The organism is Nonomuraea insulae, from assembly GCF_042656245.1.
In genome coordinates this window covers 1-56,076 of the sequence record NZ_JBHSPA010000088.1, presented here as the reverse complement: position 1 = coordinate 56,076, position 56,076 = coordinate 1, and the positions used below count along the sequence as shown (strand labels likewise).

The following is a 56,076-nucleotide window of genomic DNA, read 5'->3' as shown; positions in this document are numbered from 1 at the left end:
AATGCCGACTCCATGGCCAAGGTGGGCGAGGTCGGCGGCCTGGGCGAGGGCGAGCGCATCTACTCGGTCAGGTTCATCGGCGCGGTCGGCTACTGCGTCACGTTCAAGCAGGTGGACCCGCTGTACACGCTGGACCTGCGCGACCCGGCGGCCCCCAGGGTGACCGGCGAGCTGAAGATCACCGGCTACTCGGCGTACCTGCATCCCGGCGCCGAGGGCCGGCTGATCGGCATCGGCCAGGAGGCCAGCGACAAGGGCAGGACGCTGGGCACGCAGGTCTCGCTGTTCGACGTCAGCGATCCGGCGGCCCCGCGCCGCCTCTCGCAGATGTTCCAGAAGGACGCGGGTTCCGAGGCGGAGTGGGATCCGCACGCGTTCCTGTACTGGCCGAAGAGCGGCCTGTCGGTGATCCCGCTGAGCAAGCAGAACGAGTCGGGCGCCCTGGTGCTCAAGATCGATGACTCCGGGGTGAGGGAACTCGGCATGATCAAGCACCCGACCCAGAAGGGTGATTACCCGTACCAACCTGGCATTCAGCGTTCCATGGTCATCGGTGACTCGCTCTGGACGCTCTCGTACGAGGGTGTGCAGGTCAACGACGCCACCACGCTCGCCTCACAATCCTGGATCCCGCTCCGTTAAGCGACCGAAAGATGCCGGTTCGTAATGAACCGGCATCTTTTTTATGGACTTATCCCGACAAATGATGAAAGCTTTACTAACACCAACCTGTCGGATCGGCTGGTTCGTGTCACAGACGGGCCCCGATCCCCGGCAAGAGAAAGGGCCTCATGCGACCACGCACCCCCCTGCTCGCATTGCTCGTCAGCGCGCTGGCGTTACTCGCGGCGCCCCTGCCCGTCACCGCGGCCACCGCCGCTCCCGACGGCACCTACATCGTCCAGCTCAACCCGTCGATGCGCGCACCGCGCGGCGCCGCCGAGAACCAGGTGTCCCAGAGCGGCGGCCAGCTCATCGGCGTGTACGAGCACGCCTTCAAGGGCTACACCGCCCGCCTGAGCGCGGCCGCGGCCGAGCAGCTCAAGCGCGACCCGAACGTGCTCAGCGTCGAGCCCGACGCCGTGGTCACGGCCTTCCCCCAGACCATCCCCACCGGTGTACGCCGCATCTTCGGCCCCAGCAACCCCAACCTGGACATCGACGGCGTTGACGACGTCCGCATCGACGTGGACGTCGCCGTGGTCGACACCGGCTCGGACAACACCCACCCCGACCTGAACGTGGTCGCCCGCGCCAACTGCGTGACCGGCGTCTGCGTCAACAACTCCGGCACCGACGACAACGGCCACGGCACGCACGTGTCGGGCACCGTCGGCGCCCGCGACAACACCATCGGCCCGGTAGGCGTCGCACCCGGCGCCCGCATCCACGGCGTGAAGGTGCTCAACGCGGCCGGTTCCGGCACCCTGGCCGGCATCGCCGCCGGGCTCAACTGGGTGGTGGCGCGCGCGTCCACCATCGAGGTCATCAACCTGAGCCTGGGCTGCAGCGGCTGCACCAGCAGCGCGATCAGCACCGCCATCACGAATGCCGTCAACGCCGGCATCGTGGTCGTGGTGGCGGCGGGCAACAGCCACGCGAACACCTCCGGCTTCTTCCCGGCCAACCACCCCGACGTGGTCACCGTCTCCGCGCTGACCGACAACGACGGTTTGGCCGGCGGCGCCGGGGGCAGCACGCTCTCGTGCCGCAGCGAGACCGACCAGGACGACACCTCGGCGTTCTACTCCAACTTCGGCAGCACCGTGGAGATCACCGCGCCGGGCACCTGCATCTACTCGACCTGGCCTGGCGGCGCCTACAACACGATCAGCGGCACCTCGATGGCCAGCCCGCACGTGGCGGGCGCGGCGGGCATCCTCACCTCGGGCTCCCGCAAGCCGACGAACAGGGCGGGCTCGCTGGCCGTACGCAGCACGCTGATCTCGACCGGCAACCTCAACTGGACCGACGACTCGGGTGACGGCGTGAAGGAGCCGCTGCTCGACGTACACGACGCCACGCGCTACTAGCCGGCGTTGACGCCCTAGAGAACCATCCTGGAAACGGGCGGTCCGCGGACCCCGCAGCGCCGCGGGCCGCCCCTCCTACTCGCCGGTCAGCTCGCGCCCGCAGCACCTCAGCACGATAAAAATCGAGGTATCCGGACAAAAGCTCTCGGGGGTCTGACACCTGCTTCAAGGAATCGCTCACGTGTGCTCCGGTACGACGACGGGGACGATCTCCGGCGCGCCGAGCCTGATCGCGTCAGCCTCCTGGTCGGAGTCCTGCTCCTGCGAGCGACGTTCGGACTCCACACGCTTTGTGTAGTATTCCACCTCCCTCTTCACTTGCTCCCCGTCCCAGTCGAGCGGCCCCGCCAGCAGCTCCGCCGCCTCCTGCGCCACCGCGACCCCGCGGTGGAAGGTCTCGATGGAGATCCGGGTACGCCGCGTCAGCACGTCGTTGAGATGCCGGGCGCCCTCGTGCGTGGCGGCGTAGACGACCTCGGCCCGCAGATAGTCGTCGGCCCCCGCCAGCGGCCGGCCCAGCGACGGATCCCTCTCGATCAGCTCCAGCAGCTCGTCGATCATCGAGCCGTAGCGCTGGAGCAGGTGCTCGATCCTGGCCACGTGCAGCCCGGAGGTCTGGGCGATGCGGTGCCGGGAGTTCCACAACGCCTGATAGCCCTCGGCGCCCACCAGCGGCACCCGGTCGGTGCACGAACGCGGCACCCGCTGGTCGAGCCCGTGCGCGACGGCGTTCACCGCGTCCTCCGCCATGACCCGGTACGTCGTGTACTTCCCGCCCGCCACCATCACCAGCCCGGGCACGGGATGCGCCACCACGTGCTCCCTGGACAACTTCGAGGTCTCGTCGGACTCGCCCGACAACAACGGCCGCAGCCCCGCGTAGACGCCCTCGACGTCGTCGCGGGTCAGCGGCACCGACAACACGGCGTTGACGTGGTCGAGCAGGTAGTCGATGTCCGTACGGGAGGCGGCAGGGTGGCTCTTGTCGAGCGTCCACTCCGTGTCTGTGGTGCCGATGATCCAGTGGCGGCCCCAGGGGATCACGAACAGCACCGACTTCTCCGTGCGCAGGATGATGCCGGTCAGCGAGTGGATCCGGTCGCGGGGCACGACGAGGTGGATGCCCTTGGAGGCGCGTACGTGGATCTGCCCGCGGCCTCCGACCAGCTCCTGGATGTCGTCGGTCCAGACGCCGGTGGCGTTGACGACCTGCCGGGCGCGTACTTCGAGCTCCTCGCCGGTCTCCAGGTCGCGCACGCGCACGCCGGTGACCCGCTCGCCCTCCCGCAGGAACCCCACCACCTGCGCCCTCTGAGCGATGTGCGCGCCATAGGTGGCCGCGGTGCGCAACATGGTCATCACGTAGCGGGCGTCGTCCACCTGGGCGTCCCAGTATTGGACGGCGCCGGTGAAGGCCGTCTTCTTCAGCGCCGGGGCCAGGCGCAGCGCCCTCGACCTGGACAGGTGCCGGTGCCCCGGCACGCCGCGGGTCACCCCTGACGCGATGCCGAGCGTGTCGTAGAGCGCCACCCCAGCGCCGACGTAGGGGCGCTCCCAGCCGTAGTGGGTCATCGGGAACAGGAACGGCACCGGCCTGACCAGGTGCGGCGCGATGCGCTGCAACAGCAGTGCCCGTTCGCGCAGGGCTTCTCGTACGAGCTCGAAGTTGAGCTGCTCCAGGTAGCGCAGGCCGCCGTGGATCAGCTTGGACGAGCGCGACGACGTGCCCGAGGCGAAGTCACGCGCCTCGACCAGGCCGACGTCCAGCCCGCGCGTCACGGCGTCGAGCGCGATCCCCGCACCCACAACGCCGCCGCCGACCACGACCACGTCGAGCTCCTGAGCCGCCATGCGCCGCAACGCCTCGACCCGCTCCGCGGGCCCGAGCCGACCCACGTCTCTTCCCGACGCCATACTCTCCCCCTGACGGTCGCCGGATACTTACCCCAAAACCCTCTTCCATCATCCTTTACGCGCTGCCGTCGCTCACCACCCGCCGCACTCCGGCTGACGACCCTCCAGGAAACGGCCTCTGACCCATCAGCGGCGCGCCACCGCTACGCGAGCCCACCTTGCCCGGATTCCGTGGTCAGCCCCGGGTTCCGTGGTCAGCCCCGGGTTCCGTGGTCAGCCCCGGGTTCCGTGGTCAGCCCCGGGTTCCGTGATCAGGCGCGGGATTCCGTGATCAGGTGCGTATGACCTTCACGCCCGCGTCCGTGAGCCGGCCCGCCGCCTCGTCCGAGAGCTGGGCGTCGGTGACGAGCGTGTCGATCTGCGCGATCGGGCAGATCCGGGAGAAGGCGCGCTTGCCGACCTTCGAGGAGTCGGCCACCACCACGACCTGGGCGGCTCGGCTGATCAGCAGGTTGTTGACGCTGGCCTCCCCCTCGTGGTGGGCCGAGGCGCCCAGCTCGACGTCCAGCCCGTCGACCCCCAGGAAGGCCACGTCCAGCGTCACCTGCTCCAGCACTCCGCTGGCCAGCGGGCCGATGAGCTCATAGGACTGCTGCCTGGCCACCCCGCCCGTCACCACGATCTTGACGTGCTGCCGGACGGTGAGCTCTGAGGCGATGTTGAGCGCGTTCGTGACGATCGTGAACCCGCTCTCCAGCGTGGCCACCGTCGCGAGCGTACGCGCGAGCTCCGAGGTGGTCGTGCCGCCGTTGAGCCCGACCACGGCCCCTGGCGTGACCAGCTCGGCGGCAGCGGCGGCGATGCGGTGTTTCTCGTCGGCGTGCCTGGCCGTCTTGTAGCGCAACGGCAGGTCGTAGCTCACGCTCTGCGCGACGGCCCCGCCCCGCGTGCGCATGAGCATCTGCTGCTGGGCGAGTTGGTCGAAGTCCCGCCTGATCGTCGCGGTGGAGACGTCGAGCGCCTGGGCGGCCTCCTCCACCGACAGCCTGCCCCCCTGCGCCAGCAGTTCCAGGATGGCGTTCCAGCGGTCATAGCGGGACACGGAACCTCCCTAAGGGACGAGGTCAGCAGCAAGCGTGGCACAAGCTGGGGTGCCAGGCCAACAGTGTTCATAACTGCTCTTTCCTGATATAAAAACAGCAGAAACAATCAATCATGGGGAGGTAAGCGGTGACCAGTCACACCGAAGCCGAGATCGCGTCCCAGCCGTCGTGCTGGCGCCGCGCCGTTGCCGACGTTCCCGCCGACGCGCTGCCCCGCCGGGGTGAGCGGGTCGCCGTCGTCGGCTGCGGCACGTCGTGGTTCGTCGCGATGTCCTACGCCGTGCTGCGCGAGCGGGCCGGCCACGGCGAGACCGACGCGTTCGCCGCCTCCGAGTTCCCGTCAGGGCGCGGCTACGACCGCGTGCTGGCGCTGTCCAGGTCCGGCACCACGACAGAGGTCCTGGAGCTGCTGGCCCAGAGCACCACGAAGAGCACGGCCATCACCGCCGACCCCGACACGCCGATCATGTCGGCCGCCGACGAGGTCGTCGTGCTCGACTACGCCGATGAGAAGTCGGTCGTGCAGACCAGGTTCGCCACCACGCAGCTCGCCCTGCTCCGCGCCGCCCTGGGCGAGGACCTCACGGCGGCGATCGCCGACGCGGAGCGGGCCGTGGCCGAGCCGCTGCCCGACGAGCTGGTCCAGGCCGAGCAGTTCAGCTTCCTCGGCACCGGCTGGTCCGTCGGCCTGGCCCAGGAGGCCGCGCTGAAGATGCGCGAGGCGTCCAGGTCGTGGACGGAGGCCTACCCGGCGATGGAATACCGGCACGGGCCGATCAGCATCGCCGCGCCAGGGCGTGTGACGTGGATGCTCGGCACCGCCCCCGAGGGCCTGCGCGCGCAGGTCGAGGAGACCGGCGGGACGTTCGTCGAGAGCGGGCTCGACCCGATGGCCGAGCTGATCCGCGCCCAGCGGGTCGCGGTGGCGCGGGCTTTCGCGCGGGGGCTCGACCCCGACGAGCCCATGCACCTCACGCGATCTGTGATCCTTTCTCCATGAGCCTTACTCTTGCCGACGCCAGGATCGTGACCCCCGAGGGAGTGCACGAGGGGTGGCTGACCATCGAAGACGGCCGCATCACGCATGTCGGCCATGGATCCGCCCCCGGCCCGGGCCTCAGCCTGGGCGGCCGGCACGTCGTGCCGGGGTTCGTGGACATTCACAACCACGGCGGCGCGGGCGGTTCCTTTCCCACTGGCGAGCTCGACAAGGCGCGTGACGCCGTGGCGCTGCACCGCCGCCACGGCACGACCACGACGATGGCCAGCCTGGTCACCGACTCGATCGAGGGCCTGACCAGGGCCGCGGCGGCGCTGGCCGAGCTGTGTGACGAGGGTTTGCTGGCCGGGATCCACTTCGAGGGCCCCTACATCGCCAAGGCCCGCTGCGGCGCGCACGACCCGACGCAGCTGCGCGAGCCGTCGCCGCAGGAGTTCGCCGGGCTGGTGAAGGCGGGGCGGGGGCACGTGCGCATGGTGACCATCGCGGCCGAGCTGCCCGGGGCGCTCGACACGATCAGGATGGCCGTCGCGGAGGGCGTGATCGCCGCCGTCGGGCACAGCGACGCCGACTACGACCAGACGATCGCGGGCATCGAGGCGGGCGCGAGCGTGGCCACACACCTCTACAACGCGATGCCGCCGCTCGGGCACCGCGCTCCAGGGCCGGTGGCGGCGCTGCTGGACGACGAGCGGGTGACGGTCGAGCTGATCAACGACGGGGTGCACGTGCATCCGGCGATGTTGCGGCTGGCGTACGAGGTGGCCGGGCCCGGCAGGACCGTGCTGATCACCGACGCGATGTCCGCCGCCGGCCTCGGCGACGGCGACTACGTGCTCGGTCCCATGCGGGTGCGCGTGGACGACGGCGTGGCGCGGCTGGTCGAGGGCGGTTCGATCGCGGGCTCGACGCTCACCATGGACGTGGCGTTCCGGCGCGGCGTCCAGGAGGTCGGCATGTCGCTGCCGGACGCGGTGCAGGTGGCCTCGCTGACGCCCGCACGAGTGCTCGGCCTGGCCGACACCATCGGCTCCATCGCCGTCGGCAAGGCCGCCGACCTGGTGGTGCTCTCCGATTCCCTGGAGGTCAACGGCGTGCTGAAGGACGGCGTCTGGATCACGGAGCCCTGACATGATCCTCACGGTGACGCTCAACCTCGCTCTCGACGTGACCTACCAGGTGCCCGGCGTGGACTGGGACGGGGTCAACCGGGTCGGCGCGGTGCACAGGCGCGCGGGCGGGAAGGGCGTCAACGTGGCCAGGGTACTGGCCGCGCTCGGCCGGGACGTGCTGGTCACGGGGCTGGCGGGCGGCCCGACCGGCCAGGCGATCGCGTCCGACCTGGCGGCGGCGGGCCTGCCCAGCGCGCTGCACGGCATCGCCGCCGACTCCCGCACGACCCTCGCCGTCTGCGACACCCCCGCCTCTGAAGGCGCTGCCCGAACCGGTGCCGTCCCGGACGCCAACGCGGGCGGATCGGGCGTGGGCGGGTCAGGAGGGGGCGCGTCAGGCGGGGGCGCGTCAGGCGGGGGCGCGTCAGGTGCTGTTCGCACGGCGCTGTTCAACGAGCCAGGTCCCGAGGTCACGCCTGCCGAGCTGGCCGCGTTCCTGCGGCACTACGAGTCCCTCGTGGGCGACGCCGACGCGGTCGTCATCTCGGGCAGCCTGCCGCGCGGCGTCCCCGCCGACACCTACGCGACGCTGGCCGCCATCGCCGCCGGCGCGGGCGTCCCCGCCATCGTGGACGCCGACGGCGACCCTCTGCGCCACGCGCCCAAGGGCCGCCCCTCCATCGTCAAGCCCAACGCCGAGGAGCTGGCCAGGGCCGTGCCCGGCGGCACCCCTGCCGAGGGCGCGCAGGCGCTGCGCGGCCAGGGCGCGGGTGCCGTGGTGGTGTCCATGGGCGCCGACGGGCTGCTGGCCGTGACGGCGGAGGGAATGTTCCGGGCGCGGATGCCGTACACCGTGCGGGGGAACCCGACCGGCGCGGGCGACTCGCTCGTGGCCGGGCTGGCGCTGGGCCTGGTCGAGCCCGAGCCGTGGCCGGAGCGGCTCAGACGGGCCGCGGCGCTCGGCGCGGCGGCCGTGGCCAGGCCCGTGGCCGGCGAGTTCGACCCCGACGTCTACGCCGACATACACCCCCAGATCACCATCACGTAAGGAGCCCGCCATGCCCCTCGCCGCCATCGGCGACATCGTCAGCCAGTCACCCGCGGGGGTGGGCGCGTTCAACGTGATCCAGCTTGAGCACGCCTCCGCGATCGTGACCGGCGCGGAGGCCCTCGGCCTGCCGGTCGTGCTGCAGATCAGCGAGAACTGCGTGCGCTACCACGGCGCGCTGGAGCCGATCGCGGTGGCCGCGCTCGCCGTCGCCAGGCGCGCCGAGGTGCCGGTCGCGGTCCACCTCGACCACGCCACCGACCGCGCGCTCGTCGAGGAGGCGGTGCGGCTGGGGCTGGGCTCGGTCATGTACGACGCCTCCGCCCTGCCCGACGAGGACAACGTCGCCGCCACGGCCGAGGTGGCGGCCTGGTGCCACGAGCGCGGCGTGTGGGTGGAGGCCGAACTGGGCGAGGTCGGGGGCAAGGACGGCGTGCACGCGCCCGGGGCCCGTACCAAGCCGCACGAGGCGGTGGACTACGTGAGCAGGACCGGCGTGGACGCGCTGGCCGTGGCCGTGGGCACCTCGCACGCCATGACGACCAAGGACGCGGTGCTGGACCTGGAGCTCATCGCCGAGCTGCGGACCGCGGTGCCGGTGCCGCTGGTGCTGCACGGCTCCTCCGGGGTGCCGGACGACGTGCTGCGCGAGGCCGTACGGCAGGGCATGAAGAAGATCAACATCGCGACGCACCTGAACAAGGCGTTCACCGGTGCCGTACGCGACTATTTGGCTCACGACGAGCGGGTCGTGGACTCCCGCAAATACCTCAAGGCGGGCCGCGACGCGGTCGCACGGGAGGTCACCCACCTCCTGGGCGTGCTCACGGGCTGAGCGCGTCAGCGCCTGCTCACGGGCTGAGCCGCCGGGGCGTCAGCGCCTGCTCACAGGCTGAGCGGCTTGCGCGTCAGCGCCTGCTCACGGGCTGAGCGGCTTGCGCATCAGGTAGGCGGAGCGGCCCTCAAGGTTCGCCTGGCCGGTCCTGACATAGCCGAGTGACTCGTACAGGGCGATGTTGGCGGCCATCTTCACGTTGGTGTAGAGGCGCAGCGCGGGCAGCCCCAGCCTGCGCGCCTCCTCTTCGGCGTAGGCCAGCAGCGCCCGCCCGATGCCCTTGCCGTGCAGGTCGGGGTGGACCGCGACATTGTCCACCAGCAGCACGCCGTCCTCGGGGACGAGCACGATGAGCCCTTCGAGCCGGTCGAACCCGCTGGTCACGTGCACCCGACCTGCGGCGATGAGCGCGGCGTAGTCGGACTCCAGCGGCAGCGGCCGCGTGCCGATGACCTCGATCCACGGCGTGTAGGCGTCGTGGACGAGCCGCTCCACGGCCGCCAGGTCACTCTCACCGGCCAGTCTCATGTGCCCCATGATGCCAGGCACTAAGGCAGCAGCCGCTCGACGGCGCTGGTCACGAGCCGGTGGATCTCCTCCTCGCCGAACACGTCGGGCAGCGTGAGCCGCTCGACCACCAGCCAGTTCATCGCCAGATAGAGCAGCACCACGGTGTCGGCGTCGCCGGGCAGGCCCGAGTCGAGGTGGTAGCGGACGTTGGCCTCGACGTCGGCGCGGATGCGCGCGGTCAGCACGGCCCGCAACTCCGGCCGCCTGGTGGACTCCAGCCGCAGCTCCATCAGGGCCAGGTAGCCGGACCTGAACGACGAGACCCGATCGACCACCTCCTGCATGAGCTGGGCCACCCGGTCCCGGTCACGCGGCCCCGCGAGGCTGTCGGCCATCACGGCGTCGTCGGGCTGCAGCCGTTCGTAGATCCGCCCGCCCGCCTGGGTGAACATCTCGTCGCGGCTGGCGAAGTAGTTGGAGGCCGTGCCGGTGGGCACCTCCGCCTGCGCGTCCACCGCCCTGAACGTCAGCCCGCGAGCGCCCTCCCTGGCCAGCACCTCGATCGCGGCATCCACCAGCGCCGCCCGCCGGGCGACATTCTGTCTGACCATCTTGACACCACTCCACTTGTAGTACTACGGTCAAACCACTTCAAGCATAGTACTTCAATGGGAGTTGATCGGTATGCGAAAGCTCGTTTACTACGTCGCCACCTCGATCGACGGCTACATCGCGGGCCCGAACGGCGAATTCGACTTCTACCCGATGGCCGACGACATGACGGCCCAGCTCAACGCCGAATACCCGGAGACCGTTCCCACACACATCCGGGCCCAGGTCGGCCTCGACGTCCCGAACAAGCGCTTCGACACCGTCCTCATGGGCCGCAGCTCCTACGAGCCCGGGCTGGCCGTAGGCGCGACCAGCCCATACGCCCACCTGCGCCAGTACGTCATCTCCACCACCATCAAGAGCATCGACGACCCGGCCGTGGAGCTCGTCGCCGGCGATCCCCTCGGCCTGGTCCGCCGGCTCAAGCAGGAGGACGGCCTGGACATCTACCTGTGCGGCGGCGGCAACCTGGCGGCCCAGCTCCTGCCGGAGATCGACGAACTCGTCATCAAGTGCTATCCGGTGGTCGCCGGGGCCGGCATCCCGGCCTTCCACGGCGTCTTCGCCCCCACCGTCTTCGCCCTGACCGGGACCAGGACGTTCAGCAACGGCACCGTGGTCATGACCTACAGCCGCTAGATGCCGACCAGGTCATCGCGGTAGTCAGCCGAGGCCAGCGGGTTGCCGTAGTCGCGCGAGTGCACGATGAGGCCGTCCCTGATCCTCATGACCATGATGTACGTGTTCGCGATGGCCTTGCCGGAGGAGATCACCCGCCCGTGCAGATCGTACTCGACGATGACCACCTCGGGGTCGGCGCTTTCGTGGATCACCACGTTCTCCAGCCTCTCCTGGCGTAGCACCTTCGCCGCCATCGCGAACCTGCTCCTGTGCCCCTCCCGGCCCTCGAACCTGGTCGGGATGCCCTGCGGCGCGAACGGGATCTCGATAACCGAGTCCTCCGCGTAGAGATCGGCCAGCGCGGGCAGGTCGCCACCGGTCGTCACCTCCAGAAAACGATCGACCACTGCACGGGCGTTCATCACATGACCTCCAGTAGAATCCGGAACGTACAACCCGCTTAGACGTTACGGAACGTCCGTTCCGCTTGTCAACCCGGAGGTCCTGCATGACCGTCCGCGCCGACGCCCGCCACAACCGCGCTCGCGTCCTGGCGGCGGCCCAGGAGGCGTTCGCCGAGGAGGGCCCGTCGGTCCCGCTCGACGAGGTCGCCCGCCGCGCCGGCGTGGGCGCCGGCACCGTCTACCGGCACTTTCCCAGTAAGGACGCGCTGCTCACGGCGGTGGTGACCGACCGGCTCGACCGGCTCACCACCGACCTCACCGCCCTGTCCGCACCCCCCGGCCACGGCCCTCCCCGCGACCCGGGCACGACCTTCTTCACCGCTTTCACCCGCTCGGTCCACCAGGTGGCGCTCAACAAGGCCCTGTGCGAGTCCATGACCTCGGCGGCGATCGCCCCAGGCATCCGCGACCGCCTCCTGGAAGCCCTGATCCCCCTCCTGACCGGCGCCCAGGAGGCGGGAGCCGTCCGCCACGACGTGACACCGGCCGACGTGATGACCCTGATCGCCGGCTGCGCCACCATGGAGCACGCCGCCCCCGGCCGAGGCACCGCCGTCGTCATGGACGGCCTCAGAGTGTCAGGCGTCACCGTAACGAAACATAACGAAACTCAGTGCGCAGAGTGCGGCGGCGAGATCCCGCCCACCACCACCGGCCGACCCGCCCGCTACTGCGGCAACGCCTGCAGGCAACGAGCCCATCGCCGCAGGACCGTCACCAAGGCACCGGCTCCCCATCTCGGAAGAACCCCCCAGTAGGGCCGGAGTCAGGCAGATCAACCGCCCACACCACGCTCCGGGCCCCCTCGGCCACCGGCCGCCCACCGGGCCCGCCCATGTCGGTCGCCACCCACCCGGGGCACACCGCATTGATCACGATGCCGTCCAGCTCGGCGGCCAGGATCTTGGTCAACGCGTTCAGCCCGGCCTTGGACACCGCGTACGCCGGAGTCCCCGCCCCCATCGAGGCCAGCGACCCCGCCTCGCTGGAGACGTTCACCACCCGCGGATGCGCCGACTCCCGGAGCAGGGGCAACAGCGCCAACGTCATCCGCCACGCGCCCAGCAGATTGGTCTCCAGCGCCTCCCGTACCACGCCCAGGTCCGCCCCTGAGGCCCGCTGCCAGGTGTCGTAGTGAATGGCCGCGTTGTTGACCAGCACATCGACCCGCCCATGGGCCCGCCGCAGATCCCGCGCGAACCTCTCCACGGACCCCGGCTCGCTCACGTCGAGCTGCGCGGCCTCCACGCCCACCTCACCGGCCGCCTTCCCGGCCGCGCCCAGCTCGCCCGCCGCCCTCTGAGCCGTGCCCAGCTCGTCGGCCGACCGCTGGGCCGTGCCCAGCTCCGCGCCCAGCTCGCCGGCCGCCTTCTGGGCCTTGCCCAGGTCCCTGGCGGTCAGCACCACGAGGTCGCCGGCCGCCGCGAGCTGCCGCGCCACCTCCCGCCCGATCCCCCGGTTGGCCCCGGTGACCACGCAAACCCGGCCCATCACAGCCTCCTCCGCAGGAAGTCCCGCTCGACCTCGTTGCCCGACCGGGCGATGGCCGCCTCGTACGCCTCCCCGGCCTCCCTCTCCTTCCCCATGCGCCGCAGCAGATCAGCCCGTACGGCATGGAACAGGTAATAATCGCCCGCCTCAAGCTCATCGACGACCCGCAGCGCCGCTTCAGGCCCCTCGACCTCGGCCAGCGCCACCGCCCGGTTCAACGCCACCACGGGCGTGGGCGTGAACGTCAGCAGCAGGTCGTACAGCCGCAGGATCTGCCCCCAGTCCGTCTCCCCCGCGTCGCTGTGGACGGCGTTGATGGCCGCCTGCACCTGGTACGGCCCCGGCTCGTCCCGCCGCAGGCACCACCTGACGATGGCCTGCCCCTCCTCGACGAGCCCCCGGTCCCATCTCCCGCGATCCTGCTCGGCCAGCGGCACGAACTCCCCGCCCGCCCCGGTACGTGCCGCGCGCCGCGCCTCGATGAGCACCATGAGCGCGAGCAGCCCCATGACCTCGGGCTCGTCCGGCATGAGCCCGGCCAGCAGCCGCCCGAGCCTGATGGCCTCGGCGCACAACTCCTCGCGCACGAGCCGGTCCCCCGAGCTGGCCGTGTACCCCTCGTTGAAGATCAGGTACACCACCGCCAGCACCGACCGCAGCCGCTCCGGCAGGTCGGCCTCCCCCGGGATCCGGTACGGGATCCGCGCCCCCCGGATCTTGCCCTTGGCCCTGACCAGCCGCTGCGCCATCGTCGATTCGGGCACCAGGAAGGCCCTGGCGATCTCCGGGGTCGTGAGCCCGCCCAGCAACCGCAGCGTGAGCGCCACCTGAGCATGAGTGGCCAGCGCCGGATGGCAGCAGGTGAAGATCAGCCGCAGCCGGTCGTCACGGACGGGCCCCTCCTCCAGCGGTTCGCCGGCGGCGTACAACAACGCGGCCTGGGCGTGCTTGTCCGGCCGCGCCGACTCCCTGCGCAGGCGGTCGACGGCCCGGTTGCGCGCGGTGGTGATGATCCATCCGGCGGGGCTCGGCGGCACCCCTGACTCCGGCCAGTGGCGCACCGCCACGGCGAACGCCTCCTGCACGGCCTCCTCGGCCACGTCGATGTCGCCGAAGACGCGTACGAGCACGGCCACCGCCCTGCCGTACTCCTCGCGGAACACCCGCTCGATCCCGGACACGCTCAGCGCTCGACGGCGGCCCGCCGCTGGATGGCCTCCACCTGGTTCTTGGCGTCCCTCAGGGAGGCCCCCGTCACTTTGCGGTAGATCGCGATGGCCCTGATCGTCTTACCGGCCCGCAGCGCGTGGAAGAAGTCCGGCGGAAGGTGAGACCCTTCGGCGCCCGCGGAATCGATGCCGAGATAGCGCTGGAGTGCCTCCACCTGCTGCTCAAGCCGGGCAATTCTGTCCTCAACGGATTCCATGGCAGGAACCCTACGGCGCGGGCCGCCACCGTGGAAGCGAGCGGCGGCCCTACGCGGTCAGCGCTGGGTCGGGGCCACGACCACCTCGACGCGCTGGAACTCCTTGATGTCGGAGTAGCCGGTCGAGGCCATGACCCGCTTCAGCGCGCCCATCAGGTTCATCGACCCGTCGGCCACGCTGGACGGCCCGTGCAGGATCTGCTCCAGCGTCCCCACCGTCCCGAACTCGACCCGCCGCCCCCGCGGCAGATCCGGGTGGTGCGCCTCGGAGCCCCAGTGAAAGCCGTGCCCCGGCGCCTCGGCGGCCCGCGCCAGCGGCGAGCCCACCATCACGGCGTCGGCGCCACAGGCGATGGCCTTGGCGATGTCGCCGGAGGTGCCCATGCCGCCGTCGGCGATCACGTGCACGTAGCGGCCGCCGGACTCGTCCATGTAGTCGCGCCGCGCCGCCGCCACGTCGGAGATCGCGGTGGCCATCGGCACCACCACGCCCAGCACGTTGCGCGTCGTGTGCGAGGCGCCGCCGCCGAAGCCCACCAGCACGCCCGCGGCGCCGGTGCGCATGAGGTGCAGGGCCGCGGTGTAGGTGGCGCAGCCGCCCACGATGACCGGCACGTCCAGCTCGTAGATGAACTGCTTGAGGTTGAGCGGCTCGGCCCGCCCCGACACGTGCTCGGCGGAGACCGTCGTGCCGCGGATGACGAAGATGTCCACGCCCGCGTCGATCACGGCCTTGTGGTACTGGACCGTGCGCTGCGGCGACAGGCGCACGGCGGTGGTCACCCCGGAGCCGCGGATCTCCTCGATCCTGCGGCCGATCAGGTCTTCCTTGATCGGGGCCGCGTAGATCTCCTGGAGCCGCCTGGTGGCCGCCTCCTGGTCGAGGGCGGCGCACTCCTCAAGCAGCGGCAGCGGGTCCTCGTAGCGCGTCCACAGCCCTTCGAGGTCGAGCGGGGCCAGGCCGCCGAGCCGGCCGATCTCGATGGCGGTGGCCGGCGAGACCACGCTGTCCATGGGAGCGACGACCACGGGCAACTCGAACCGGTAGGCGTCGATCTGCCAGGCGATCGAGACCTCCTCCGGGTCACGGGTGCGCCGCGAGGGCACCAGGCCGATCTCGTCAAGCGAGTACGCCCGCCGCCCGGTCTTCCCCCGGCCGATCTCCACCTGCTGAGTCATGAACTTACCTTCTGTGATAGTTCGGAGCTTCCACGGTCATCTGAATGTCGTGGGGGTGGCTCTCCTTGAGCCCCGCCGACGTGATCGGCATGAGCTCGCAGTCGGTGTGCATCCGGTCGATCGTGCGGCAGCCCGCGTACCACATGCCCTGGCGCAGCCCGCCGATGAGCTGGTGGGCGACGGCCGCGACGGGGCCACGGTAGGGGACCTGGCCCTCGATGCCCTCGGGGATGTACTTGTCCTCGCCGCCGACGTCCGCCTGCGCGTAGCGGTCCTTGCTGAAGGAGGTGCCGCCGCGCTCGCGGTTGCGCACGGCGCCGAGCGACCCCATGCCCCGGTACGACTTGAACTGCTTGCCGTTGATGAAGATCAGCTCACCGGGCGACTCCTCGCACCCGGCGAGCAGCGAGCCCAGCATGACCGTGTCGGCCCCGGCGGCGATCGCCTTGACGATGTCGCCGGAGTACTGAAGCCCGCCGTCGCCGATCACCGGCACCCCGGCGGGCGCACACGCCTTGGACGCCTCGTAGATGGCCGTGACCTGCGGGGCGCCGACCCCGGCCACCACCCGGGTGGTACAGATGGAGCCCGGCCCCACACCCACCTTGACCGCGTCCGCGCCCGCGTCGACCAGCATCTGCGCGCCGGCCCTGGTCGCGATGTTGCCGCCGATGACCTCGACCTTGCTGTTGGCCTTGACCTTGGCGATCATGTCGGCCAGCCCCTTGGAGTGACCGTGGGCCACGTCCACGACCACCACGTCCACCCCGGCCTCGATGAGCGCCTTGGCACGCAGCTCGGCGTCGCCGCCGACGCCCACGGCCGCCCCGACGACGAGCCGGCCGTCGGCGTCCTTCGTGGCCAGCGGGTACTGCTCGCTCTTGGTGAAGTCCTTGACCGTGATCAGGCCGCGCAGCCTGCCCTCGCCGTCCACGAGCGGCAGCTTCTCGATCTTGTTCTGTCTCAGCAGCGCGAACGCGTCGTCACGCGACACCCCCACCGGCGCGGTGACCAGCGGCATCTTCGTCATGACCTCGCGTACGGGCCGCGCCTGGTCGGTCTCGAAGCGCATGTCGCGGTTGGTCACGATCCCGACCAGCGTGCCTGACACGTCCGTCACCGGCACCCCGGAGATCCGGTACGTGGCGCACAACCGCTCCACGTCGGCCAGCGTGTCGTCAGGGCTGCACGTCACGGGGTTGGTGACCATGCCGGCCTCGGACCGCTTGACCAGGTCCACGTGCTGCGCCTGCTCCTCGACCGACAGGTTGCGGTGCAGGATCCCGATGCCACCCTGCCTGGCCATGGCGACCGCCATGCGCGCCTCGGTGACGGTGTCCATGGCGGCGGAGACCAGCGGAATGGACAGCGTGATGCCCCTGGACAACCGGGACCGGGTGTCGGCCTCCCCCGGCTGCAGGTCCGAGTATCCCGGCACCAGCAGCACGTCATCGAAGGTCAAACCCATCTCGGTGAACTTGGACATGCCGCGGCCCCCTCCTGCCTCTGCGCATTGATTCAGCTAAGTCTAGGGCCTGGCCCCAAAACGCATGCGAGGGAGTGCCGTCGTCTGGAGGAGCGGGGGGGAAGACGGCGGTATCTGGCGACCGTCATCACGAAAGTGCGGTCATGAGCAGGCCGGCCCCCGGCCACAAAGTGCCGGGGGAAGGGACGGTCGGTGATCCGTCCCTTCCCCCGGCCACCGGCATCCGAGCCCGGCGGCGCACCGCACCACCGAACCCCCCTCCGCGTCCTGATGGCCGTGGCCGCCGCGCCCTTGCTGGATGCCGACGCTAGGTAAAGCCTGCGTCACTCAGCGGCACACCGCAATGTGAAAACGTGCAACTGCACGAAGTTACATCTCGCGTCCAACAAGTCGGCGCAACCAGCGGACACAGGCGCAATGCGGGGTTATCCTCGCGGCACGCCCGTGTCCCCCAACGGAGCCGCCCATAATGCGCAATGGACCCCGAATCGTGTCAGATCCCTTTGAGACGCTGGGTCTCGACCCGGCCCAGACGGCGCTCTACTCGGCGGTGCTGCGCCTGCACAAAGCCACCCGCACCGATTTGGCGCAGGCCATGGACGGACCGGTCGAGAAGGTCGGACGTCAGCTCGACGACCTCGTCAAGCTGGGCGTGATCGACGAACAATCAGGCCAGTACCTGGCCAGACACCCCGCGGCGGCCCTCGGCCGGGTGATCGCCGAACGCCTCGACCGGCTCGCCGAGGAGAGCCGGATGATCGACTCGGCACTCGGCTCGATCCGGGGCCTGATCCGCGACTACGACGCCGGCCGCGACTATCGCAGCGGCCCTTTCACGGTGGAGATGGCGAGCGGCGCGGACGTGTTGTACGAGAGCGTGGTGGGCCTCTCCATACAGTCCCATTCGCCGCCTTTGACATTACTCACCGCAGTTCCCGACGAGCGCACCATAACCGACTTTGCTCGGAAATTTGCGGATCCATGGATTGACGCGCAACAACGAAAACTTCTCACGGTTCGCGCGATCATTCCCGTCTCCTCCCTCGTCCTGCCCGGCGTACGCGACCAGCTGACCCGCCTCGTCGAAACCGGCGGCCAGATACGCACGCTGGACCGCCTGCCGAGCTGGTTCATGACCGCCGGCCCCGAGGTCGCCGGCCTGCCCGCGCACTGGGGCGGCAACCTGCCCGACCACGCCTACAACTTCTATCTCGTACGCACCTCGGTCGTCGTCGGCATGCTGCGCTCGCTCTTCGAGGAGTTGTGGGGCCGCGCCCTGCCCCTCCCCTGGGGCCGCAGGGGCGACGGCATGGTCCAGGTGCTGCGCCTGGCCGCGCAGGGCATGTGCGACGACTCGATAGCCCGCCAGCTCGGGATCTCGGTCCGTACGGTCCGCGCTCGATTCGCCGACGCCATGACCGAGTTGGGCGCTCAATCCCGCTTTCACGCAGGTGTCGAGGCTGCCAGACGTGGATGGCTGAGGTAATCCCCACCGCGCGGGCCGCTTCGGTCATATGGTGGGAAGGTGCTGGAAGACGTCCCCCGCGATCCGTTCGCGGACGACCCGAACGACCCTTCCTCGGCGATGGGCGCGCTCGACGACGCCGAGCCCCTCACCGCGGCCGAGCGTGACGAGGCCATCACCGACCTCGCCGACGTCGAGGTCTTCCGCTCCCTGCTGGAACCGCAGGGGGTGCTGGGGCTCGTGCTCGACTGCCCGGAATGCGGCGAGCAGCACTTCTTCGACTGGGAGCTGCTGCGCGGCAACCTGAAACAGATGATCGAGAAAGGCCAGCCCCAGGTGCACGAGCCGGCCTTTCACCCTGACCCTGCCGACTACGTCAGCTGGGACTACGCCAGAGGCTATGTCGACGGTGTCATCGACACGGAGGAACGCCGCTGATCGACATCATCGAGCAGCACGGCCAGCAACCGCGCTGCCGGATCGCCTGAGTCAGGCCTCTCTCCACGACCGAGCGCATCGAGCAGCGCGTCGGTCTCTTCTTCAGGCGTCAAGCCGACTCCAGCTCGGCCATCTGCCGCAACCTCGCAAGCGCCCGATGCTGGGCGACGCGAACCGCACCCGGTGACATACCGAGTACATTACCGGTCTCCTCGGCCGACAGCCCCGACACCACCCGCAACAACAGCAACTCGCGCTGATTGTCGGGCAGCCTGGCCAGCAGTCGCCGAGCGTGCTCCACCTCGATGTAGCGGACCACCGTCTCCTCGGGCCCTGGCCGCTCATCCGGCCCGTCGGGCAGATCCTGGGTCGGCACGGCCGACCGCACTGAACTTCGTAGCGCATCAGCCACCTTGTGCGAGGCGATCCCGAACACGAAGGACGCGAATGGGCGCCCCATGTCCCGGTATCGCGGCAGCGCGGACAACACCGCGATGCACACCTCCTGGGCTACGTCATCGGCAATGTGATATTGCCCTGAAACCCTGCCCAGCCTGGCGCGGCAATACCGCACCACCATCGGACGCAACTCACCGAGCAGAGATTCGATCGCACTGCGATCTCCCTGCACGGCGAGGCTCGTCAGTTCCCTAAGGTCGGAGTCATCCGTCCGTGCCGGAAGTCTCGACGCGAGCCTTACCCCAATTTTGGCGTCGGCGACGCTTCCCTCGCTCACGTTAGGCATGATGCCCGCACTGATCCGGCCTGTCGTCATAGCGAACGGCTACGGATTGGTCACATTGAAGCGACGATAACGAGCAGTAATCAACCGAGCACACTAAGCCCTAATATTGACATAATGTTTCATCCGATAACCCGGTATGCACGACATTTGCCAGAATCAGACGCTTATCGCACTGTTCCGGTTTACTCCAACAATCCACTTTTCCCCCCACTTCCCCCCATCTCGTCCAGAACCCCCAAGATCCAAACGGGACCAGATCGTTGCGGACGGACCACTTTTTGTCATCATTCATCGGATGATCAGAGACCCACAAGAACTCGAACGATCGAAAACCGGTCTGCCGAAAATCAATCGTTCGTGCGTTCGTCGCGCGCGTCCAGCAGATCCAGATACCCCTGCACGGCCTCCCAGAGGTGATGCTCCGGATATCGCGCCGGCCCCCGATGCTCCCGCCGCCACCGCCGATCCCAGTACGCCTCGTGCACGGCCCGCAGGTGCTCCAGAGCCGTCCCCAGATCCCCCTCGACCTGAGCCACCGCGGGCTCCCCGCCACCGGCGGCCCGGCGCGCCACCTCGAACCGCCGCTCCCGCAGCGCCTCCAGGACCCCCTTCTCGACCCCCTCAAGCGACCAGAACCGCACGGGCTCCCGGATGCGGTGGTTGGCCACCGGATCCCGATGAGAGCGCCACCAGTACGCGATCCCGCCCTTGCCCAGGCGCAGGAAGTCGACCAGCCACGTGGTCCCCGGCGGCTGTGTCTCCCAGGCCACCTCCTCAGGAGGCAGGTTCAGCACGAGCACGACCTCTAGGACCTCGACGGTGTCGGGCCCGTCCAACAGGTCGCCGAACACGTACGCCTCCCGCAGGAACGGCTCGTCCGCCGGTATGCGCTTGGTCCGCTCGCACTCCTCCGCCAGCATCCGCAACCGCTCCACCGCCCGCCGATACCGCATCCCGCCCCCTCACACCCGGTCCGCGACCAGCGTACGGCCGCGAAAACGCATACGGCCCGCACCCCCGGACAGGGTGCGGGCCGTAAACAGGCGGAGAGCGCGGTCAGTGGCCGTGGCCGTGACCGTGACCCTGGCCGGCGGCCTGGGCCTCCTCCTCGGGCTTGTCCACCACGAGCACCTCGGTGGTGAGCAGCATGCCCGCGATCGAAGCCGCGTTCTGCACGGCCGAGCGCGTGACCTTCACCGGGTCGATGACACCCTGGTCGAGCAGGTTGACGTATTCGCCGGTGGCGGCGTTGAGGCCGTGGCCGGCCTTCAGCTCGGCGATCTTGTGCGTCACCACGTAACCTTCGAGGCCGGCGTTCTCGGCGATCCACCGGGCCGGCTCGACCAGCGCACGACGCACGATGGCGACGCCCGTGGCCTCGTCGCCCGACAGACCGAGGTCGTCGAGCTCCTTGGAGATGTGGATGAGCGCGGAGCCACCGCCGGAGACGATGCCCTCCTCGATCGCGGCGCGGGTCGCGGAGATCGCGTCCTCGAGGCGGTGCTTCTTCTCCTTCAGCTCCACCTCGGTGGCGGCGCCGACACGCAGCACGCACACACCGCCGGCGAGCTTGGCCAGACGCTCCTGCAGCTTCTCGCGGTCCCAGTCGGAGTCGGACTGCTCGATGGCAATCTTGATCTCCTTGACGCGGTCCTCGATGGCCTGCGCGTCACCGGCGCCGTCGACGATGGTCGTGGCGTCCTTGGTGACGACGACGCGGCGGGCCGTGCCGAGCACCTCGAGGCCGACGTGCTCCAGCTTGAGGCCGACCTCTTCGCTGACGACCTGGCCACCGGTGAGGGTGGCGATGTCCTGCAGCATGGCCTTGCGGCGGTCGCCGAAGCCCGGGGCCTTGACGGCCACGGAGGTGAAGGTGCCGCGGATCTTGTTGGTGACCAGGACGGCCAGGGCTTCGCCCTCGACGTCCTCGGCGACCACGAGCAGCGGCTTCTTCGTCTGGGCGATCTGCTCCAGCAGCGGCAGGAAGTCCGCGATGGAGGCGATCTTGCCCTGGGTGAGCAGGATGTAGGCGTCCTCGAGGACGGACTCCATCCGCTCGGGGTCGGTCACCATGTAGGCCGACAGGTAACCCTTGTCGAACTGCATGCCCTCGGTGAACTCGAGCTCCATGCCCATGGCGTTGGACTCTTCGACGGTGAGCACACCGTCCTTGCCCACCTTGTCGAACGCCTCGGCGATCAGGTCGCCGATCTGCGCGTCCTGAGCGGAGATCGTCGCGACATTGGCGATCTCCTTCTTGTCCTCGACCGGCCGGGCGCTGGCGAGCAGCTTGTCGCTGATCTCCTTGGCGGCCTTGTCGATGCCGCGCTTGAGCGACAGCGGCGAGGCGCCGGCCGCCACGTTGCGCAGGCCCTCGCGGACCATGGCCTGGGCCAGGACGGTCGCGGTGGTGGTGCCGTCGCCCGCGATGTCGTTGGTCTTGGTGGCTACTTCCTTGGCGAGCTGGGCGCCGAGGTTCTCGTAGCGCTCCTCCAGCTCGATCTCACGAGCGATGGTGACACCATCGTTCGTGATCGTCGGCGCACCGAACTTCTTGTCGATGACGACGTTGCGGCCACGCGGGCCGAGGGTTACCTTGACGGCGTCCGCGAGGGCGTTCACACCGCGCTCGAGCGCGCGGCGGGCGTCCTCGTTGAACTCCAGGATCTTCGCCATTGCTGAAAGTCCTCTCCTAGCGTCGAAAGCCCCGGCCGCCCTGAAGAGCGCCCGGGGCTCGACACATCCGGCCTACTTCTCGATGATCGCGAGAACGTCGCGGGCGGAGAGCACGAGGTACTCCTCGCCGCCGTACTTGACCTCGGTGCCGCCGTACTTGCTGTAGAGGACGATGTCGCCCTCAGAGACGTCGAGCGGAATCCGCTTGTCGCCGTCCTCATCCCAGTTGCCCGGGCCCACCGCGAGGACCTTGCCCTCTTGCGGCTTCTCCTTGGCTGTGTCTGGGATGACCAGGCCAGAAGCGGTGGTCTGCTCTGCCTCAAGCGGCTGAACCACAATGCGGTCGCCGAGCGGCTTAACGGGAACCTTGGTGGCGGTCGTCACGATCGGACCTCCCCTTCAGATTTGTTTGATCTAGAAGAGGCGACCAGCTGGGCCTGCCGTCGCGGGTGTCAGACCTGCCTCGTCGCACGTTGGCACTCTCAAGGGGAGAGTGCCAACAGGAAACATATGCAAGAGGGGCTTGACAGTCAACACGAACGCGTCTGCTGAGAGCGATAAGAGCCAAACGTTCATGCTCGCGGCGCCCGCTGACGTCAAGGGCCGCTAACGTCAGAGTACGTGGACCTTGACGCCTTCACCGACTTGCTGACCCCGCGCGGCGGGCGGGCTCTCGCGGAGGCCGGAGAGCTGACGGGCGCGGATCCGGTCGCCGCCGCGACCACGCTGCGCAAGACCTACGACGCCGCCCTCACCTCCGCCGCACTCACCCAGGCGGCGCTCAGGGAGCGGGCCAGGGCGAAGTTCGGGCAGGACGCCGGGGTGATGTACTTCACTCCGCACGGCCTGGAGCAGTCCACCAGGACGGAGGTCGCCGAGCACCGCGCCCGCCGCCTGCTCAGCCTCTACGACGGCACCCCCCACGTCATGGACGCCTGCTGCGGCATCGGCGGCGACCTCCTCGCCCTGGCCCGCGCGGGCTGCGCCGTGACCGCAGTGGACACCGACCCGCTGACCGTCGCCGTGGCCAGGGCCAACGCCGAGGCGCTCGGCTTGGGCGACCGGGTGACGGTGAACGCCGGGGACGCTGCGGAGGTGAAGCCGGAGGCGTACGACGTGTTGTTCGCCGACCCGGCGCGGCGGACGGGCAGGGGCAGGACCTTCGACCCCATGGCCTACTCCCCGCCCTGGCCGGTGGTGCTCGGCCTGCTCTCCCGGGCGGGGCTGGCGTGTCTCAAGGTCGCCCCCGGCCTCCCTTACGAGTTCATCCCGGAGGGCGCGGAGGCCGAGTGGGTCTCGTACAAGGGGGAGGTCAAGGAGGCCACCCTCTGGAGCGGCCAGAACGGAGACAGGCGGGCCACCCTGCTGCCCGGCGGCCACACCCTGACGGCCACCGGCGTCCAGGCCCCGGTCGGCCCCGCAGGCCGCTACCTCTACGAGCCCGACGGCGCCGCCATCCGCGCCCACCTCGTCGGCGAGGTGGCCGAACTGGTGGGCGGCAGGCTGCTCGACCCGATGATCGCCTACATCACCGCGGACGAGGCGACGGACACCCCATGGGCCGCCAGATACGAAATAGAGGACATTCTCCCTTTCTCTCTGAAAAGGCTCCGCGCCATACTCCGTGAGCGACAAATCGGCAATGTCACTATCAAAAAGCGCGCCTCCGCCATCGACATCGAACGCCTCCGCGCCGACCTCCGGCTCAGCGGCCCCAATAAAGCGGTCATCGTCCTGACCAGAATTCTCGACAAACCATCGGTTCTCCTCTGCAAGCCCCTCTGACCTGCCGGAACCGCCCATCCAAGCGTTAACGTCGATCTTTCACTTCACCCCTGACGGACCTTGATCGAAAGGCTAAGGTGGGCGGGCGGGAGTTTCTCCCCCTAATGCGGCTGACCGCGTTCTCGCTCTTCACGTCATTGAACCGGACCTACCCCACCGCTGCGCGGCAGACCGTCGGCGAGCGAAGGAGCTTTCGGTGGATCATTCCAACCACACCACCCTGCTTCAGACGGCCGTATCCGAAGCCGTCCCCAAGCGGATGCGCGATCTGCTCGCACGCGCCGCCCAGGACCACGTCTACGAGCAACGCACCCAGGGCGCCGTGCTCGACGAGATCCGCCAGCGGCTCGAAGGCATGGAGTGGCTGCTGCGCGAGGTGCGCGAGCGCGAGCTCGGCGGCCTCAGCGGCACCCTGGAGGCGGTGAACGGGCGGCTCGACGAGATCTCCGCCAAGCCGCCGATGTGGGCGGAGGGCCTCGCGCAACACGTGGAGGCCGTACGCGACCACGTGGACGCCGTCGGCGAGAAGGTGGGCGAGGTCGACACCCGCGTGGCCCCGGTCGCCGAGCTGCCGAGCCTGTGGGCCGACCTGGGCACCGTCGGCGAGAGCGTGGACGAGGCGCTGACCCGGCTGCAGTCGGTGCTCGACACCACCGACGGCATCACCAAGGGCATGTCCGAGTTCGCGACCAAGCTGGCCGGGCTCAACTCCAGCATGGAGGCCGCCGCCAGCCGCTTCACCCGGCTCGACAAGTCGATGGTCGAGCTGACCACCCGGGTCGACGAGAGCGACGAGCGCCTGGGCGCCCGGCTCGACGAGACCGACGAGCGCCTGAGCGCCCGCCTGGGCGAGACGGACCAGCGCCTGAGCACCCGGCTCGACGAGACCGACCAGCGCCTCGCCACGGCCCTCCTGGAGGCGGACGAGCGCCTCGTCGGCCGGCTCAAGGAGGCCGACGAACAGCTCACCACCCGCCTGTCCGACGTCGAGCAGCGCCTCACCACCAGGCTCGACGAGACCGACCAGCACCTCGCCGTGCAACTCGGCGAGAGCGAGCAGCGCCTGACGGCCCGGCTCAGCGGCGTGGACTCCCGGCTCGAACGGGCCGAGGGCAGGCTCGCGGGCCTGGACACCAGGCTGACCGGGTTCGACAGCCGCCTGGAGTCCGCTGACGAGTGCCTGGCCGACATCGACACCAGGCTCGACGGGCTCGACGGCAGGATGAGCGGCGTGGACAAGCGGATGGTGTCCATGGACGGCCATCTCGGCGCGGTCGACAAGCGGCTGGGCACCCTCGACGGGCACCTGGGCCGCCACGACGACCGGTTCGACGCGCTCGACGTACGCGTGGACGCCCGCTCCGCCTCACTCGACGAGCGCATCAGCGAGAGCGCCACCCGCAACGAGGGCCGCTTCAACAAGCTCGACAACCAGATGGACGCCATCGACGAGCGGCTGGGCGAGGCCGAGGAGCACATGAGCAGCCGCTTCGACACCGTCGACGGCCACTTCGGCGGGCTCGACACCCGCTTCCACGGCCTCGACACCCACCTCAACGGCCTGGCCACCCGCGCCGAGCAGACAGGCGAGCACCTGGAGTCTGTGGACGACCGCATCGAGGCCGTCAACCAGCGCGTGAGCCAGCTCCCCGCCGCCCTGGCCATCCCGGAGCGGGTCGGCGAGCTGATCCAGGCGCACTCGGGCGAGCAGGCCGAGCGCCTGACCGCCGCCACCGACGCGCTCACGGAGCTCGTCAGGTCCCGTCCCGACCACGACGAGCTGACCGGCACGGTGTCCGGCATCGTCCAGCCCGCGACCGACGACCTGACCAAGCGCCTGGGCGCGCTGGAGGAGACCATGCTGGCCCTGGCCGAGGCCCTGCTCCGCCCCACCAGGTCCAAGGACTGACCGCGAGGGTTGTGGCGCGGATCACAACCCTCGCCGTCACGTTCCGGGGGTCACGACCGTCCGTTGCTCAGAGGTGAAAGGAGAGCGGACGGATGTTCGTAAAGATCACCATGGTCGTGGCGGCGGGAATGATGCTCGTCGCCGGCGTGTGGATGCGGATCGACCCGGCGGGCTTCGCCGAATGGGCCGGCTTCCCGAACCACACGCATTTCCTGCACGATGCCGGTGTCTTCCAGATCGCCTTCGGGCTGATGATGTTGTGCGCGTTGTGGTGGCGCGACGTGATCGCGGTCCTGCTGGCCGGATTCGTGTTCGCCAACAGTTTCCACTCCGTCAACCACATCCTGGACCGGCCCCTGGGCGGCAGCGACTCCGCCTGGTGGCAGATCGGGCTGTTCTCGCTGCTCGCGGCCGCCGCGCTGGCGCTGCGCCTGCGCGCCGTCCGCGGGCGCGCGGAGCTCAGACGTGCACGGTCGTGATCGGCAGCGAGGAGTCCGCCGGGATCTCCAGGGTGGAGGGCGTGATGCCGGCCGCCACCAGGTCGGAGCCCAGGGCAGCGACCATGGCGCCGTTGTCGGTGCACAACCCGGGACGGGGCACCCGCAGCCGTACGCCGGCCGCCTCGCACCGCTCCAGGGCCAGCGCCCGCAGCCGCGAGTTGGCCGCCACCCCGCCGCCGATCAGCAGGTCGTGCACGTCGTATTTCCGGCACGCCTGCAGCGCCTTGCGGGTCAGCACGTCGACCACGGCCTCCTGGAACGAGGCGGCCACGTCGGGCACGTGGATGGACTGCCCGGAGGCCTCGCGGGCCTCGACCCAGCGCGCCACGGCCGTCTTGAGCCCGGAGAAGGAGAAGTCGAGCGTGCCGTCGTCGGCCTTGCCGCGCGGGAACGCGATCGCCGTCCCCGAGCCGTCACGGGCGGCCTTGTCGATGTACGGGCCGCCGGGGAAGGGCAGGCCCAGCACCCGGGCGACCTTGTCGAACGCCTCGCCGGCCGCGTCGTCGACGGTGGAGCCGAGCGAGATCACGTCCGCGGCCACGTCGGGCACGAGCAGCAGTGACGAGTGCCCGCCCGAGACCAGCATGGCGATGCACGGCTTGGGCAGCGGCCCGTGTTCGAGCTGGTCGACCGCGACGTGGGCGGCCAGGTGGTTGACGCCGTAGAGGGGCACGCCGAGGCCGAGCGCGTAGGACTTGGCCGCGGCCACGCCCACCAGCAACGCCCCGGCCAGCCCTGGACCGGCCGTCACGGCGATGGCGTCGATGTCGGCGAACGTGAGCCCGGCCTCGGCCAGGGCGGCCTCCACGGTCGGCGTCATGGCCTCCAGGTGGGCGCGCGAGGCGACCTCGGGCACCACGCCGCCGTATCTGGCGTGCTCGTCCATGCTGGAGGCGATCGTGTTGGCCAGCAACGTGTGGCCCCTGACGATGCCGATGCCGGTCTCGTCACAGGACGTCTCGATGCCCAGGACCAGGGGTGCGTCAGTCACCAAGCTTCCTTCTCATCATGATCGCGTCGGTGCCGTCGTCGTAGTAGCGGCGGCGGGTGCCGATGTCCTCGAACCCGAAATGCCGGTAGACCGCCTGCGCGCGCGGATTGTCGGCGCGTACTTCCAGGAAGATCTCCCGCGCGCCCCTGCGCTGGGCCTCGGCGAGCAGCTCGGTCAGCATGGCGCTGCCGATGCCCGAGCCCTGGTGTTTCTCCAGCACCGCGATGGTCTGCACGTCGGCCTGGTCGGCGGCGGCGGCGAGCCCCGCGTACGCCACGATCTCGTCCTCCACGACGGCCACCACGTAGTGGCGCGTGCGGGGCATGTCGGCCAGCTCGCCGCGCATCATGCCCTCGCTCCAGGCGTCGAGCGGGAACGTGGCCTGCTCGATCGCCATGACCGCCGGCAGATCCGCGGCGGTCATCTGCCTGAGCTTCACGCCGTCACCCTCTTGGGCGCGCCCGGCACCACGGCGTCGGGTCTGCGCAGGTAGATCGGGCGGGGCGGGTCGAGCGGAATGCCGCGCGCCAGCCGTTCGGCGGCCAGCGCGGCCAGGGCGCCCGCGTAGGGGTAGGGCGGCGCGTCACCACCGTCGCCCAGGAGGTCGGGGTAGAGCTGGGCGCCCGCGCCCACGACCGGCAGCCCCTCGACCGGCACGTCGGCGGGCCGGTCCACGAAAGGCCCGTCGAGCCGGGTGCGCAGGTCGGAGTAGCGCGCCCAGAACACCTCCTTGCGCCGCGCGTCGGTGGCCACGAGGAAGGGCTCGGTGAGCCCGCTGCCGTAGGCGACGGCGTCGAGCGTGCAGATGCCGTAGGAGGGCACGCCCACCGTGGCGGCCAGGGCCTGCGCGGTCATCAGGCCGACGCGCAGCCCGGTGTAGGGGCCGGGGCCGCTGCCCGCCACGATGGCCGTCACGTCGCGCAGCGCCGCGCCCGCCTCGCCCAGGACCAGCTCGATGGTGGGCACGAGCAGCTCGCCGTGTCGTCGGGCGTCTATCGTCGTCGACTCGGCGAGCACGCGTTGCCCGTCGTGGAGCGCGGCGGTGACGGCGGGTGTCGCGGTATCAAAGGCCAGGACCAGCACGACTGTTTAGCCTACCCGCCGCCGGGGTCACGCCCAGCCGGTACGCCGTTTCAGCCAGTCGAGCGCCACCATACCCTGGGCCCGCTGGAACGCCCTGACCGTGGGCAGGCCTGGCGGGTCGGGCCGGCGCCCCTGCCGGACGAGGTACCCGGTGAACGCCGCGACCACGGACGTGACAGCCGGGTCAGGGTCGGTGAACAACTCGTGCGGGGGCGGTCCGCCCTGCATGCCGACGGACGGCAACATGGCCACCTGATCGAACCAGGGCGCCCCGAGGCAGGCCCACGGCCAGTCCACCACATGGACCCGGTCGTCGGTGAGCAGGATGTTGTCGGCCCGCAGGTCCGCGTGGACCAGGGTGTCGCCGGCCGCGGCCGTGGCCCAGCCGGACTCCAGTCCGGCCAGTTCGCCGAGGTGGCGCAGCGCCCACGGGTCGAGCCCCGCGGTGTCCTCGCCCAGCAGGCGGCGCCAGCCCTGGAACGCCTCACCGAACACCTCCCCGATCGCCGGGGCGTCGATGGGGGACGGGGTGAGCGCGGCCGACATGTCGCCCACAGCCTTGAGCACCCGGTCGAGCTGGTCGCGCCGCCAGGGCAGCTCGGGGTGCTCTGCCTCGATGTCCGCGAAGACCAGCACGACCCAGCCCTCCAGCTCGAAGCCGGTCAGCAGCGCGGGCGCGGGCACGGACGCGGGCAGGGCCGCGGCGATCTTGAGTTCGGCCTGGTAGATGCGGACGCTGTCGGGGTTCGGCTCGGGGCCGACGGCCTTGACGAAGGCGCGGCCGCCGTTCTCCGTGAGCAGACGCACGGCGGCGGCCGGCGAGAAGCCGCCCGGCTGGGTGACGGCCTCGGTCACGCGGGAGCCGAGGAAGTCCTCGACCGCCGCGCGCACCCCGGGGTGCACCTCGTGCCAGGGCACACGGCTGCCGGCGGCGGGCGGGTTGGCAGTGGTCATCTGTTCTCAGATCTTGGAGGCGTACACGATGATGTTGTCGATGTACTCGCCCTTGGCGTAGTCGAACTTGCCGCCGCACGTCACCAGCTTGAGCCCGTCCTCGACGTAGACGCGTTCGGCGGGGAAGCTGTCCTTGTGCACCTGCTCGATCGAGTCCACCTTGAACCGCACGACCTTGCCGTCGCTGCGTTCGACCTTGACGGTCTCGCCCTTGCGTAACTGCCTGAGCTTGTAGAACACGGCCGGCGCGGTCTTGGTGTCGACATGGCCGATGATCACCGAGGCGCCCTTCTCGCCGGGCACGGCGCTGCCCTTGTACCAGCCGGCCACCTTCGGCTTCTCATAGGGCGGCAGCTCGACCTCGCCGTTCTTCTGCAGGGCGAGCTCCATCAGCGGGGCCTCCACGTCGATCGACGGGATGCCGATGCTCTTGGGGACGACCGCGGCCGCCGCGGGGGTGGTGCCGGTCTGCATGCCCTTGCCGAAGGCGACCAGCAGCAGGCCCGTGATGGCGCCGGCGAGCACCACCCGTCCTGGACGGGCCATGGTCTATGCCCTGTTACGCCGCTTGACCGCGAAGCCGATGCCTCCGGCCAGGGCCAGCGCGATCAGCACGCCCGCGGGGCCGAACGGGATCGAGGACTCCTCGGCGGCGTCCTGCGCGTACGTGCCGCCGCCGCCCGCCCTGGGCGCCCTGGTGGGCACGGTGGTGGTCGGCTCGGCCTCGGCCGCGGCGACCCTGAGCGTGGCCCTGCCCATGTCGTTGGTGCCGTCGCACTTGACGTCCACCCGGTAGCTGCCCCGTCGGATCGTTCCCGAGACCTGCGCGTCGCCGCGCACCCAGGGCGAGCCGGCGGCCGTCGTGGCGTTGCCCGTGGGCGTGACCGAGGCCGCGGGGACCGGGTTGAGCGTGACGCCGGTGACGAACGCCTTGGACGTGGCGGTGCCGCTGTGCGCGGGGCCGCCGGTCGGGACCGGGCAGTTGGCCAGGATCCACACCTGGGACGTCTCCCCCGCGGTGACGCGGGCGGGGTTGAGCTGGACCGAGATGGTCTGCCTGGTGGTGGTCGCCCTTGGGGTGCTCGTCGTCGTGGTCGTGCCGGTGGCCGTCGGGGAGGGGGAGGTAGAGGTGCCACTGACCGCGGGGGTTGGTGTTGATTCCGCGGAGGCCGTGCAGCCGGTCAGACCGACCACCACGATGGCTCCCGCGTACGCGATTCGCCTGACCCTGAGCACCGGCCGCACCCCACTCCGCCGTCTTGCAACCCAGCATCCATCAAAAGTATGGATGTCGCCCCTCCTGATACCCAGAAAATCTGGGCGAATCCCTGACCAACGATCATGATTTATATCTATGGCCTGGTACGTCAAGGGTGACAGCTATACCGCGATTTGACCTGGCTTTCAGCCTTCTAGCGGATCACACGGCGTGTCGGCCCACCTGGAGCCCACACCTCGCAGGGTCACGATCCGGGCCTCGTCGCCCGCCTCGCGGTCGATGTGGATCTCCAGCCGGTCCTCGGCCAGCCCTTCGACCAGGCCCTCGCCCCACTCGACGACGGTGACCGACTCCTCCAGCGAGGCGTCCAGGTCGAGGTCGTCCACCTCCAGGTCGCCACCCAGGCGGTAGGCGTCCGCGTGGACCAGCGGCGGGCCCTGGCGCAGCGAGGGGTGGACCCTGGCGATGACGAACGTGGGGGAGGTGATCGGGCCGCGGACCTTCAGGCCCTCGGCGATGCCCTGCACGAGCGTGGTCTTGCCCGCGCCGAGCGGGCCGGACAGGACGAGCAGGTCGCCGGGGCGCAGCAGCGCGGCCAGGCGCGCCCCGTAGGCGCGCATGTCCTCGGCCGTGGCGAGCCGCACTACAGCTCCACCCTCTTGAGCAGGTCGCGCAGCGCGTCGTTGACGATGCCCGGACGTTCGAGCTGGATCAGGTGGGAGGTGTCGGGCACCTCGGTGAGCTGGGCCTTGGGCAGCGCGGCGGAGATGGCCTTGCTGTGGTCGGGCGGGGTCAGCCAGTCGCTGTCGCCGACCAGGATCGCGGTGGGCACCGGGTCGAGGACGTGCAGGGCGGAGAGTTTGTCGTGGTTCATCAGCGCCGGGTAGAAGTCGGCGAACACCTCGGTCGGCGTCGCCCTGATCATCGACTCGGCGAAGTCGACCAGGGTGGGGCTGACGTTCTTGGAGTCGCCGAAGCCCATGTAGCGGGTGATCAGGAAGGCGATGTCGCTGCCCGCGTTGCGGGCCTTGTCGGCCAGCGCGCCCCGCTTGCCCAGCATGGAGACCGTGGAGGGGGCCACCTTGTGCACGACCTTGGACAACATCGCGGGCATGCCCAGCGTGAGCTCGGCCAGCTTGCCCGCCGAAGTCGCGATGAGCGCCACGGCGCGGATCTTGTCGCCGAACAGCTCGGGGCGGCGGTCGGCCAGCGCCATGATCGTCATGCCGCCCATGGAGTGGCCGACCAGCACGCACGGGCCGGGCACGAACTGCTCGATCACCTCGGCCAGGTCGTCGCCCAGCCGGTCGATGGTGCTGCCGTCGGCGCCGGCGCGCTGGGAGCGGCCGTGTGAGCGCTGGTCCCACAGCAGGATCCGGTAGTTCTCGCGCAGGTCCTTGCGCTGGTAGTGCCAGGACTCCAGGCTGAGGCAGTAGCCATGGCAGAACACGACGGTCAGCGCGGCGTCTTCGGGGCCGTCGACCTCGATGTGCAGGGCCTTGCCGTCGGAGGTGACGAGCGTGCGCTCCCTGCCCCGCAGCTCGCCGAACGGCTCGCTGGCCTCGGCGTCGGGGCGCAGTCTGATCCGGCCGACCGCGTATCGCTTGGCCAGCGCCGCCGCAGCGACACCGGCGGAAGCCGCACCGACGAGCGCGCCGGCGATCCCTACCCTGCGCCGTGTTGTCGTCGTCATGTCCCCGATCCTTGTCTGCTCATAGCCGCCGCGATGTGCCCTTCGTCACCTCTGGTAGATCCTGGGCACCCGCGCACCGATCCTCGTCACGATCTCATGCGTGATCGTGCCGAGATTATCCGCCCACTCCTGAGCGGTCGGCTCGCCCCCGTCGCCCGGCCCGAACAGCACGACCTCGTCGCCCGCCGACAGCGGGTCGTCGTCCATGTCGATCATGAACTGGTCCATGCACACCCGGCCGGCGATCAGCCTGCGACGGCCACCCGCCAGGACCTCGGCCCGCCCCGTCGCGTGCCGGAGTATCCCGTCCGCGTACCCGAGAGGAACAAGGCCAAGCGTCGTTTCGCGCTCGGTGGTGTAGAGGTGGCCGTAGGACACGCCCGAGCCCGCGGTGACGCGCTTGGCCAGGCCGATCCGCGCCACGAGCGTCATCGCCTGCCTGAGGCCGAAGTCGCCCAGCTCGGGGACGGGGCTCAGGCCGTACATCGCGATGCCGGGCCTGACCAGGTCGTAGCGGGCGTCGGGGAGCGTCACGATGGCGGCCGAGTTGGAGATGTGCCTGATCACGTGGGAGCCGGCCGCGCCGGCCTGCTCGGCCAGCTTCAGCGCCGTTTCGTACGCCTCCAGCTGCCGCCCGATCGAGGGATGCCCCGGGATGTCGGCGCAGGCGAAGTGGGACCAGAGCCCGGCGATCTCGATGACGCCCTCGGCCCGCAGCTCCAGCGCCCTGGCCAGCAGCCCCGGCCAGCCGGCCAGCGGCGAGCCGCCCCTGCTCATGCCGGTGTCGGCCTCCAGGTGCAGCTTCGCGGTGCGGCCCGTGCGCCGGGCGGCCTCGGCGATCTCGTCGAGCAGCCGCACGTCGGCGGCCGACAGCTCGATGTCGGCGCGGAGCGCCTCGTCGATCGGCTCGCCCGGGGTGATCAGCCAGGCCAGGACCGGCGCGGTCACGCCGCCCTCGCGCAGCGCCAGCGCCTCCCTGACGAACGCCGTGCCGAGCCTGCTCGCCCCGCCCTCCAGCACCGCCTCGGACGTCGGCACCAGGCCGTGTCCGTAGGCGTCGGCCTTGACCGCGCCCATCAGCTCCGCGCCGCCGGCCCGCTCCTTGAGCAGCGCCACGTTGTGCCTGATGGCGGCCAGATCCACCCGTGCCTCAGCGGGCGTGGCCATCGAGGAGTACATCCTTCTAGTGTGGCAGCTCGCGAACGTGGCCGAGTGCGATTCTCATCCCGCTCCGGTCACGAGCCCGCGCTGGTCACGGCGCGGATGGCCGCGGGAACGGCCGTCGCCACGTCGGCCGCCGTCAGGGGCGCGCCGTCGGCGGCCAGCCGGCCCGCCAGCCCGTGCAGGTACGCCCCGCACGAGGCGGCGTCGTAGCAGCTCAGGCCCTGGGCGAGCAGTGCGCCCGTCACGCCGGACAACACGTCGCCGGTGCCGCCGGTGGCCAGCCAGGAGGTGCCGGTGACGTTCACGCGTACCGGCCTGGCGTCCTCGGCCACCACCGTGGTCGAGCCCTTGAGCAGCACGGTCACGCCCAGCTCCGCCGCCGCCCTGCGGGCGTGGTCGAGGCGGGCGGCCTCGATGTCGTCGCGGTCGGCGCGGATGAGCCTGGCCAGCTCGCCCGCGTGCGGGGTGATCAGCACCGGGGCGGCGCGGCGCAGCAACGACCGGTCGTTGGCCACCAGCGTCAGGCCGTCGGCGTCGATGAGCACGGGCACGGTGGAGGCGAGCACCCTGGCGGCCAGCTCGTGCGCCCAGTCGTCGGTGCCCATGCCCGGCCCGAGCACCCACGCCTGCACCCGGCCCACGTGGTCGATGGAGGGCTCGTCCAGCAGCGTGACCACGGCCTCCGGCCAGTGCGAGCGCACCTGGGCGACCGGCGCCTGCCTGCCCGCGTACCGGACCATGCCCGCCCCGCCGCGCAGCGCGCCGCCGACGGCCAGCACGGCGGCGCCGGTGAACAGGTCGCTGCCGGCCGCGATGCCCAGCACTCCCCTGCGGTATTTGTCCGACTCCTTGCCCGGCCGCGGCATCAGGAGGTCCACGTCGCCGCCGGTGAGCGCGGCGACGTCGGGATCGGGCAGGTACGCCCCCAGCCCGATGTCCACCAGCTCGACCGCCCCCGCGACGGACGCCCCGGGATCGACCAGCAACCCCGTCTTGTACGCCCCCATCGTCACGGTCACCCGAGCTCGGACGGCCGCCCCCTCGACCCGCCCGCTGCTCGCGTCGACCCCGCTCGGCACGTCCACGGCCACGGTCGTGCCCCTGGCGGCGTTGGCCTCCTCGGCGAGTCGCGCGTACGGCTCCCGCAGCGCCCCCGAGACCCCGATCCCGACGAGCCCGTCGATGATCAGGTCGGCCCCGCCGATCGCGGCCCGGTCGACGACCCGCCCGCCGGCGTCGAGCAACGCCCGCAGCCCCGCCTCATGCGTCTTGGACCCGGCGAGCACCGCGCCCACCCAGGCACCGCGCCTGGCCAGCCGCTCGCCCGCGTAGAGCGCGTCACCGCCGTTGTCGCCGCTGCCGACGAGCAGCACGACACGTCTGCCGTAGACGCGGCCCAGCAGGTCGGCGCAGACGGCGGCGAGCCCGGTGGCGGCCCGCTGCATGAGCGTGCCCTCGGGCAGCGTCGCCATGAGCGCGTGCTCGGCGCCCCTGATCTGGTCGGCGGTATAGGCAGTCTTCATGGCCTCACTCCGTTCGGCGGCTCGGTCGCCATATGCCGCCGCCTTCCCCCGCTCTGGTCGCTTCGCTCCCGCCGCTCCTCCAGGCGACGGCACTCCCTCACACGCATGATCCGAAACTATCCCTCAGCGATCACATAGGCCACGGCCACGCCCGCGTCGTGGCTGAGAGAGATGTGCCAGCGCTTGACCCCGAGCCCGTACGCGACCTCGGCCACCTTGCCCGAGACCCGCAGCTCGGGTTTGCCCAGTTCGTCGCAGCGCACCTCGGCCTCCAGGTGCCCCAGGCCCTTGGGCGCGCCGAGCGCCTTGGCCACGGCCTCCTTGGCGGCGAACCTGGCGGCCAGCGACTGCACCGGCAGCGGCTGCTCGATCTCGGTGAACAGCCGGTCCTTGAGCTGCGGTGTGCGCGCGAGCGCGGCCTCGAAGCGGGCGATGTCCACGACGTCCACGCCGATTCCCAGGATCATCGTCCCAGCGTACTCAGAACAGGCCGCGCTCCCAGGGTCCCCAGATGGCGAGGGACATGCCCTGTTTGGCCTGGATGTTGACATACAGCGTGTGGCCGCCGGGGCCGAACGTGGAGCCCGCGAACTCCGCGCCCGCGTCGCCCGGGATCGGCTCCAGCCGGCAGAAGTCGAAGATCTCCCCCGCCTTGCTGAGCCCGCGCAGGTAGTTGGCTCCGTCGCCGTCCTCGCACAACACCAGCGTGCCGCGCCTGCTGACCGTCACGTTGTCGGGCAGGTCGAGCACGGACGCGCGCGGCGACTCGTAGACGAGCTTGAGCCGCCCGCTCCACGTCTCGTACGCCCACACCTGCCCCCGCCCCTTGCCGAACCCGTCCTCAGGCGCGGGCTCGCCCGGCGCGGTGGCCCCGCCCTGGGTGGAGACGAAGTAGATCGTCCCCTGGTGGTGCACGGCCCCCTCCAGCCTGGCGAAGATGGCCGCGCCCTCCTCCCTGCCCTGCCTGCCCACGGCCTGGACGGCGGTGTCGTTGGACGGCCTGCCCGTGAAGTCGGGATCGGGGTCGTCGATGGTCACCCAGGTGGTCTCGTACGTGGCGCCGGGCCGCTGCCCCAGGGACAGGTCCTTGCGCTTGGCGCCCTTGACGGCGAGCATCTGCAGCTTGCCGCCGTCGAGCAGCTTCCCGGCCAGGACCGGGTGCTTCGGCGGCAGGTAACGGTAGAAACCGGAGGGGAAGCCGAAGTTGTCCTCGGTCAGGTAGATGGCGCCCGATGAGGGGTCGAAGGCCGCCGACTCGTGCGCGAACCGCCCCGCCGCCCGGATCGGCCTGGCGGTGGCGGCGCGGCCGACCGGCACCTCGAAGATGTAGCCGTGTTTGCGGGTGAGCTTGGTGTTGTCGCCGCCGGAGAAGTCGTCGGCCACGTCGGGGCCGTTGACCGTCTCCTCGCAGCTCACCCAGGCCCGCCAGACCATGGGGCCGCCGGAGCAGTTCATCATGGTGCCGTTCAGCGAGGGGGCGCTCTTGATCACCTCGCCGTAGCGGGTGACCTGTAACGTCGAGGTGCCGCCTCCGGCCATCGGGTCGTAGGCCTTGTCCTTGTCTCCGAACGCTCCCACGGCCCCGCTGACCTCGTGGTTGCGGATCAGGATGGCGCTGTCCTTGACCCCGGAGAAGGCCGCCATGCCGTCGTGCCTGCCCGGCACCGTGGAGCCGTCGCTGAACTTGTCGCCGGCCGCGCTGAACGAGCGGTATCTGAACCCGTCGGGCAGGTTCAGCCGCACCTTCCCGTCACGCAGGTCCTTGACGGGGCGCAGCGGCCCGTAGCCGCGTACGGGCTTGGCCCCTCCCTGCGCTCCAGCGCACGCGACCCCGGCGAAGGGCCCGGCGATCCCGACGGCGACGTTGGAGATGAAGCGACGACGATCCACGAATACCTCCTGTCGGGGACAGTAGCCGCCGCCAGTCCTTCGTTTCCCGGATTCGCGAAGACCCATGCTCTTTCCCCAAAGCGACTCCCGGTAATCCCACGTCTTTATCCACAGGCTGTGGATTCACGGGGGACAGCCCCGCCGGAGACCCGGTTTGTCACACATCGCTACGCTGCCAGGGTGAATAACGGCTACGTGGAATTGAGCAGGGAGCAGTGGAGCGAGCTCCGCAAGAACACGCCCTTGACTCTGTCCGCAGACGAGCTGGAAGAGCTACGCGGCCTTGACGACCCCATCGACCTCACCGAAGTCACGGACATCTATCTTCCGCTGACCCGGCTGCTCAACCTGCACTTCACCGGCTCCAAGCAGCGCAGCAGCGTGCTGAGCGCCTTCCTCGATCATCCCGAGGAGCGCGTCCCGTACATTCTGGGCATCGCGGGCAGTGTCGCGGTCGGCAAGTCGACCACGGCGCGCCTGCTGCACACCCTCCTGGCCCGCTGGCCCGAGCACCCGCACGTGGAGCTGATCACCACCGACAGCTTCCTGTACCCCAACACGGTGCTGGAGGCCAAGAAGATCATGCATCGCAAGGGTTTCCCCGAGAGCTATGACCGGCGGGCGCTGGTCAGGTTCGTGGCGGAGGTGAAGGCGGGCGTGGCCGAGGTGAAGGCGCCCGTGTACAGCCACCTGGAGTACGACATCGTCCCCGGCGCCCACCAAACAGTGAGAAATCCCGACATTCTGATCATCGAGGGCCTCAACGTCCTCCAACCGGCCCCGCCCACGTCCCTCGCGGTCAACGACTACTTCGACTTCTCCATCTACGTGGACGCCAAGGTCGAGGACATCCGCTCCTGGTACGTGGACCGCTTCCACAAACTCCGGCGTACGGCCTTCGAGGACCCGAAGTCGTACTTCCGGCACATCGCCGCCATGTCCTACGACGAGGCCACAACCTTCGCGGTCAATGTCTGGCGCGACATCAACGAGCGCAACCTGGTCGAGAACATCGCCCCCACCAGGGGCCGCGCGGATCTCGTCCTCAAGAAGGGCCGCGACCACGCGGTACGGCGGGTACGCCTCCGCCAGACCTGAACGCCTCCTCGACCAGGTAACGCGCCAACCTGCCCGCACACTCCTGGTCGTCAATGGCGGCGAACCAGCACTCCTCACCATGGTCATGGCACCTGAACCGGATCATGTGAAGGAGCCTCGCGTAATCGCGTCAACACCTCGTCAACGTCCGATCGACAACAATGGCTCCCGTGCTACATCTGCGACTGATCATCCCGGCCGCTCGCACCGACGAGGCGACGGCGGTGTTGGAGAGCTGCCCAGGCGTCACCAACATCGTCGTCCTGCCCGGCGCGGCCCGCGAGCCGAAGGGCGACGTGGTGCTCTGCGACGCGGCCAGGGAGTCGGCCAACGAGGTGCTCGGCCGGCTCAAGTGGCTGGAGACAGAGGGCTCCATCGCGGCCGAGCAGGTCGATCTGTCGCTGTCGAAGGCGGCCGAGGACGCCGTCGAGGAGGCGCCCGGCGAGCCCGACGACGCGGTGATCTGGAAGGAGCTGGAGCAGAGGGTCCAGGCCGACTCCCGCGTCACCTGGGCCTATCTCGCCTTCCTGGCCATCGCCACCCAGCTCGCGGGCATAGGCGTGCTGCAGAACTCCCCCATCCTCATCGTCGGCGCGATGGTGCTCGGCCCCGAGTTCGGGGCGGTCGCGGCCATCTGCTTCGGCCTGCTGCGCCGCAAGGGGCCCCTGATCGTGACCGCGCTCAGGACGCTGTTCATCGGGTTCGCGGTGGCGATCGCGATCACGTACGCGTGCGCGCTCGTCTCCTTCTGGCTCGGCTGGATCGACATCGGCAACCTCACGGCGAACAAGGAGGTCCAGTTCATCGTCAAGCCCGACCGCTGGTCGTTCATCGTGGCGCTGCTGGCGGGCGCGGCCGGGGTGCTGTCGGTCACCGCCGGCAAGTCGTCGGCCCTGATCGGCGTCTTCATCTCGGTCACCACCGTGCCCGCCGCCGGCTACGCGGCGGTCGCGCTGGCGCTGAACGACTGGAACGAGGTCGCCGGGTCGATCTCCCAGCTCGCCGTGAACATCCTGGGGATGGTGATCGCGGGCACTCTCACCCTCCTGGTGCAGCGCAGATTCTGGCCTCAAGTAGGACGTCGTTCATCCGAACGACCGAGGCGGTGGCCGTCTCCGCCCGGGTAGTGTCCGGCACATGCACATCCTCGCCACCGAGGGGCTGACCAAACGCTTCCCCACTGTCACCGCGGTCGACCAGCTCACGGTCACCGTCGGACCTGGGGTGACCGGTCTGGTCGGGGCGAACGGGGCCGGCAAGTCGACGTTGATCAAGATCCTGCTCGGTCTGTTGCCGCCGTCCGGCGGCACCGCGCGGGTGCTCGATCTGGACGTCACCGCTCAGGGCTCCGAGATCCGCAGGCTCGTCGGCTACATGCCCGAGCACGAATGCCTGCCCCCCGACGTCTCCGCCACCGAATTAGTCGTCCACCTAGCGCAGATGTCCGGCCTGCCGCGCACCGCCGCCCGCGAGCGCGCCGCCGACGTCCTGCGCCACGTGGGCCTGGCCGAAGAGCGCTACCGCGCCGTCGGCACCTACTCCACCGGCATGAAACAGCGGGTCAAACTGGCCCAGGCGCTCGTCCACGACCCCAAGCTGATCTTCCTGGACGAGCCCACCAACGGCCTCGACCCGCGCGGCCGCGACGAGATGCTGGCATTGATCAGGCGCATCGGCACCGAGTTCGGCATCAGCGTCCTGGTCACCTCCCACCTGCTGGGCGAGCTGGAACGCGTCTGCGACCACGTGATCGTCATCGACGCCGGGCGGCTGTTGCGCTCGTCCGCGATCGGCGACTTCACGCAGGCCACGCAGACCGTGTCGGTCGAGGTCGACGAGGGCCTCGACGAGCTGGCCACCCGGCTGTCCGGTGACGGGCAGACCGTCTCACGGCAGGGGCGGATGCTGGTGGTCAAGGTGCTGGGGCCCGAGACGTACGACGCCATCCGCGATGCCACCGTGGAGCTGGACCTGTGCCTGATCCGCCTCGAACAGGGACGCCATCGCATCGAAGACGTCTTCCGGGATGAGGTCGCAAGTGTCTGAGATTTACGACATCGGCTATCGGCACTACGACGGCCCGCGGCTCGGGCGCGGCTACTCGACCAGGGCGCTGGCCGTCCACAGCCTGCGCGGCGTCTTCGGCCTCGGCCGCCCGGCCCGCAGCAAGATCGTGCCGTTCGCGCTGTTCGGCATCATGATGATGCCCGCCATCGTGAGCATCGCGCTCATGGCCCTGGCCAAGCAGCGCGGCATCCCCTACAGCGGCTTCGCGGTCGTCATGCAGGCCGTGGTGGCGATCTTCCTGGCCGCGCAGGCGCCCACGGCCGTCGCGCCCGACCTGCGCTATCGCGTGCTGCCGCTCTACCTCTCGCGGCCCGTCGCGATCGTCGAGTACGTCGGCGCCAAGGTGGCGGCGATGACCGTGGCGGTGTTCGCGCTGATCGCGGTGCCGCTCACGCTGATGTACGTGGGCGAGCTGGTCGTGGACATGCCAGGTCCGCCGGCCACCGGCGAGTTCTTCGGCTCCCTGCTCATGACGCTGGTGCTGGCGCTGCTGCTGTCGGCGTTCGGGCTGGCGCTGGCCTCGTTCACGCCGCGGCGCGGGCTCGGCGTGGCCTCGGTGATCACGGTCTACCTGCTGTCGTTCGCGTCCGTCCCGCTGATCTTCGGCACGCTCTACTCGTCGGGCAACGAGTCCGTGGCGGTCTGGGCGTGGCTGCTGAGCCCGTTCTGGCTGGTCGACTCCGTACAGGCCTGGCTGTTCAACACCCCGCGGCACTCCATCGAGAACGCGCCCTACCCGGACGGCCTCGCCTCCGCGGTGGTGCTGGTGGTGCTGATCGGCGTGGCCGTGGCCGCCCTGGCGCTGCGCTACAGGAAGGCGGCCGCGCGATGAAGATCGAGCTCTCGCAGGTTTCCCGCTGGTACGGCAACGTGGTCGCGGTCAACGACGTCACCATGACCATCGGCCCCGGCGTCACGGGCCTGCTCGGTCCGAACGGCGCGGGCAAGTCGACGCTCCTGCACATGATGGCGGGCTTCCTGGCCCCATCGGGCGGCTCGGTCACGCTGGACGGCACCCAGGTCTGGAAGAACCACCATATTTACCGAAATATCGGCTTGGTTCCTGAAAAAGAGGGCGTTTACGGCTTCCTGACCGGCTGGCAGTTCGTCCTCTCGGCCGCCCGTCTGCACGGGCTGTCCAACCCGATCGAGGCCGCCCGCAAGGCCCTGGCCACGGTCGAGATGGAGGAGCCGAAGGACCGGCGCGTCGAGACGTACTCGAAGGGCATGCGCCAGCGCGTCAAGGTCGCCGCCGCCCTCGTCCACGACCCGCCCGTGCTCCTGCTCGACGAGCCCTTCAACGGCATGGACCCGCGCCAGCGCCTGCACCTCATGGACCTGATCCGCACCATGGGCACGGGCGGCAAGACGATCCTGTTCAGCTCCCACATCCTGGAGGAGGTCGAGCGGGTCGCCCAGCACATCGAGGTCCTGGTGGCGGGGCGGCACGCGGCGTCGGGCAACTTCCGCGAGATCAGGCGCCTGATGACGGACAGGCCCCACCTGTTCATGATCCGCTCCAGCGACGACAGGAAGCTCGCCGCCGCCCTCGTACGCGACGAGTCCACCGGCGGCATCACGCTGCGCCCCGAGGGCCTGGAGGTCCAGGCCACCGAGTTCCGCCGCTTCGCCCGCCTCCTCCCCCGGGTCGCCCAGGCCGAGGACATACGCCTGCACCAGGTCTCCCCCGCGGACGAGGACCTGGAGAGCGTCTTCTCCTACCTGATCAACAGGAGCACCTGATGAACACCGTTGTAGCGGGCATCACGTACCGCGCCCTCCTGGGCCGCCGGCGGATCATCCTGCTCCTGCTGCTCCCCCTGGCCCTGATCGGCCTGGCCGTACTGCTCCGCGTGTTCGGCGCCGACGACCAGGCCACGACCGTGCGGCTGATGGAGAACTTCGCCATCTCCACCATGCTCCCGCTCCTGGGCCTGATCGCCGGCACCGGCGTCATCGCCCCGGAGATCGACGACGGCACGATCATCCACCTGATGTCCAAGCCGATCTCCCGCCCGGTCATCGCCCAGACGAAGTTCCTGGTGGCGGCCTCGATGCTGGCCGTGTTCGCGGCCGTGCCCACGTACGTGGCGGCCTGGATCCTGGTCGGCAACGAAGACGGCATCGCCCCCGGCTTCGCCGTCGGCTCCCTGGTGGCCGGCATCGCCTACGCCGCCGTCTTCCTCCTCCTGGGAGTCGTCACCCGCCACGCTGTCACGATCGGCATCATCTACGCCCTGGTCTGGGAGAGCCTGGTCGGCAACCTCATCGCGGGCGCCCGCAAGTTCTCGATCCAGTACTGGGGCCAGTCGATCGCCGACCAGATCTCCGACTCGGCCTTCTTCGAGACCGACGTCGCCCTGAGCTTCGCCATCCCGGCCCTTCTCGTGGTCACCCTCGGCGCCGTCTTCTGGGCCGGCCAGCGCCTGCGCGCCTTCTCACTCACGGGCGACGAATAGATCGTCTGCAGGGTCGAGGGCATGCCTGCGCGCCTGGTAGAGCTGCGGCTGACCGAACGCGACGCTGTGCTGCCGATGGGCGACATGACCGTGCTCATCGGCCGCGACAGCAGCGGCGAATCCCACGCGCTGGAGGTCCTGTCACGGCTGGTGAAGGTCCCACTCATGAACATCGGGTACGGCACCGCGGTGCCGTACCCGATGAAAGAAGATCAGACGCAGGCCGTACGCACGACGTCGGCCAGCCGTCCAGCCACTCGCGTGGCGTGCTCTTCCGACGCGGCCTCGACCATGACCCGGATCATGGGCTCGGTCCCGCTCGGCCTGATCAGGACCCGCCCCGTCTCCCCGAGCTCCGCCTCCGCCAGCGCCACGGCGGCGACGAGTTCGGGCACCGAGGCCTTGCCCCTGTCCACGTCCTTGACGTTGATCAGGATCTGCGGCAGCGGCGTCATCACCGAGGCCAGTTCCTTGAGCGGCACGCCCGACTTGGCCACCACGTGCAGCAGGTGCAGCGAGGTGAGCAGGCCGTCGCCCGTGGTGGCGTGGTCGAGCATGATGACATGCCCCGACTGCTCGCCGCCCAGGTTGAAGCCGTCGGACTTCATCCGCTCCAGGACATAGCGGTCACCCACCGCGGTCTCCACCACGGTGATCCCGGCGTCGCGCATCGCGAGCTTGAAGCCCAGGTTGGACATCACGGTCGCGACCACGGTGTCCTTGGCCAGCTGGCCGTCGCCGTGCATGGCGGCGGCCAGGATGGCCATGATGTGGTCACCGTCGATGATCGAGCCCGTGTGGTCGACGGCCAGGCAGCGGTCGGCGTCGCCGTCGTAGGCCACGCCCAGGTCGGCCCCGCGCGAGATGACCACCTGCTGGAGCTTGTCCAGGTGGGTCGAGCCGTGGCCGGCGTTGATGTTGAGGCCGTCCGGCCGGGCGCCGATGGCCTCGACGCGGGCGCCCGCGCGTACGAGCGCCTCGGGAGCCACCATGTGGGCGGCCCCGTGAGCGCAGTCGATCACGATGTTCAGGCCGTCGAGGGCCCCGTTCATCGTGGTCAGCACGTGTGAGATGTAGCGGTCGGCCTCCCCGTACGCATCGCGTACGCGACCCACGCCCGAGCCGACGGGGAAGCTCCACTCCTCGCCCAGCCGGCGCTCGATCTCGTCCTCGACCACGTCGGACAGCTTGAAGCCGCCGCGCGCCAGGAACTTGATGCCGTTGTCGGGCGCCGGGTTGTGCGACGCCGACAACATGACGCCGAGATCGGCGCCGAGCGCGGCGGTGAGGTGGGCGACGGCCGGGGTGGGCAGCACGCCGAGGCGCAGCACATCCACTCCAGACGCCGCGAGGCCGGCGACCACGGCGGCCTCGAGAAATTCTCCCGAGGCACGCGGGTCCCGGCCTACGACCGCCACCGGACGTCGTCCGGTAGCGGCGAACGCGCCCGCATCGCCGAGGACATGAGCAGCGGCCACGGACAGATCCATGGCGAGCTCAGCTGTGAGGTCGCGACCCGCGACCCCACGTACCCCGTCGGTGCCGAAAAGGCGCGCCAACTTAGCGCTTGCTGTACTGCGGAGCCTTGCGGGCCTTCTTGAGGCCGTACTTCTTCCGCTCCGTGGCGCGGGCGTCACGGGTGAGGAAGCCGGCCTTCTTGAGCGGTGCACGGTTGGCTTCCACGTCCAGGACCGACAGGGCACGGGACAGGCCCATGCGCAGCGCGCCGGCCTGGCCGGTCACGCCGCCGCCGTCGATGCGCGCGATGACGTCGAACGCCTCCTCGGCGCCGAGCACCACGAAGGGCTCGTTGACGATCTGCTGGTGGACCTTGTTCGGGAAGTAAGCGTCCAGCGAACGACCGTTGATCGTCCACTTGCCGGTGCCAGGGACGATGCGCACGCGGGCGATCGCCTCCTTGCGGCGGCCGGTGCCGTACGAGTTGCCCGTGGTGACGGGCTTGCGCACGGGAGCGTCAGCGCTCGCGGTGGATTCGGTGGTGTATTCGGACGGGAACTCCTCGCTGCTGGAGAAGTCCTCCACCTCGGCCGTCTCGACGACCGTCTCGACACCAGTGGGCTCAGCCACGGTTCTCCTCTAAATCTTTCGGTCTACTACTGGGCGATCTGGGTGATCTCGAACGGCACCGGCTGCTGGGCCTGGTGCGGGTGCTCAGAACCCGCGTAGACCTTCAGCTTCTTGGCCATCTTCCGGCCGAGGGAGTTCTTCGGCAGCATGCCCTTGACGGCCTTCTCCACTGCCTTGTCGGGCCGCTTGTCCATGAGCTCGCCATAGCTGACGGAACGCAGACCGCCCGGGTAGCCCGAGTGGCGGTACGCCTTCTTCTGCTCACGCTTGTTGCCGGTCAGCGCGATCTTGTCGGCATTGATGATGACAACGAAGTCACCGGTGTCGACGTGGTTGGCGAAGATCGGCTTGTGCTTGCCGCGGAGCAGGATCGCGACGTGGCTGGCCAGCCGGCCCAGCACGACATCGGTCGCGTCGATGACGTACCACTGACGCTGAACGTCGGCGGGCTTCGGTGAGTACGTGCGCACGGTCGTAGCCTTCTTTATGCTCGCGTCTTCGGCGCTGTCGGATGCGACAGCTACATTGGTCGGTCGGTGCGGGCACACGACGGCCCGGACCTTCCGTCTCCGCAAAACGGGAGATGACGCCGGACGCGCCGCGCATTGGTCACGCTGGACCTATGCACACAACGAACCTAAGCTACCCGCCCGAAGGCGCACAGGTCAAAGTGACCGGTAACCCTGTGCGAGTCTACCCGACCGCAGAACGGTTCGATTTCGTTTCCCTGGGACCCCTTCTTTCCCAGGACCAGACATCCCTATCGTTGGCGGCGGTATGCGGCAGAACTCTCACACCCGGCAAACCCAGCGCGGCCTTCGGCGCCGGAGTCACCTGGGTGTGTTGGCCTGCCTCCTGGCGGTCCTGTTCACGGGGGTGCTGATCGGCCGGCTGACCGACGACCAGGAGCCCGCCCCCCACGTCTACCTCAACGAGACCGCCCCGCCCGCGGCCGCCACCGCCAATCCCGCGCCGACGGTCACGAGGAAGGCGCAGCCGCAGGCCGACCGGATCCCCCGGGGGGTCATGACCAAGCAGTTCCCCAGCGGCGCCGCCACCCCCAGGGCGACCAGGTCGTCGAAGGACCAGGTCCCCGGCTTCAACACGCAGGACAAGCACGTGGTGCTCGGCGACCCCGCCGACGGCGTACAGGTGCTGTCCGGCCTGGCGTCCAAGGTCGTCTCCCTGACCAACACCGCCAGGTCCCGCCGTGGTTGCGGACCGCTCAGGGTGGACTCCGGGCTCATGCGCTCCGCTCGTACGCACTCGCTGGAGATGGCTCGTACGGGAGAGCTCGTGCACAACTCCCCCGACGGCGCCTCGCCCTGGGACCGGATGGAGCGCGCCGGCTACCGCTGGGGCGCCGCCGAGAACATCGGCGCCGGGTACATCACCCCGCAAGAGGCGATCGACGGATGGCTCGACAACCCCGACCACCGCAAGAACATCCTGGACTGCGGCCTGAAGGCCATCGGCGTGGGCGTCGCCTCCGGCCCCGGCGGTCCATGGTGGACCCAGGACTTCGGAACCCATTGACATCCTCCCCCTCGTCCTCCGCCTGAAGGCGAAGGTCTCCTCGGAGGTATTCGATGACGCACATCACGGTAATGTCTCCGCATGGTTTCCAACGGCAGTGGGGAACGTGAACACGACACGGGCGACACTCCCTTCGCCCCTTTCGGCCCCGCCCCCACCGGTGCCGCTCCGTACGGAATGGGAGGCGCCCCCCAGGACCCGGCCAATGGTGCGTTCATGAACGGCGGCCCAGGAAGCGGGCCGGTCCCGCCGGGTGGCGCCCCGGGCAACGGCGCGTTCCCGAACGGCGGCCGCCCAGGCGGTGACCCCAGGAACGGCGCGGTCCCGAACGGCGGCCGCCCGGGCGGTGACCCCAGGAATGGCGGGTTCATGGGCGGCGGGCCGCCCGCCAACAACGGCCCCGCAGGCGGCGGTCCATCGGGCGGCGGTCCCTCAGGCGGCGGTCCCTCAGGCGGCGGCCCGTCGGGAGGCAGCCCGTCGGGCGGTTTCTTCAACGACGGCGGTCCGGCAGGAAACCCGGACGGCGCGCCACGTCGCGGCAGGCGAGCACGCCCCGACGGCCCGACCGGCGGCCCGCCCCCAGGTGGCGGCCCAGGTCCGGGTGGCGGTCCGGGTGGCGGCGGGCCCACGGGTGACCCGTTCGGAGGCGGCGGCTCGTTCGGAAGCGGCGGCTCGTTCGGAGGCGGCTCGTCCGAGCGCGGCGGCGCCCACGCGGCCGGCCCTCCCGGCTCCGGACCTGGCGGCCTGGGCGCTCCGTCGGACGACCCTCCGCCCTCCTCCCGCCGTTCCCGCAAGGAGAACAAGGAGAAGGCCCGCAAGGACAAGGACAAGGACGGCGGCGCCGCCGGCGACGACACCCCGAGGGCCCCGCAGAGCAAGGTCGGCTGGAGCCCGTACGACGAGGGCCAGCGCTCGCGCGCCCCGCTGTGGTTCGCCCTCGGCGGCGTCCTGGTGCTCGGCCTGCTGGGCGGCGGACTCGCCCTCATGTGGAACGCCGACGGCCCCGTGACCGCCGAGACCGCCTCCCCCCGCCAGACCTCGGCGCCCCTGCCGTCGGCCCCACCCGGCAAGTACGGCTTCGCCACCGACCGCGGCACCGACCCCGATCCGATCTCGGTCAAGGAGGTCTTCGGCAAGAAGAAGAAGGTCACGGTCTCGGGCCGCTCCTACGAGATGACGATCACCAGCAAGGACAAGAAGTGCACGGACGGCGCCCTGGGCGACACGCTCCAGAAGGCACTCAAGTCCGGCAAGTGCACCCAGTTCGTACGAGCGAGCTTCCGCGACAAGGCCGGCAAGGTGATCGGCACGGTCGGCGTGGCCAACCTCAGCACGAGCAAGCAGGCGGCCAAGGTGGCCAAGTCCGGCGACACGAAGAACTACGTCAAGCCGCTGGCGGGTAAGGACACTGTCACCAAGTTCCTCGGCTCGGGCAGTGGCGGCGCGAAGATCTCGACGTGGGGCCACTACGCGATCCTGGTCTGGTTCCAGAACAAGGACGGCACGAAGCCCGACTCGAAGGGGTCGAAGGTGATCAGCCAGGCCATCAACGACATCACCAAGGGCACCGTGTTCCTGGCCATGGACAACCGCACGCTCACCGGAAGCCGCCTGAGCTGACCGATCATTGAGGGGCAAATGTGCCGGAAGGGGATGCCGGATGCCTCTGGGAACGCCCATACCGACATAACGATCTCGCGTCTCTCGCTAGGCTCCAGCTATGCGTGGCCAGGAACCCGGGTCTGAGCACGATCGCAGGGAAGCCGACCGCTCGGCCGCTCCCGCGACGCCACCGCCGAGCTTCGGCCAGACCGACAGGCGAGACGTACCAGCGGCGTCCACTCCAACCGACGAGGCGGGCGATGCCGAGCCGCACCCCGCCATTCCCACCTTCCAGGGCTCACCGTCCGATCCAGACGGCGCCCCGCCATGGGAGGTGCCCGGCGACGACGCCGCCCCGTACGACTGGTTCTCCGACCCCACCCACCCAGACTTCGCCCCACCCGAACCCCCACCAGACCACCATCCCCTGACCCCGCCACCCTTCGGCCACCCCCAGGCCACCACCCCCCACCCACCGTTCGGCACCCCAGAGCCCGACCACCCGCCCTTCAGCGCACCAGAGCCCGCCCGCCCGCCCTTCGGCACGCCAGAGGCCACCGGTGCGCCGTTCACCCCGCCCGAAGACACCGCGCCTCCCGGCACCCCACGGCCCGGCCACCCACCCTTCGGCAAGCCCGGCTCTGACCACCAGCGGTTCGTGCCACCGCAGCCCGACCACCAGCAGCGCACCAGGGCACAGGCGGACCACAAGCCGTTCATCCCGCCTCAGGCAGGTCAGCCCTTCGGCGCCCCCGAGACTGACCACCCGTGGTCCGGCGCCCGCACCCATGCGGAAACCGAGGAGCCCTCCGGCACGCCCGCGACCGACCGCCCGTTCGGAAGGCCCGAGACCGACCGGCCCTGGCCCGCTCCACCCCAACCAACCCAGGCAGAGTCCGACCACCCCTGGCCCGCCCCTCCCCAACCAACCCAGGCAGAGTCCGACCACCCCTGGCCCGCTCCACCCCAACCAACCCAGGCGGAGACTGACCAGACCCGGCCCGGGCGGCTCCGTGATGTGCGCTCGTGGAACGAGCCGAACGAGGAGCCCACCCAACAGCAGGTCGGCCAGCAGCCCGGACACCAGTTCAGCGACCAGTCCGGCCACCAGTCCGGCAGCTGGCCCGTGGAGCCGGTCGTACCCGGAGCACCGCCCTGGGAGCCACCACCGGCGTTCACCGCCGCTGCGGCGGGCATGCCGGTATGGCCCGCGCCCATCACGGACCCGCACGCCATGCCACCCTGGCCGGCCGCGACGGGAGAGCTGGTGGCCGAGCCGGACGCCGACGAGCCAAGCCTGCCCCCGCCCTTCGACCCGAACGCCACCAACCCGGAGGGCTTCACCCGCCCGGCCCACTACTTCGACCCGGACGCCGCGAAGCGGGACGCCGCCGAACACCCCGACACCCCTCACCAGGGTGCCGAAGACACGGCGCCAGGCCACCCGAGCGGGACACAACCCCACGCCACCAAGCCCTCACAGCCGACGCCCGGCCCATCAGACCGCCCCGACCAGGGACACGAGCACGGGCATCCCATCCGGGGGCATGAACAGGGGCATCCCATCCAGGGACACGAGCTGGGTCATCCCTCGCAGGGGCATCCCACGCCAGGGCATGAGCAGGGTCGCCCCACGCAGGGACACGAGCAGGGTCACCCCACGCATGGGCATGAGCAGGGTCATCCCGCGCAGGGGCATGATCGGGATCACTTCGCGCGGGGACACGACCGGTCGGAAAGCACCCAGTCCACCGACCCCGATCTCACCGCGGCACTATCGAGCGCGACCGACCACGACCCCACTCACGTACCAGCAGAAACCAGCGCAGAAGGCCCCTCCGACCAGAAGGGCCCGAACACTCCCGAGCCGGCCAAGCCCAGGCCGACGGGCAGCGCGCACCCCGCAGTCACCAAGGGCACCCGCAAGCCCCCACTCCTACCCGCCCCCGTGGCAGGGAACACAACCCGCCCAGCCCACTACTTCGACCCGAACGCGACCACCCGCGACACCGCCCCACAACCGTCCATCCGCCCACCGGAGCCAGGCGACGTACCCGTCTGGCCCCCCATCCCCCCGACCGGTGACAAACTGCCCGAGCTCCCGTTCTCCAGAGACACTTGGGGTCAGAAGCCCTCGACCTCCTTCGACCTCCCCACACCGCCAACGGGTGGCCCGGCGTTCCCGCCTGGAGCGTTCAAACAGCCCCCGTTCCAGACCCAGCCCCCACCTCCACCACCGGCCAAGAGCAAGCGGGCCCTGCTGGTGACGCTGGGCGCGCTGGCTCTGGCGGGAGTGGCGACGGGCGGCTTCTTCGCCTACCAGGCCGTGAGCGCCCCGCAACCCACGACAGCCGCCGCCCGGGCCACCGCGTCCGCGCCGCCACCGACCATCACGGAGGAGTCCGCCGCCCCACCCGCCGACGTACCGGGAGCGTCTGTGCTCAACTCCGAGCAGACCGACCCGCAGAAGTTGTCCCTCTCGGAGGCGTTCCCGAAGAAGAAGGTGAGCGCGGCGGGCACGACGTTCACCAGGGTCAAGGCCGACATGGAGACGACCTGCGACAAGGCCGCCACCGGCGCCTTCGCCGACGCGCTGAAGGAGCAGAAGTGCAGCCGGGTGCTCAGGGCCACGTACGTCGACAGCAAGCGCCGCTACGCCGTCACCACCGGCATCGCCGTACTTCCTGACAAGGACGCCGCCGCCACCGCCGACCAGGCGAAGGACCTCTCCCGCAACATCTGGTTCCGCTCCCTCCCCGGCGCGGCAGGCTCGGGCGGCGAACGGGTGCACATGGCCGGCGGGTACGCGGCGGGCCTGCTCTGGGGCCGCTACATCGTCTTCAGCTACGCCACCCACGCTGACGGCCACACCCCGGCGTCCAAGGAGAAGACCCTCCCCAAGGTGAGCGGCGCATTCCGCGACCAGACCTCCCTGGTCCTGGAACGACGCATCACCACCGACTGACCCACCCACGCCCAGGCTGGAGCCTCGAAGCTCCAGCCTGGCAACACGCTCCGGACCTCCGTGATCCAACCTCTCGGAGTCCCGGACCCTGAACCCGGACCCTGAACCCGGATCACGAAGCCCGGATCACGAAGGCCAGATCACGGAGGCCAGATCACGGAGGCCGAGGCCGGATCACGGATCACACGTAGCCGGAGGCCGGATCACGGAGCTCCGGGCGGGACCTCGAACCTCCTGCAAAGCCTCGAATCTCCGGCGGCTAATTAGGACTCGGGCTCGGCCTCAGTCACCGTCCTGACCCGCCGCGTAGCCGCCGCCCGCGCGGCGAGCTCCCCCTCCCCCGGATACCCCACCTCTTCAAGACACAGCCCATGCGCCGGCGCCACATGCACCCCGGAATCCCGCGACCCCCGCACCAGCACCTCCCCAGGCCACTCAACCCCCCGCCGCCCATCACCGGCAGCCAGCAGCGCCCCCACCAACGCCCGCACCATCGAGTGACAGAACGCATCGGCCACGACGACGGCCTCCAGCACCCCGGACGCCTCCCGCCCCCACTCCAGCCGCTGCAACTCCCTGATGGTCGTGGCCCCTTCACGCTTCTTGCAGAACGCCGCGAAGTCGTGCTCCCCGAGCAACAGAGCGGCGGCCGCGTTCATCGCGGCGAGGGACAGCGGCCGGTTGTGCCAGACCACCTCACGCCGCCGCAACGGGTCCACGCCGCCGGGCCTGTCGCTCACCCGGTACGCGTACCGCCGGAACATCGCCGAGAACCGTGCGTCAAAGCCCTCAGGAGCCACCGAGACCCGATAAATCCGTACATCTGGCTCCAGGACCCCACCGAGCCGCCTCACGAGCGCAGAGAGCCGCTCATCCACGCCCAGCGGCCCCCGGTTCCCGTCGAGCTCGCCCAGCGACCCGTCAGGCACGTCAACGTGAGCGACCTGCCCCCGCGCGTGCACCCCCGCGTCGGTACGCCCGGCCACGGTCAGCTCAGCCGGCCCACCGAGGCGCAGGATCCGCCCGACCGCCTGCTCGATCTCCCCCTGAACCGTACGCAGCCCCGGCTGCCTGGCCCATCCCGAGAAATCGGTCCCGTCGTACGCGAGGTCGAGGCGGAGCCGTACCACGATGAGATCCTCCCTAGATAAGAAAACGGGCCCGAACCCCCGCAAGGGGATTCGGGCCCGTCGAAAATCCGGCCTGGAAGATCAGGCCTCGTCCTTCTTCGCCTCGCCCTCGGCGGCCGGAGCCTCAGTGGCGGCCTCAGCAGCCGGAGCCTCCTCAGCGGCGGCCTCGGGAGCCGTGCTCTCCTCAGCCTCCGCGGCGGCCGGAGCCTCAGCCGGAGCGGCAGCGGCGGCCGGAGCCTCGGTGCGGCGGGTGGTGACGGCGTTCAGCGGCTCGGCCACCAGCTCGATGACCGCCATCGGGGCGTTGTCGCCCTTACGCGCCCCGACCTTGGTGATCCGGGTGTAGCCACCGGGCCGCTCGGCGAACGTCGTCGCGATCTCGGTGAAGAGGTGATGCACGACGCCCTTGTCCCGGACGACGGTCATGACCTGACGACGGTTGTGGATGTCGCCCTTCTTCGCCTTGGTGATCAGGCGCTCCGCGACCGGACGCAGGCGCTTGGCCTTCGTGACCGTCGTACGGATCTTGCCGTAGCGGAACAGATCGGTGGCCAGGTTGGCCAGGATCAGCCGCTCGTGCGCCGGGCTGCCGCCAAGACGTGCGCCCTTGCTGGGCTGGGGCATGGTCTTTCTCCTCCTGGATGAACCCGCCCCGGCCGTACCAGGTACCGGAGTCGGGCCGGACCGCGGTCACTTCGCGCGGTCCGTTTTCGAACCCCGCGTCCTAGGACGGACGCGGGGAAGCGGGGATCAGTACTGCTCGGTCTCGACGTACGCGCTGTCGTCGTCGTCGTAGCCGCCACCGGCCACCGCGCTCGGGTCGAACCCGGGCGGGGAGTCCTTGAGCGCCAGCGACATCTCGTGCAGCTTCTGCTTGACCTCTTCGATCGACTTGGCGCCGAAATTCCTTATATCGAGCAGGTCCTGCTCGCTGCGGGCGACGAGCTCACCCACGGTGTGGATGCCCTCGCGCTTGAGGCAGTTGTAGGAGCGAACGGTCAGGTTCAGCTCCTCGATCGGCAGCGCCAGGTCGGCGGCCAGAGCGGCGTCGGTCGGCGACGGGCCGATGTCGATGCCCTCGGCCTCGACGTTGAGCTCGCGGGCCAGGCCGAAGAGCTCGACGAGGGTCTTACCTGCGGAGGCCACCGCGTCGCGGGGCTTCATCGCGGGCTTGGTCTCGACGTCGAGGATGAGGCGGTCGAAGTCGGTACGCTGCTCGACTCGGGTCGCCTCGACCTTGTAGGTGACCTTGAGCACCGGGGAGTAGATCGAGTCGATCGGAATCCGGCCGATCTCCTGGCCCGGCTGCTTGTTCTGCGCCGCGGAGACGTAGCCGCGACCGCGCTCGACGGTCAGCTCCATCTCCAGCTTCGCCTTGCCGTTCAGCGTGGCGATGCGGAGCTCGGGGTTGTGCACCTCGACACCGGCCGGAGGCGCGATGTCGGCGGCGGTGACCTCACCGGGGCCCTGCTTGCGCAGGTACATCACGACCGGCTCGTCATGCTCGGAGGACACGACGAGTTCCTTGAGGTTGAGGATGATGTCGGTGACATCTTCCTTGACCCCGGGAACGGTCGAGAACTCGTGCAGGACGCCCTCGATGCGAATGCTCGTCACGGCCGCGCCCGGAATGGACGACAGCAGCGTGCGGCGCAGCGAGTTGCCGATGGTGTAGCCGAAGCCCGGCTCCAGCGGCTCGATGACGAATCGGGACCGGGTGTCGTCGATCGACTCTTCGAGAAGAGTCGGACGCTGAGCGATCAGCATGTACGGGATCTCCCCTTTTCGTGTGGCGACCGCTATATGACGCCACTCCGATAAAAGCATAGTTGAGGCACAGTGGATCGCGTTCAGCGATCCGCTGCAGGTAGCGGATCACGCACCTACAGTGGATCGCGTTCAGCGATCCACTGCAGGTAGCGAATCATGCACCTACGGAAAATCCGTACCTCAACCACAACTCACTTCGAGTAGAACTCGACGATGAGCTGCTCCTGCACCTGGGTGTCGATCTGCTGGCGAACCGGCAGCTGGTGAACCAGGACGCGGAGCTTGTCCGGCACGACGCCGAGCCACGCGGGAACCGTGCGCTCACCGGCGGTGGCGCGGGCAACCTCGTACGGCAGCAGGTTGCGCTTGGTCTCGCGGACCTCGATGATGTCGTGCTCGCGAACGCGGTACGACGGGATGTCGACCTTCTTGCCGTTCACCAGGAGGTGCCCGTGACGGACCTGCTGGCGGGCGGCGTCGCGCGACTGGGCGAAACCGGCACGGTAGACGACGTTGTCGAGACGGCTCTCCAGGATCTGGAGCAGCACCTCACCCGACTTGCCGGTCTTGCCCGCGGCCTCGGCGTAGTAGTTGTGGAACTGCTTCTCGAGAACGCCGTAGATGCGGCGGGTCTTCTGCTTCTCGCGAAGCTGAGTCTGGTACTCGGTGTCCTTCGGACGACCGCGGCCGTGCTCACCCGGCGGGTAAGGACGGATCTCGATGGGGCACTTCGCGGACTCACACTTGCTGCCCTTGAGGAAGAGCTTGGTCTTCTCGCGACGGCAGAGCTTGCAGTCCGCGCCCGTGTAACGAGCCATTTCTCTCTATCTCCTGGGCTAAGTCAGACCCGGCGGCGCTTCGGCGGCCGGCAACCGTTGTGCGGAACTGGGGTGACGTCCTGGATCGAGCCCACTTCGAGGCCGGTGGCCTGCAGCGAGCGGATCGCGGTCTCACGGCCGGAGCCGGGACCCTTGACGAAGACGTCGACCTTACGCATGCCGTGCTCCATGGCGCGGCGGGCGGCGTTCTCGGCTGCCATCTGAGCGGCGAACGGGGTGGACTTACGGGAGCCCTTGAAACCCACGTGGCCGGCGCTGGCCCAGGAGATCACGTTCCCGTTCGGGTCGGTGATCGAAACGATCGTGTTGTTGAACGTGCTCTTGATGTGGGCGTGCCCATGAGCGACGTTCTTCTTTTCCTTGCGGCGCACCTTCTTCGGTGCACCCTGACGGCTCTTAGGAGGCATCCTTTGCCTTCACTCCTGAGGTCTTCGGTCCTGCGGCTGCGCGGACTACTTCTTACCGGGCTTCTTCTTGCCGGCGACGGTCTTCTTCTTGCCCTTGCGGGTGCGCGCGTTGGTCTGTGTGCGCTGACCGTGAACGGGCAGGCCCTTGCGGTGCCTGATGCCCTGGTAACAACCGATTTCGATCTTGCGACGAATGTCGGCCTGGACCTCGCGGCGCAGGTCACCCTCGATCTTGTAGTTCGCCTCGATGTAGTCACGCATCGGGACGAGCTCAGTGTCGGAGAGCTGGTGCACACGGAGGTCGCCGCTGACACCGGTGGCCTGGAGGATCTCCTGGGCGCGGGTGCGGCCGATTCCGAAAATGTAGGTGAGAGCGATCTCCAGCCGCTTCTCGCGGGGGAGGTCGACGCCAACCAGGCGGGCCATGGTCGGGCATTCTCCTTCTTTGTGGCGGAGGTCTTGCGCCTCACAACCCCTCCCCAATGCCCGGGGTGAGGGCCCCGGCCTCCGACCGGGGGTCTCCTGAACGGTTCGACCGAAGTCGCCTGCTCAGGCGTGACACGCGATTACTGACTCAGGCTCCTCATGCGTCGAGTCCGCTCCCTGATGGGGCGGACTCGGAGAAGCCTTACGGCGACTAACCCTGGCGCTGCTTGTGGCGCAGGTTGTCGCAGATCACCATGACGCGACCGTGCCGGCGGATCACCTTGCACTTGTCGCAGATCTTCTTGACGCTCGGCTTTACCTTCATTGTCCTTTGTTCCTCAGACGTCTTACTTGTATCGGTAGACGATCCGCCCACGACTGAGGTCGTAGGGGCTCAGTTCAACGACAACCCGGTCGTCAGGAAGGATCCGAATGTAGTGCATCCGCATCCGTCCGCTGATGTGGGCCAGGACCTTATGGCCGTTGTCGAGCTGCACCCGGAACATGGCGTTCGGGAGCGACTCGACCACAGTGCCCTCGATCTCGATGGCGCCGTCTTTCTTGGCCAAAATTCCTCGCGTTTCACTGATCGGTCGTCTGAGGCTCCGGTTCACTACGCAGCCGCGACCTTCACGCTTCGAAGAGAGCGACGATCAGCAAAGATCGCCGACGCGTGATAAGTCATAGTGAGCCGACTAAGGAGTGTACGACACCTGGGCTCAAAACGCGAAACGCGTGCCAGGCGTCCTGACACAACCATCAACGAGTTTACCCCACGTTCCGCGTACCCAGTGCACACAGCGGAAGGCCCGCCGGAGGTTGGTGAAGTCAAGAGGTCGTCGCAACACTGATTGATCAACTGGCTGTCGCCAGGAGCTTG

General features: G+C 69.6%; 58 protein-coding genes and 1 pseudogene (1 of these 59 only partly in view). 22 read left to right on the top strand and 37 right to left on the bottom strand.

From position 1 onward, the window contains the following. A protein-coding gene (locus ACFPZ3_RS55005; RefSeq protein WP_379522443.1) for a beta-propeller domain-containing protein crosses the window boundary here: on the top strand, window positions 1–642 show its 3' portion. The gene continues 1,299 nt to the left of window position 1, outside the view; the window shows 642 of its 1,941 coding nt (coding positions 1,300–1,941); its start codon lies off the left edge, out of view; it ends in the stop codon at window positions 640–642. Between the two features lie 149 nt (window positions 643–791). Further along, window positions 792–2,033, top strand: coding sequence for a S8 family serine peptidase (locus ACFPZ3_RS55000; protein WP_379522442.1), 1,242 nt, complete (start codon window positions 792–794; stop codon window positions 2,031–2,033). A 177-nt stretch (window positions 2,034–2,210) separates the two neighbouring features. Here ACFPZ3_RS55000 and glpD read toward each other — a convergent pair whose 3' ends face one another. Both glpD and ACFPZ3_RS54990 read right to left on the bottom strand, forming a co-directional pair. Continuing rightward, complete coding sequence (gene glpD, locus ACFPZ3_RS54995; protein WP_379522441.1) at window positions 2,211–3,947, bottom strand: glycerol-3-phosphate dehydrogenase; 1,737 nt, start codon at window positions 3,945–3,947, stop codon at window positions 2,211–2,213. Between the two features lie 271 nt (window positions 3,948–4,218). Continuing rightward, on the bottom strand, window positions 4,219–4,989 hold the full coding sequence (locus ACFPZ3_RS54990; RefSeq protein WP_379522440.1) for a DeoR/GlpR family DNA-binding transcription regulator: 771 nt from the start codon (window positions 4,987–4,989) through the stop codon (window positions 4,219–4,221). 128 nt (window positions 4,990–5,117) lie between these two features. Between ACFPZ3_RS54990 and ACFPZ3_RS54985 the strand changes: the two genes are divergently transcribed. The 4 genes from ACFPZ3_RS54985 to ACFPZ3_RS54970 are packed head-to-tail and all read left to right on the top strand — an operon-like array spanning window position 5,118 to window position 8,985. Further along, window positions 5,118–5,990 carry an SIS domain-containing protein gene (locus ACFPZ3_RS54985; RefSeq protein WP_379522439.1) on the top strand — a complete coding sequence of 291 codons (873 nt, stop codon included), beginning with the start codon at window positions 5,118–5,120 and terminating at the stop codon, window positions 5,988–5,990. After that, window positions 5,987–7,120, top strand: a complete 1,134-nt coding sequence (gene nagA / locus ACFPZ3_RS54980; protein ID WP_379522438.1) for an N-acetylglucosamine-6-phosphate deacetylase — start codon at window positions 5,987–5,989, stop codon at window positions 7,118–7,120. Before ACFPZ3_RS54985 ends, nagA begins: the two co-directional genes overlap by 4 nt. A 1-nt stretch (window position 7,121) precedes the next feature. Next, a complete protein-coding gene (locus ACFPZ3_RS54975) occupies window positions 7,122–8,150 on the top strand; it encodes a 1-phosphofructokinase family hexose kinase (protein ID WP_379522437.1) in 1,029 nt (342 codons plus the stop codon). Between the two features lie 10 nt (window positions 8,151–8,160). Beyond that, entirely contained in the window at window positions 8,161–8,985 is an 825-nt protein-coding gene (locus ACFPZ3_RS54970; RefSeq protein WP_379522436.1) for a class II fructose-bisphosphate aldolase, read from the top strand. Window positions 8,986–9,069: 84 nt separating this feature from the next. Here ACFPZ3_RS54970 and ACFPZ3_RS54965 read toward each other — a convergent pair whose 3' ends face one another. Continuing rightward, window positions 9,070–9,513 carry a GNAT family N-acetyltransferase gene (locus tag ACFPZ3_RS54965; protein WP_379522435.1) on the bottom strand — a complete coding sequence of 148 codons (444 nt, stop codon included), beginning with the start codon at window positions 9,511–9,513 and terminating at the stop codon, window positions 9,070–9,072. Window positions 9,514–9,533: 20 nt separating this feature from the next. Continuing rightward, a complete protein-coding gene (locus ACFPZ3_RS54960; protein ID WP_379522434.1) occupies window positions 9,534–10,106 on the bottom strand; it encodes a TetR/AcrR family transcriptional regulator in 573 nt (190 codons plus the stop codon). Between the two features lie 73 nt (window positions 10,107–10,179). On the opposite strand from ACFPZ3_RS54960, the gene ACFPZ3_RS54955 reads away from it, so the two are divergent. After that, entirely contained in the window at window positions 10,180–10,746 is a 567-nt protein-coding gene (locus ACFPZ3_RS54955) for a dihydrofolate reductase family protein (RefSeq protein ID WP_379522433.1), read from the top strand. Here the strand turns inward: ACFPZ3_RS54955 and ACFPZ3_RS54950 are convergent. Then, a complete protein-coding gene (locus ACFPZ3_RS54950) occupies window positions 10,743–11,150 on the bottom strand; it encodes a nuclear transport factor 2 family protein (RefSeq protein ID WP_379522432.1) in 408 nt (135 codons plus the stop codon). The genes ACFPZ3_RS54955 and ACFPZ3_RS54950 overlap by 4 nt on opposite strands. A gap of 86 nt (window positions 11,151–11,236) precedes the next feature. Here ACFPZ3_RS54950 and ACFPZ3_RS54945 point away from each other — a divergent pair, with 86 nt between their 5' ends. Further along, window positions 11,237–11,950 (top strand): TetR/AcrR family transcriptional regulator, encoded by a 714-nt coding sequence (locus ACFPZ3_RS54945; RefSeq protein ID WP_379522431.1) that lies wholly within the window; start codon window positions 11,237–11,239, stop codon window positions 11,948–11,950. Here the strand turns inward: ACFPZ3_RS54945 and ACFPZ3_RS54940 are convergent. The 5 genes from ACFPZ3_RS54940 to guaB are packed head-to-tail and all read right to left on the bottom strand — an operon-like array spanning window position 11,907 to window position 16,774. After that, on the bottom strand, window positions 11,907–12,683 hold the full coding sequence (locus ACFPZ3_RS54940) for an SDR family NAD(P)-dependent oxidoreductase (protein ID WP_379522430.1): 777 nt from the start codon (window positions 12,681–12,683) through the stop codon (window positions 11,907–11,909). The two genes, ACFPZ3_RS54945 and ACFPZ3_RS54940, sit on opposite strands and share 44 nt — an antisense overlap. Further along, window positions 12,683–13,864: an RNA polymerase sigma factor gene (locus ACFPZ3_RS54935; protein WP_379522429.1), complete on the bottom strand. Its 1,182-nt coding sequence runs from the start codon at window positions 13,862–13,864 to the stop codon at window positions 12,683–12,685. Before ACFPZ3_RS54935 ends, ACFPZ3_RS54940 begins: the two co-directional genes overlap by 1 nt. A gap of 2 nt (window positions 13,865–13,866) precedes the next feature. Beyond that, window positions 13,867–14,109, bottom strand: coding sequence for a hypothetical protein (locus tag ACFPZ3_RS54930; protein ID WP_379522428.1), 243 nt, complete (start codon window positions 14,107–14,109; stop codon window positions 13,867–13,869). Between the two features lie 57 nt (window positions 14,110–14,166). Further along, complete coding sequence (locus tag ACFPZ3_RS54925) at window positions 14,167–15,288, bottom strand: GuaB3 family IMP dehydrogenase-related protein (protein ID WP_379522427.1); 1,122 nt, start codon at window positions 15,286–15,288, stop codon at window positions 14,167–14,169. Window positions 15,289–15,292: 4 nt separating this feature from the next. Beyond that, on the bottom strand, window positions 15,293–16,774 hold the full coding sequence (gene guaB / locus ACFPZ3_RS54920; protein WP_379522426.1) for an IMP dehydrogenase: 1,482 nt from the start codon (window positions 16,772–16,774) through the stop codon (window positions 15,293–15,295). Between the two features lie 490 nt (window positions 16,775–17,264). On the opposite strand from guaB, the gene ACFPZ3_RS54915 reads away from it, so the two are divergent. Both ACFPZ3_RS54915 and ACFPZ3_RS54910 read left to right on the top strand, forming a co-directional pair. Next, window positions 17,265–18,260: a helix-turn-helix transcriptional regulator gene (locus ACFPZ3_RS54915; protein ID WP_379522425.1), complete on the top strand. Its 996-nt coding sequence runs from the start codon at window positions 17,265–17,267 to the stop codon at window positions 18,258–18,260. 39 nt (window positions 18,261–18,299) lie between these two features. Beyond that, entirely contained in the window at window positions 18,300–18,677 is a 378-nt protein-coding gene (locus tag ACFPZ3_RS54910) for a DUF5319 domain-containing protein (RefSeq protein ID WP_080043188.1), read from the top strand. A gap of 109 nt (window positions 18,678–18,786) precedes the next feature. Here ACFPZ3_RS54910 and ACFPZ3_RS54905 read toward each other — a convergent pair whose 3' ends face one another. From ACFPZ3_RS54905 to groES, 4 genes are all read right to left on the bottom strand, one after another. Then, window positions 18,787–19,422 carry a sigma-70 family RNA polymerase sigma factor gene (locus ACFPZ3_RS54905; RefSeq protein WP_379522548.1) on the bottom strand — a complete coding sequence of 212 codons (636 nt, stop codon included), beginning with the start codon at window positions 19,420–19,422 and terminating at the stop codon, window positions 18,787–18,789. Between the two features lie 347 nt (window positions 19,423–19,769). Next, the gene (locus ACFPZ3_RS54900; protein ID WP_379522424.1) at window positions 19,770–20,375 is read right to left on the bottom strand and encodes a DUF7711 family protein; all 606 of its coding nucleotides are present in this window, start codon (window positions 20,373–20,375) and stop codon (window positions 19,770–19,772) included. A gap of 103 nt (window positions 20,376–20,478) precedes the next feature. Further along, entirely contained in the window at window positions 20,479–22,098 is a 1,620-nt protein-coding gene (gene groL / locus ACFPZ3_RS54895; RefSeq protein ID WP_379522423.1) for a chaperonin GroEL, read from the bottom strand. A 72-nt stretch (window positions 22,099–22,170) separates the two neighbouring features. After that, complete coding sequence (groES, locus tag ACFPZ3_RS54890; RefSeq protein WP_043623565.1) at window positions 22,171–22,482, bottom strand: co-chaperone GroES; 312 nt, start codon at window positions 22,480–22,482, stop codon at window positions 22,171–22,173. Between the two features lie 237 nt (window positions 22,483–22,719). Here groES and ACFPZ3_RS54885 point away from each other — a divergent pair, with 237 nt between their 5' ends. The 3 genes from ACFPZ3_RS54885 (at window position 22,720) to ACFPZ3_RS54875 (ending at window position 26,271) form a co-directional block, all read left to right on the top strand. Next, complete coding sequence (locus tag ACFPZ3_RS54885; RefSeq protein WP_379522422.1) at window positions 22,720–23,883, top strand: class I SAM-dependent methyltransferase; 1,164 nt, start codon at window positions 22,720–22,722, stop codon at window positions 23,881–23,883. 196 nt (window positions 23,884–24,079) lie between these two features. Next, window positions 24,080–25,792, top strand: coding sequence for a hypothetical protein (locus ACFPZ3_RS54880; RefSeq protein WP_379522421.1), 1,713 nt, complete (start codon window positions 24,080–24,082; stop codon window positions 25,790–25,792). 92 nt (window positions 25,793–25,884) lie between these two features. Next, the gene (locus ACFPZ3_RS54875) at window positions 25,885–26,271 is read left to right on the top strand and encodes a hypothetical protein (RefSeq protein WP_379522420.1); all 387 of its coding nucleotides are present in this window, start codon (window positions 25,885–25,887) and stop codon (window positions 26,269–26,271) included. Here the strand turns inward: ACFPZ3_RS54875 and tsaD are convergent. From tsaD to ACFPZ3_RS54815, 12 genes are all read right to left on the bottom strand, one after another. After that, window positions 26,252–27,283 carry a tRNA (adenosine(37)-N6)-threonylcarbamoyltransferase complex transferase subunit TsaD gene (gene tsaD, locus ACFPZ3_RS54870; protein WP_379522419.1) on the bottom strand — a complete coding sequence of 344 codons (1,032 nt, stop codon included), beginning with the start codon at window positions 27,281–27,283 and terminating at the stop codon, window positions 26,252–26,254. The genes ACFPZ3_RS54875 and tsaD overlap by 20 nt on opposite strands. Further along, window positions 27,276–27,707 carry a ribosomal protein S18-alanine N-acetyltransferase gene (gene rimI, locus ACFPZ3_RS54865; protein WP_379522547.1) on the bottom strand — a complete coding sequence of 144 codons (432 nt, stop codon included), beginning with the start codon at window positions 27,705–27,707 and terminating at the stop codon, window positions 27,276–27,278. Before rimI ends, tsaD begins: the two co-directional genes overlap by 8 nt. Window positions 27,708–27,718: 11 nt before the next feature. Beyond that, complete coding sequence (tsaB, locus tag ACFPZ3_RS54860) at window positions 27,719–28,366, bottom strand: tRNA (adenosine(37)-N6)-threonylcarbamoyltransferase complex dimerization subunit type 1 TsaB (RefSeq protein WP_379522418.1); 648 nt, start codon at window positions 28,364–28,366, stop codon at window positions 27,719–27,721. Between the two features lie 27 nt (window positions 28,367–28,393). Next, a complete protein-coding gene (locus ACFPZ3_RS54855; RefSeq protein ID WP_379522417.1) occupies window positions 28,394–29,320 on the bottom strand; it encodes an aminoglycoside phosphotransferase family protein in 927 nt (308 codons plus the stop codon). 6 nt (window positions 29,321–29,326) lie between these two features. Further along, window positions 29,327–29,866, bottom strand: coding sequence for a class F sortase (locus ACFPZ3_RS54850; RefSeq protein WP_379522416.1), 540 nt, complete (start codon window positions 29,864–29,866; stop codon window positions 29,327–29,329). Between the two features lie 3 nt (window positions 29,867–29,869). Next, window positions 29,870–30,556, bottom strand: coding sequence for a hypothetical protein (locus ACFPZ3_RS54845; protein ID WP_379522415.1), 687 nt, complete (start codon window positions 30,554–30,556; stop codon window positions 29,870–29,872). Between the two features lie 168 nt (window positions 30,557–30,724). Continuing rightward, complete coding sequence (tsaE, locus tag ACFPZ3_RS54840) at window positions 30,725–31,183, bottom strand: tRNA (adenosine(37)-N6)-threonylcarbamoyltransferase complex ATPase subunit type 1 TsaE (RefSeq protein WP_379522414.1); 459 nt, start codon at window positions 31,181–31,183, stop codon at window positions 30,725–30,727. Continuing rightward, entirely contained in the window at window positions 31,183–32,232 is a 1,050-nt protein-coding gene (locus ACFPZ3_RS54835) for an alpha/beta fold hydrolase (RefSeq protein WP_379522413.1), read from the bottom strand. Before ACFPZ3_RS54835 ends, tsaE begins: the two co-directional genes overlap by 1 nt. 45 nt (window positions 32,233–32,277) lie before the next feature. Further along, on the bottom strand, window positions 32,278–33,399 hold the full coding sequence (gene alr, locus ACFPZ3_RS54830; protein WP_379522412.1) for an alanine racemase: 1,122 nt from the start codon (window positions 33,397–33,399) through the stop codon (window positions 32,278–32,280). A 68-nt stretch (window positions 33,400–33,467) separates the two neighbouring features. Then, on the bottom strand, window positions 33,468–34,919 hold the full coding sequence (locus ACFPZ3_RS54825; protein WP_379522411.1) for an NAD(P)H-hydrate dehydratase: 1,452 nt from the start codon (window positions 34,917–34,919) through the stop codon (window positions 33,468–33,470). Window positions 34,920–35,035: 116 nt separating this feature from the next. Then, window positions 35,036–35,386, bottom strand: coding sequence for a holo-ACP synthase (locus tag ACFPZ3_RS54820; protein ID WP_379522410.1), 351 nt, complete (start codon window positions 35,384–35,386; stop codon window positions 35,036–35,038). 13 nt (window positions 35,387–35,399) lie between these two features. Next, entirely contained in the window at window positions 35,400–36,809 is a 1,410-nt protein-coding gene (locus ACFPZ3_RS54815) for a PhoX family protein (RefSeq protein WP_379522409.1), read from the bottom strand. A gap of 195 nt (window positions 36,810–37,004) precedes the next feature. Here ACFPZ3_RS54815 and coaA point away from each other — a divergent pair, with 195 nt between their 5' ends. The 6 genes and pseudogenes from coaA (at window position 37,005) to ACFPZ3_RS54785 (ending at window position 42,433) form a co-directional block, all read left to right on the top strand. After that, a complete protein-coding gene (coaA, locus tag ACFPZ3_RS54810) occupies window positions 37,005–37,907 on the top strand; it encodes a type I pantothenate kinase (RefSeq protein WP_379522546.1) in 903 nt (300 codons plus the stop codon). 170 nt (window positions 37,908–38,077) lie between these two features. Then, entirely contained in the window at window positions 38,078–39,034 is a 957-nt protein-coding gene (locus ACFPZ3_RS54805; protein ID WP_379522408.1) for a DUF389 domain-containing protein, read from the top strand. A gap of 10 nt (window positions 39,035–39,044) precedes the next feature. Next, entirely contained in the window at window positions 39,045–39,953 is a 909-nt protein-coding gene (locus tag ACFPZ3_RS54800) for an ABC transporter ATP-binding protein (RefSeq protein ID WP_379522407.1), read from the top strand. Next, the gene (locus ACFPZ3_RS54795) at window positions 39,946–40,806 is read left to right on the top strand and encodes an ABC transporter permease (RefSeq protein WP_379522406.1); all 861 of its coding nucleotides are present in this window, start codon (window positions 39,946–39,948) and stop codon (window positions 40,804–40,806) included. Before ACFPZ3_RS54800 ends, ACFPZ3_RS54795 begins: the two co-directional genes overlap by 8 nt. 59 nt (window positions 40,807–40,865) lie before the next feature. Then, window positions 40,866–41,717 (top strand): annotated as a pseudogene (locus ACFPZ3_RS54790) (ABC transporter ATP-binding protein); the annotation flags it as partial. After that, the gene (locus tag ACFPZ3_RS54785) at window positions 41,717–42,433 is read left to right on the top strand and encodes an ABC transporter permease subunit (RefSeq protein ID WP_379522404.1); all 717 of its coding nucleotides are present in this window, start codon (window positions 41,717–41,719) and stop codon (window positions 42,431–42,433) included. The pseudogene ACFPZ3_RS54790 and the gene ACFPZ3_RS54785, both read left to right, overlap by 1 nt. A gap of 212 nt (window positions 42,434–42,645) precedes the next feature. Here the strand turns inward: ACFPZ3_RS54785 and glmM are convergent, their stop codons facing one another. The 3 genes from glmM to rplM are packed head-to-tail and all read right to left on the bottom strand — an operon-like array spanning window position 42,646 to window position 44,991. Continuing rightward, the gene (gene glmM, locus ACFPZ3_RS54780; RefSeq protein WP_379522403.1) at window positions 42,646–43,992 is read right to left on the bottom strand and encodes a phosphoglucosamine mutase; all 1,347 of its coding nucleotides are present in this window, start codon (window positions 43,990–43,992) and stop codon (window positions 42,646–42,648) included. A gap of 1 nt (window position 43,993) precedes the next feature. Then, complete coding sequence (gene rpsI, locus ACFPZ3_RS54775) at window positions 43,994–44,521, bottom strand: 30S ribosomal protein S9 (protein WP_379522402.1); 528 nt, start codon at window positions 44,519–44,521, stop codon at window positions 43,994–43,996. Window positions 44,522–44,547: 26 nt separating this feature from the next. Beyond that, the gene (gene rplM, locus ACFPZ3_RS54770; protein ID WP_225293910.1) at window positions 44,548–44,991 is read right to left on the bottom strand and encodes a 50S ribosomal protein L13; all 444 of its coding nucleotides are present in this window, start codon (window positions 44,989–44,991) and stop codon (window positions 44,548–44,550) included. A gap of 370 nt (window positions 44,992–45,361) precedes the next feature. Between rplM and ACFPZ3_RS54765 the strand changes: the two genes are divergently transcribed. The 3 genes from ACFPZ3_RS54765 (at window position 45,362) to ACFPZ3_RS54755 (ending at window position 50,624) form a co-directional block, all read left to right on the top strand. Continuing rightward, window positions 45,362–46,057: a CAP domain-containing protein gene (locus ACFPZ3_RS54765; RefSeq protein ID WP_379522401.1), complete on the top strand. Its 696-nt coding sequence runs from the start codon at window positions 45,362–45,364 to the stop codon at window positions 46,055–46,057. A 216-nt stretch (window positions 46,058–46,273) separates the two neighbouring features. Continuing rightward, window positions 46,274–47,677: a hypothetical protein gene (locus ACFPZ3_RS54760; protein ID WP_379522400.1), complete on the top strand. Its 1,404-nt coding sequence runs from the start codon at window positions 46,274–46,276 to the stop codon at window positions 47,675–47,677. Window positions 47,678–47,777: 100 nt separating this feature from the next. Further along, a complete protein-coding gene (locus ACFPZ3_RS54755) occupies window positions 47,778–50,624 on the top strand; it encodes a hypothetical protein (protein ID WP_379522399.1) in 2,847 nt (948 codons plus the stop codon). A 263-nt stretch (window positions 50,625–50,887) separates the two neighbouring features. Here ACFPZ3_RS54755 and truA read toward each other — a convergent pair whose 3' ends face one another. The 8 genes from truA to infA form a co-directional block, all read right to left on the bottom strand. Further along, window positions 50,888–51,754, bottom strand: a complete 867-nt coding sequence (gene truA, locus ACFPZ3_RS54750; protein ID WP_379522398.1) for a tRNA pseudouridine(38-40) synthase TruA — start codon at window positions 51,752–51,754, stop codon at window positions 50,888–50,890. Between the two features lie 81 nt (window positions 51,755–51,835). Further along, entirely contained in the window at window positions 51,836–52,378 is a 543-nt protein-coding gene (gene rplQ, locus ACFPZ3_RS54745) for a 50S ribosomal protein L17 (RefSeq protein ID WP_379522397.1), read from the bottom strand. Between the two features lie 126 nt (window positions 52,379–52,504). After that, complete coding sequence (locus ACFPZ3_RS54740) at window positions 52,505–53,521, bottom strand: DNA-directed RNA polymerase subunit alpha (protein ID WP_103960866.1); 1,017 nt, start codon at window positions 53,519–53,521, stop codon at window positions 52,505–52,507. 194 nt (window positions 53,522–53,715) lie between these two features. Continuing rightward, window positions 53,716–54,342 (bottom strand): 30S ribosomal protein S4, encoded by a 627-nt coding sequence (rpsD, locus tag ACFPZ3_RS54735; protein WP_379522396.1) that lies wholly within the window; start codon window positions 54,340–54,342, stop codon window positions 53,716–53,718. A 23-nt stretch (window positions 54,343–54,365) separates the two neighbouring features. Then, entirely contained in the window at window positions 54,366–54,770 is a 405-nt protein-coding gene (rpsK, locus tag ACFPZ3_RS54730) for a 30S ribosomal protein S11 (protein ID WP_020542285.1), read from the bottom strand. Window positions 54,771–54,815: 45 nt separating this feature from the next. Then, the gene (gene rpsM / locus ACFPZ3_RS54725; RefSeq protein ID WP_379522395.1) at window positions 54,816–55,196 is read right to left on the bottom strand and encodes a 30S ribosomal protein S13; all 381 of its coding nucleotides are present in this window, start codon (window positions 55,194–55,196) and stop codon (window positions 54,816–54,818) included. Window positions 55,197–55,407: 211 nt separating this feature from the next. Then, window positions 55,408–55,521, bottom strand: a complete 114-nt coding sequence (gene rpmJ / locus ACFPZ3_RS54720) for a 50S ribosomal protein L36 (RefSeq protein ID WP_003956441.1) — start codon at window positions 55,519–55,521, stop codon at window positions 55,408–55,410. Window positions 55,522–55,543: 22 nt separating this feature from the next. Next, window positions 55,544–55,765 carry a translation initiation factor IF-1 gene (gene infA, locus ACFPZ3_RS54715; RefSeq protein WP_012887858.1) on the bottom strand — a complete coding sequence of 74 codons (222 nt, stop codon included), beginning with the start codon at window positions 55,763–55,765 and terminating at the stop codon, window positions 55,544–55,546. Window positions 55,766–56,076 lie beyond the last annotated feature (311 nt).

Bases quoted from the DNA above. Each gene is read 5' to 3' on its own strand.
- ACFPZ3_RS55000 (WP_379522442.1), top strand. From the start codon at position 792: ATGCGACCACGCACCCCCCTGCTCGCATTGCTCGTCAGCGCGCTGGCG.
- glpD (WP_379522441.1), bottom strand. From the start codon at position 3,947: ATGGCGTCGGGAAGAGACGTGGGTCGGCTCGGGCCCGCGGAGCGGGTC.
- nagA (WP_379522438.1), top strand. From the start codon at position 5,987: ATGAGCCTTACTCTTGCCGACGCCAGGATCGTGACCCCCGAGGGAGTG.
- ACFPZ3_RS54975 (WP_379522437.1), top strand. From the start codon at position 7,122: ATGATCCTCACGGTGACGCTCAACCTCGCTCTCGACGTGACCTACCAG.
- ACFPZ3_RS54970 (WP_379522436.1), top strand. From the start codon at position 8,161: ATGCCCCTCGCCGCCATCGGCGACATCGTCAGCCAGTCACCCGCGGGG.
- ACFPZ3_RS54965 (WP_379522435.1), bottom strand. From the start codon at position 9,513: ATGAGACTGGCCGGTGAGAGTGACCTGGCGGCCGTGGAGCGGCTCGTC.
- ACFPZ3_RS54960 (WP_379522434.1), bottom strand. From the start codon at position 10,106: ATGGTCAGACAGAATGTCGCCCGGCGGGCGGCGCTGGTGGATGCCGCG.
- ACFPZ3_RS54955 (WP_379522433.1), top strand. From the start codon at position 10,180: ATGCGAAAGCTCGTTTACTACGTCGCCACCTCGATCGACGGCTACATC.
- ACFPZ3_RS54950 (WP_379522432.1), bottom strand. From the start codon at position 11,150: ATGAACGCCCGTGCAGTGGTCGATCGTTTTCTGGAGGTGACGACCGGT.
- ACFPZ3_RS54945 (WP_379522431.1), top strand. From the start codon at position 11,237: ATGACCGTCCGCGCCGACGCCCGCCACAACCGCGCTCGCGTCCTGGCG.
- ACFPZ3_RS54940 (WP_379522430.1), bottom strand. From the start codon at position 12,683: ATGGGCCGGGTTTGCGTGGTCACCGGGGCCAACCGGGGGATCGGGCGG.
- ACFPZ3_RS54930 (WP_379522428.1), bottom strand. From the start codon at position 14,109: ATGGAATCCGTTGAGGACAGAATTGCCCGGCTTGAGCAGCAGGTGGAG.
- ACFPZ3_RS54925 (WP_379522427.1), bottom strand. From the start codon at position 15,288: ATGACTCAGCAGGTGGAGATCGGCCGGGGGAAGACCGGGCGGCGGGCG.
- guaB (WP_379522426.1), bottom strand. From the start codon at position 16,774: ATGTCCAAGTTCACCGAGATGGGTTTGACCTTCGATGACGTGCTGCTG.
- ACFPZ3_RS54905 (WP_379522548.1), bottom strand. From the start codon at position 19,422: ATGCCTAACGTGAGCGAGGGAAGCGTCGCCGACGCCAAAATTGGGGTA.
- ACFPZ3_RS54900 (WP_379522424.1), bottom strand. From the start codon at position 20,375: ATGCGGTATCGGCGGGCGGTGGAGCGGTTGCGGATGCTGGCGGAGGAG.
- groL (WP_379522423.1), bottom strand. From the start codon at position 22,098: ATGGCGAAGATCCTGGAGTTCAACGAGGACGCCCGCCGCGCGCTCGAG.
- ACFPZ3_RS54875 (WP_379522420.1), top strand. From the start codon at position 25,885: ATGTTCGTAAAGATCACCATGGTCGTGGCGGCGGGAATGATGCTCGTC.
- rimI (WP_379522547.1), bottom strand. From the start codon at position 27,707: ATGACCGCCGCGGATCTGCCGGCGGTCATGGCGATCGAGCAGGCCACG.
- ACFPZ3_RS54855 (WP_379522417.1), bottom strand. From the start codon at position 29,320: ATGACCACTGCCAACCCGCCCGCCGCCGGCAGCCGTGTGCCCTGGCAC.
- ACFPZ3_RS54850 (WP_379522416.1), bottom strand. From the start codon at position 29,866: ATGGCCCGTCCAGGACGGGTGGTGCTCGCCGGCGCCATCACGGGCCTG.
- ACFPZ3_RS54835 (WP_379522413.1), bottom strand. From the start codon at position 32,232: ATGACGACGACAACACGGCGCAGGGTAGGGATCGCCGGCGCGCTCGTC.
- alr (WP_379522412.1), bottom strand. From the start codon at position 33,399: ATGGCCACGCCCGCTGAGGCACGGGTGGATCTGGCCGCCATCAGGCAC.
- ACFPZ3_RS54825 (WP_379522411.1), bottom strand. From the start codon at position 34,919: ATGAAGACTGCCTATACCGCCGACCAGATCAGGGGCGCCGAGCACGCG.
- ACFPZ3_RS54820 (WP_379522410.1), bottom strand. From the start codon at position 35,386: ATGATCCTGGGAATCGGCGTGGACGTCGTGGACATCGCCCGCTTCGAG.
- ACFPZ3_RS54800 (WP_379522407.1), top strand. From the start codon at position 39,045: ATGCACATCCTCGCCACCGAGGGGCTGACCAAACGCTTCCCCACTGTC.
- ACFPZ3_RS54785 (WP_379522404.1), top strand. From the start codon at position 41,717: ATGAACACCGTTGTAGCGGGCATCACGTACCGCGCCCTCCTGGGCCGC.
- ACFPZ3_RS54760 (WP_379522400.1), top strand. From the start codon at position 46,274: ATGAACGGCGGCCCAGGAAGCGGGCCGGTCCCGCCGGGTGGCGCCCCG.
- ACFPZ3_RS54755 (WP_379522399.1), top strand. From the start codon at position 47,778: ATGCGTGGCCAGGAACCCGGGTCTGAGCACGATCGCAGGGAAGCCGAC.
- rplQ (WP_379522397.1), bottom strand. From the start codon at position 52,378: ATGCCCCAGCCCAGCAAGGGCGCACGTCTTGGCGGCAGCCCGGCGCAC.
- ACFPZ3_RS54740 (WP_103960866.1), bottom strand. From the start codon at position 53,521: ATGCTGATCGCTCAGCGTCCGACTCTTCTCGAAGAGTCGATCGACGAC.
- rpsD (WP_379522396.1), bottom strand. From the start codon at position 54,342: ATGGCTCGTTACACGGGCGCGGACTGCAAGCTCTGCCGTCGCGAGAAG.
- rpsK (WP_020542285.1), bottom strand. From the start codon at position 54,770: ATGCCTCCTAAGAGCCGTCAGGGTGCACCGAAGAAGGTGCGCCGCAAG.
- rpsM (WP_379522395.1), bottom strand. From the start codon at position 55,196: ATGGCCCGCCTGGTTGGCGTCGACCTCCCCCGCGAGAAGCGGCTGGAG.
- rpmJ (WP_003956441.1), bottom strand. From the start codon at position 55,521: ATGAAGGTAAAGCCGAGCGTCAAGAAGATCTGCGACAAGTGCAAGGTG.